The following is a 57671-nucleotide window of genomic DNA, read 5'->3' as shown; positions in this document are numbered from 1 at the left end:
TCACCCTGCAGGCTGACGAAGGCGTTGCTCGAGGTGCACGACCGCACCTCGAAGCCATCCTCGTGACGCCAGCGGTCCCACAACGCCTGGTAGGCATCGCGTGACAGCAGTGGCTGTTCGAGGGTGTAAAAAACGAAACTCGCATCGGCGCTGAACGCGCCGAAGTAGGCGTCGCGGTCGTTGCGGGCGAACGCGGCGACCAACTCGGCGGCCGCGTGCAGCACCTGATCACGTTCGTTCATGACCCGACCCTCAGCGATGGACTACGCCAGGCAGTACGCAGAGCATTTCGTACAGCAGGTTGGCGGCCAGCAGCGAGGTGTTGCCGGTGGTGTCATAAGCGGGCGAGACTTCTACCAGATCGCAACCGATCAGGTCGAGGCCCTGGCAACCGCGGATGATCTCGATTGCCTGAATGGTGGTCAGACCGCCGATTTCCGGGGTGCCGGTGCCAGGCGCCCAGGCCGGGTCGATGCCGTCGATGTCGAAGCTCAGGTACACCGGGCCGCCGCCGACTTTCTCGCGCACTTCGGCCATCAACGGTGCCAGCGACTTGTGCCAGCACTCTTCGGCCTGGACCACACGGAAACCCTGATCGCGGCTCCAGTTGAAGTCATCCGCGGTGTAACCCTGCGCGCGCAAACCGATCTGCACCACACGGTCGCAGTCGAGCAGACCTTCCTCGACGGCGCGACGGAAAGTCGTGCCGTGGGCGATCTTCTCGCCGAACATGTGATCGTTCACATCGGCGTGCGCATCGATATGCACCAGCCCGACCTTGCCATGCTTCTTATGAATCGCACGCAGGATCGGCAGGGTGATGGTGTGGTCGCCGCCCAGGGTCATCGGGATGACGTTGTGCTCGAGGATGTTGTCGTAGGCTTCTTCGATGATGCGCACGGCATCGAGCAGGTTGAAGGTGTTGATCGCTACGTCACCGATATCGGCAACCGACAGCGAGTCGAACGGCGCGGCGCCGGTGGCCATGTTGTACGGGCGGATCATCACCGATTCGGTGCGGATGTCGCGCGGCCCGAAGCGAGTGCCGGGCCGCAGCGAAGTGCCGATGTCCAGGGGCACGCCAACGAAGGCAGCGTCCAGACCGGCAGCGGTCGGTACATGGGGAAGTCGGAGCATGGTGGCGATGCCGCCGAAGCGCGGCATTTCGTTGCCGCCCAGTGGTTGGTGAAGAATCTTGTCCACGGGTAGGGCCTCATCGTCTTTGTTTTATTTATGTCGGCGCGCTGTGAATACGGGTTCGGACGCCGCTGTGGGGGCGATGATGCGAAATGCAGTGGCGGGGAAGAATCGCTACGGGCAAAAACTTAGTTCAGATTTTTCTAAACTAATGCCAGACTTCCACCCGCGCTCGTTCCCACGCTCTGCGTGGGAATGCATCCACGGACGCTCCGCGTCCAGCCTTACTCGCAGGTGACGCAGAGCGTCACGGGCTGCATTCCACGCAGAGCGTGGGAACGATCCTTGGGAGCAGAAATGGCCAACGCTTTACCCGACCTGAAACTCTTGCGCATCTTCGTCAGCGTCGTGCGCCATCAGGGTTTTGCCAATGCGCAGCAGGAACTCAACCTGTCGACCTCGGCGATCAGCACCTACATGAGCCAGCTTGAAGCGGCGCTCGGCCTGGTGCTGTGCCATCGCGGGCGCGGCGGGTTCAGCCTGACCAGCAAGGGCGAGCTGTTCCATCAGGAAACCCTGCGCCTGCTCGGCGAGCTCGAGGGTTTCGAGCAATACGCCGCCGCGCTCAAAGGCGAATTGCGCGGCACCCTCAATCTCGGGGTGATCGACTCCACCGTCAGCGACAAGGCCTTGCCCTTTGCCGAAGCCATCGGCGCCTACAGTCAGGAGCACCCGGCGGTGCATTTGCATTTGTCGGTGATGAGTCCGTATGAACTGCAACTCGGCGTGCAGGACAACCGCCTCGACCTGGCCATCGGTGCGTTTTCCACGCGCATGAGCGGGCTGGTCTACATGCCGCTGTACCGCGAGCAACATTGGTTGTATTGCAGCAATCGCCACCCGTTGTTCAACGAGCGGCGCATTCCCGAACAGGTCATCACCCAGCAGCGTATGGTCGGGCGTGGTTACTGGAGCCAGGCCGAACTGGCCCGGCATGGTTTCAAACACAGCGCCGCCACCGTGGAAAGTATGGAGGCGCAGCTGATTCTGGTGCTCTCCGGCGCCTACATCGGTTACCTGCCGGAGCACTACGCTCAGGCTTGGGCTGACAAGGGCGACTTGCGCGTTTTGCTGCCGGCCACTTTCGGCTATCAGGCGCCGTTTTCGATGATCATGCGCCGTGGCCGCAGTCGCGAGCCGCTGATCCAGACCTTTCGCGATTTGCTCAAAGCCCAGTTGAATCAGGCGTAACCCATCATGTCCCGAGCACAATGCCCGCGCTGCCTGCGCCCCCAAACCCACTGCCTGTGCCCGCTGATCCCGCGCCTCGACAGCCGCACCCGGGTGCTGCTGTTGCAGCATCCGAGCGAGGTCAACCATGCGTTGAATACCGCGCGGCTGGCCGCGTTGGGCCTGAGCAATGCCGAGTTGATCGTTGGTGAAGTGTTCGACGATTTGCCGACATTGTTGAACCGCCCGGGCTATCAGGCGCGGCTGTTGTTTCCGGCTGACGATGCGCAGCCGCTGCAGGCTTATGCGCCGACTGACGAACCGTTGTTGCTAGTCGTGCCGGACGGTACCTGGCGCAAGGCGCGCAAGATGTTGCACCTCAACCCGTTGCTGGCAGCGTTGCCACGGGTGACTTTGGCTGAAGGCGGCGTGTCGCGTTATCGCTTGCGCAAGGCGCCGGGGCCGGGGGCGTTGTCGACTATCGAGGCCATTGTGCAGGCGCTTCAAACGCTTGAAGCGCCGGTGTCATTCGAGCCGTTGCTCAAGCCGTTTGAGGCGTTGATCGAAGGGCAGATTGCGGCGATGGGGGAGGAGACCTTTCAGCGTAATCACAACCGCTGATCGTTCCCACGCTCTGCGTGGGAACGCATCCAGTGACGCTCTGCGTCACCGTTGCAAAGGGACGCGGGAGCGTCCCGGGCGGCATTCCCACGCGGAGCGTGGGAACGATCAGGTCAGCGCTCGCGCATCGCCTCGGTCCGCGCCTTCAGCACCGGTTTGAGCAGGTAGTCCAGCACGCTTTTTTCGCCGGTGATGATGTCCACCGTCGCCACCATCCCCGGAATGATCAGCAGCGGTTTGACGTCCCCGCCCAGATGATTTTTATCGGTGCGCACCTGGATCAAGTAGAAGCTGTTGCCCTTGTCGTCGGTGATCGTGTCGGCGCCGATCAGCTCGAGTCTGGCGCTCAGCCCGCCGTAAATCGTGTAGTCGTAGGCACTGAACTTGACCATGGCTTTCTGGCCCGGATGCAGGAACGCCACATCCTGCGGTCGCACTTTGGCCTCGATCAGCAGGTTGTCTTCCAGCGGCACGATTTCGACCATGTCGCTGCCCGGCTGCACCACGCCGCCAATGGTGTTGACCTTCATCTGCTTGATCACCCCGCGCACCGGCGAAGTCACCGTGGTGCGGGTGACGCGGTCATCGATGGCGATGCTGGTGGCGGTGATTTTCGACAGGTCGGTGCGTTTCTCGTTGAGCTCTTTGGCGGCTTCGGAGCGGAAGGTCTGCTCCGATTCGTCGATCTTGCTGCGGATCTCGGCAATCGCCGATTCGGCGCGGGGAATTGCCAGCGTGGTGGCGTTCAGCGAACCACGGATTTCCACCGCGCTGCGCCTGAGGCGAAGGATTTCCACCGGTGACACGGCGCCGGTTTTCACCAGCGGTTCGGACATGTTCATCTCTTGCTGCAGCAAGGCCAGGCTGGAGCTGAACTGGCCTTGCTTGGAACGAAACTCCGCCAGCTCCTGGGTTTTCTGCCGCAGCTGTTCACTCAAGGTGCGCTGCTCACTGGCGAGGCGGCGCTGGCGCTGTTCGTACAGCGAGCGCTCGTCCTCGGCGACTTGCGGCGCCTTGGCAATCACCTCGGCGGAGAGCTTGAACGGCCGGCCCTCGGCCTCGGCGGACAGGCGTTCGACTTGCGCAGTCAACGCATAGCGGTCGGCCTCGCTTTCGCCCTTGTTCGAGCGAAAACGTGTGTCATCCAGGCGCAGCAGGGTATCGCCCTTACTGACCATCTGGCCTTCGCGAACGAAAATCTCGGTGACGATGCCGCCTTCGAGGTTCTGGATTACCTGGACCTTGCTCGAAGGAATCGCCTTGCCTTCGCCCATGGTGACTTCTTCGAGCACGGCAAACTTCGCCCAGACCACCGCGCTGATCAGCAGCGCCGCCGCCAGCCACACGGTGATTCGCGATTTGCGCGGCGAATCCTGCAACGAAGCGCCGGCGGTTTCCGGCATGAATTCGGCCTCGGCGCTCTTGCCGAAACTGTCGAAGTAGCCGCGATCCTGGCTATCGGTGGAAGCAGACATGGGCAACTCCTAGACCGCCGCCGAGCCGACACGGCCCTTGCGCAGTGCATCGATGACCGCTTCTTTCGGACCGTCAGCGACGACCCGGCCGTTATCCAGCACCAGCAAGCGATCGACCAGGCTCAACATCGAGGTACGGTGGGTGACCAGCAACAGGGTTTTGCCCTGCACCCATTGATGCAGCTTCAGCCGCAGCTGGTCTTCGCTGCTGTTGTCCATGGCGCTGGTGGGTTCGTCGAGCAGCATGATCGGCGGGTCGAGCAACAACGCGCGCGCCAGCAGCACGGCCTGACGCTGACCGCCGGAGAGCAATTGCCCGCGCTCGCCCACCGGGCGGTCGAAGCCTTGCGGGTGCTGGCGGGCCAGTTCGGTGACGCCGGTCAACTCGGCCACTTCAAGCATGCGTGCGTCGCTGACGTAGCGGGCGCCGAGGGTGAGATTGTCGCGCAGGCTGCCGGCCAGCAGCGGCAGATCGTGGGCGACGTAGCCGATCTGTTGGCGCAAATCAGCCACATCGAGCTGGCGCAGGTCGAGGCCATCAAGCAGTAGTTGGCCTTCTTCGGGTTCGTAGAAACCCATCACCAGCCGCGCCAGGGTGCTTTTGCCCGAGCCGCTGCGGCCGATGATGCCAACCCGTTCCCCGGGCTTGAGGCTGAAACTGACGTTGCTCAGCGCCGGCGCATTCTGACCGTTGTAATGAAAGGTCACGCCGCTGACGTCCAGCGCGCCTTGCAGTTGCGTGCGTTCCAGCGGCCGTTGCTTGCCGTCGCGTTCCTGCGGCAAGGCCATCAGCGCATCGGTGCTTTTCATGGTCAGTTGCGCTTGCTGATAGCGGGTGATCAGCCCGGCGATCTGCCCCAGCGGAGCGAGTACCCGGCTGCCGAGCATGTAGGTGGCGACCAGCGCACCGACGCTGAGGTTACCGGCAATGATGCTGTAGACCCCGGCGACAATCGTCGCCATCCCGGAAAACTGCTGAATGAACAAGGTGCCGTTGGTCGCCAGCGCCGAAAGATTGCGCGCATGGCTGTCGAGGCGGGTGAGGGCGCCGTGGGTGCTTTCCCATTTGTGCTGACGTTCGCTTTCGGCGCTGCAGGCCTTGAGGGTCTCCAGACCGCCGAGGGTTTCGATCAGCAGGGCCTGGCGTTCAGCGCCGAGGCTCAGGCTCTTTTGCACGGTGTCGCGCAGTTTGACCTGAATCACCATGGCGAAAATGATCGTGAGCGGGAACGCCAGCAGCGGAATCACCACCAGCCAGCCACCGAGCAGGCCGATCACTGCGAGCATCAACACCACAAATGGCAGGTCGATCAGGCTGGTCAAGGTCACGGCGGTGAGGAATTCGCGCAGCCCCTGAAAATCATGAATGCTTTGTGCGAACCCGCCGATGGTCGCCGGCCGCGCCTTCATCGACATGCCGGTGATGCGTTCGAACAAGGTCGCAGACAAAATCACATCGGTTTTCTTCCCGGCGGTATCGAGCAAATGCGCACGCACCACACGCAACACCAGCTCGAATCCTGTGCCGATCAACAGGCCGATCGACAGCACCCATAAGGTCGACGTGGCCTGGTTCGGTACCACGCGATCGTAGGTCTGCATGACGAACAGCGGCACCATCAGGCCCAGCAGGTTGATCAAAAAACTGGCGAGAATCGCGTCGCTGTACAGCCATTTCGACAGCTTCAAGGTGTCGCGAAACCATGCCTGCACCCGGGGCACCAGCGGCGCGCGCAGGTCTTCGAGTTCGTGCCGCGGCCGGGCGAACAAGGCCAGGCCGCTGTAATGTTCGGCGAGTTCGTCGCGGCTGACCCATTGCTCGCCGCCATCGGCTTCACTGGGCAGCAGCAACGCTTTGCCGTCGTCGCCGAAGCGCCGTAGCACCGCCGTGCGGCCGTCGTTGAGCAGTAGCAGGATCGGCAGGTTAAGCGGCGAGATGTCTTTCAGATCGCGACGCAGCAGCCGCGCCTGCAAACCGGCGCGGGCGGCCGCACGGGGCAGCAGATCCAGGCTCAGGCGTTGCTTGTCCAGCGGCAGCCCGGCACTCAGGCTGGCGCGGCTGACTATTGCACCGTGCAGTTTGCAGAGGATCAGCAGACCGTCGAGTAACGGATCATCGAAGCTTGCGCGCGGATCGATGCCGGCGGCGCCGGTTTCCATGCGGGTCATATTGATTGCCTCTGTTGAACGGGCTCGGTTATTCAGAGCAGCCACCCGATCGTTCCCACGCTCCGCGTGGGAATGCCTCAAGGGACGCTCCGCGTCCCAGTGACGTAGAGCGTCACGGGCTTCATTCCCACGCAGAGCGTGGGAACGATCAGAGGTGAAGGCGCCTGTGTGGGTTACTTCAACTCAGGCAAACGCGCCTGGTTTTTCACCTCGGTCGCGGCAATCGCATCGGCTGGCAGCACCACCCGCTGCTTGCTCAGCAACTGGCCCATATTCGCCAGCACGCGGTACATCGAGTATTCCTCGGTGTAGCGGATTTCGGTGTAGCGGCGGTTGGCGTTGTACAGCTCGTTTTCGCTGTCGAGCAGGTCGAGCAGGGTGCGTTGGCCGAGGCCGAACTGATCCTGGTAGGCGGCGCGTACGCGTTTGGTGGTTTCGGCGTATTCGCGCGCGGTCGGGGTTTGTTTCTTCGCGTTTTCCATGGCGTTCCAGGCCAGACGAATATTTTCGTTGAGCTGGCGCAGGGCGTTGTTACGGATGTCCATCGCCTGGTTGATGTCGTGGGCATTGGCCGCCAGGCGCGCCTTGTCGCTGCCGCCGCGGAACAGGTTGTAGTTCATCACCACACCGACGCGCCATTCGTTGTCGTGGCCTTCATCGCCCTGCACGTTGTTGTTCGCGCCCACTGCGGCTTCGGCATCGAAGCGCGGGTAGAACGGCGACTTCGCCACTTCGTACTGGCTTTCGGCAGACTGCACATCAGCCTGGGCCGATTTCAGGTACGGGTTGTTATCAACCATGCTCTGCTGGGCTTCACGCAGTTCGGTCGGCAGTTCGCCGCGGGTCGAGGCGGGCGTTTCCAGCTCATCGGGCATGCGCCCGACCACGCTGTAGAAATTCGATTCGGCGTCGGCCAGATCCACTTCGGCGGTATCGAGGTTGTTCTGCGCCAGCGCCTTACGTGCTACCGATTGATCGGAGTCGGCCGTGCTGCCGACGCCACGCTCGGTACGCAGGCCGATCTGGTCGTTGACCCGCAAGTGCGCCTGCAAGTTGTTTTTCGCCAGCGTCACCAGTTCGCGACGCTTGAGCACTTCGAGATAGACCTCGATGGTGCGCAGGGCCAGATCCTGCGCGGTACCTTGCGCGTAATAGGCGCGCGAGTTCGACACGCCTTTGGTGCGCTCGACCTCGTTGGCGGTGTTGAAGCCGTCAAAGATCATCTGCCGCAGACGCAGTTCGGACTGGGTGTAATTGAGGATCTCGGTGTTGTGGTTACCGAAAGCCCGGGTGTTGGTGTTGTCGCTGTAGCCGCGACCGTAGGCGGCATTCAGATCGACGGACGGATAGAAACCGCCCTTGGCAACTTTGACTTGCTCGTCTGCCGACAGCCGCGCATCCACGCGCGAAGCCAGTTCCGGGTGAGTGGCAATCGTGCTCTGAATGGCTTCAGTCAGATTCATGGCGTGGGCTTGAGAAGTGCAAGCCATGGCCAACAAAACCGCGCTGCAGAGGGGGGTTAGAACGCGCATGGGTGCATCTCCGTAAGTCCTGATGGTGTGTTACTGTCGCCAAATATTTGACGATATTTTAAGGTGTCGGCGTCTCACTCTTGTAACATCAGAGCTAAGAACATCCTGAAGCGTAGCTAAGAAAAAATTTTCATAAGGCTTATGCCAAAAAAAACTTATGCGGTTTTTCAAAAGCAGCACATTGTTCAGCTCGAAAGCCTTTGTTTTATGCGCTTTAGGGAGCTCAAAAAGGCTTGAGGAAAGTTCCATTCACTTTGCTTTCGACGGCGAAGTACTGCTGAAGGGGAGGGACGCGTAACGATTGGTGAGCGACAGATTTTTGTCACTCTGGTGATTCACCACCGTTACGTAGCGCTAGTGGGTGTGTTGCCTTGGACAGGGTGCCGAAGTGCTTGAATGCGCAGAGGTTTCCCCAACAAGGGCCCGCGAAACGAACTGTCGAGGGTGCGAGCGTCGCCCCCGACAACCCGATTGAGCCATGGGCTGCTTCGCGAACCAGTGCCGACGGTGGTCGGCAGCGGAGGATTTCACATGGCAACGCTCATCGGTACGGTCACAAAAGTCATTGGTCAGGTATTCGCTCAAGCGGGCGACGGCATCAAACGGCCGCTGTTCGAAGGCGATCGTTTGTATGCCGGCGATCAATTGATCACCGGCGCGGAAGGCGCGGTGGCGGTGAAACTGCAAAACGGCCAGGAGCTGACCCTCGGTCGCGGCAGCAGCATCACCATGACCGGGCAACTGCTGGCCGATCAGGCGGTGCCGGTGAACGTAGACGAAGCGCAGACCCCGAGCCAGGCGCAGTTGACCGATGTCGAGCAAATCCAGAAAGCCATCGCCGCCGGTGACGACCCCAGCCAAAGCGCCGAAGCCACCGCTGCCGGGCCCAACGCGCCGACCGGCAATACCGGTGAACTGGGCGGCGGTCACAGTTTTGTGCTGCTGAGCGAAGTCGGCGGCCGGGTCGACCCGATCATCGGTTTCCCCACCGCCGGTTTCAACGGCATCCCCGAGTTTCCCGACTATCGCCGCGACGCGGACAACGACAATGGCGATGACGCGCCCGCGCCGATCATTGCGCCACCGCCACCGGTGAACAACCCGGTGACGCTGATCGGCCTGGCCGTGCAGGGCGGCGAACTGTCGGTCAACGAAGCCAATCTGCCCAACGGCTCGGCCAGCAACAACGGCGCGCTGACCCAGAGCGGCACGTTCAGCATTTCTGCGCCTGATGGTCTGACCAGCCTGAGCATTGGCGGCATCAACATCATCGTTGGCGGCGTGGCGGTCGGCTTCCCGCAGTCGATCACTTCGCAATTGGGCAACACCCTGACGATCACCGGTTACAACCCGGCGACTGGCGTGGTCAGCTACAGCTACACCCTCACCGGCAACGAAACCCATTCGGCCGGTGACGGCGCGAATACCATCAGCGAACAGTTCACCGTGATCGCCGGCGACAGCAATGGCGACACGGCCACCGGCACCCTCGATGTCAACATCACCGACGACGTGCCCAAGGCGTTCGACGACAACAACGGCACCGCCTCGGAAACCCAGTTGACGCTGACCGGCAACGTGCTGACCAATGACGTGCAAGGCGCCGACCGCGTGCCGACTGGCCCGATCACGCCCGGCACCTTCACCGGTACTTACGGCACCCTGGTGCTCAATGCCGATGGCACTTACACCTACACGCTGAACACCAGCGACGCCGATTTCAAAGCGCTGACTGGCGGCGGCAATGGCACTGAAACCTTCGCCTACACGATCACCGACGCCGACGGCGATACCAGCACCGCCAACCTCGTCTTGCAGATCCACAACAATGACGATCCAGTGATCATCAACGGCCTGAACGTCGAGGGCGGTGAACTGACCGTCAACGAAAGCAACCTCAGCGACGGCAGCGCCCCGAATGCCGGCGCACTCACGCAAAGCGGCACCTTCACCATCACCGCGCTCGACGGCGTCAGCACCCTGACCGTCGGCGGTATCGCCGTGGTCACCAATGGCGTGGCCGCAGGCTTCCCGCAATCGGTCACCACGCCGCTAGGCAGCACGCTGACCATCACCGGTTTCAACGCTACAACCGGCGTGGTCAGCTACAGCTACACCCTGGTCGACAATGAAACCCACCCGAACGCCAACGGCACCAACAACCTGCCTGAGCAATTCGCGGTCACCGTGGTCGATGACAACGGCACGACCGCCACCGGCACCCTCGACGTCAACATCACCGACGACGTGCCCAAGGCGTTCGACGACAACAACGGCACCGCCTCGGAAACCCAGTTGACGCTGACCGGCAACGTGCTGACCAATGACGTGCAAGGCGCCGACCGCGTGCCGACTGGCCCGATCACGCCCGGCACCTTCACCGGTACTTACGGCACCCTGGTGCTCAATGCCGATGGCACTTACACCTACACGCTGAACACCAGCGACGCCGATTTCAAAGCGCTGACTGGCGGCGGCAATGGCACTGAAACCTTCGCCTACACGATCACCGACGCCGACGGCGATACCAGCACCGCCAACCTCGTCTTGCAGATCCACAACAATGACGATCCAGTGATCATCAACGGCCTCGACGTCAACGGTGGCGAGCTGACGGTCAACGAAAGCAACCTCAGCGACGGCAGCGCCCCGAATGCCGGAGCGCTGACCCAAAGCGGCACCTTCACCATCACCGCACTCGACGGCGTCACTACGCTCACTGTCGGCGGCATCAACGTGGTCACCAATGGCGTGGCCGCAGGCTTCCCGCAATCGATCACCACACCGCTGGGCAGCACGCTGACCATCACCGGTTACAACCCGGCCACGGGCGTGGTCAGTTACAGCTACACCCTGGTCGACAATGAAACCCACCCGAACGCCAACGGTACGAACAACCTGCCTGAGCAATTCGCCGTCACCGTGGTCGACGACAACGGCACCACCGCCACGGGCACCCTCGACGTCAACATCACCGACGACGTGCCCAAGGCGTTCGACGACAACAACGGCACTGCTTCGGAAACCCAACTGACGCTGACCGGCAACGTCCTGACCAACGACGTACAAGGCGCCGACCGCGTGCCGACTGGCCCAGTGACTGCCGGCACTTTCACCGGTACTTACGGTACCTTGGTGCTGAACGCCGATGGCACCTACACCTACACGCTCAACACCAGCGACGCCGATTTCAAAGCGCTGACCGGTGGCGGCAATGGCACCGAAACCTTCGCCTACACGATCACCGACGCCGACGGCGATACCAGCACCGCCAACCTCGTCTTGCAGATCCACAATAATGACGATCCAGTGATCATCAACGGCCTCGACGTCAACGGCGGCGAACTCACCGTCTACGAGAAAAACCTCAGCGACGGCACCAGTCCCGATACACCGGCCCTGACCCAGAGCGGCACCTTCACCGTCTCCGCGCTGGATGGCCTGCAAACCCTGACCGTGGGCGGCATCAACGTGGTGACCGGTGGCGTCGCCGCAGGCTTTCCACAATCGATCGTCACGCCGCTCGGCAGCACGTTGACCATCACCGGTTACAACCCGGCCACCGGCGTGGTCAGCTACAGCTACACCCTGGTCGACAACGAAGCTCATCCGAACGCCAACGGCGCCAACAGCATTACCGAGAACTTCAATGTCGTGGCCACGGACACCGATGGCAGCACAGCCAGCGGCCAGATCAACGTCAACATCGTCGACGACTTGCCGAGCGCATATGCCGACGCTGCGTCGGTGAAAGAGGGCGGCACGGTCAGCGGCAACGTGCTCAACAACGATATTGGCGGCGCGGATGGTCCGGCCGTCACTGGCGCGGTCGTCGGCGTGCGCGCCGGTGCCGACACGTCCACATCGGCCGTCGGCGGCCTCAATTCGCAGATCAATGGCACTTACGGCTACCTGACCCTCGACGCCAACGGCAATGCGGTTTATCACAGCAATCCCAACACCGTGAACGGCCCGGGCGCGGTGGACGTGTTCACTTACACCGTGCGTGATGCTGACGGCGATGAAAGCACCACCACCATCACCATCGACGTCTATAACAGTTGCCTGAAAGCGGTCAGCGACAGCGATGTCAGCGTCTATGAAAAAGCCCTCGATCTGAACAAGGACGGCCAGGATCTGGCAGCCGGCAGTGTGGTCGGCAGCGACCCGGGCAACAGCGGCGAAACCGCGTCCGGCACGCTGGTCGGTTCGGTCACCGGCGCGGTCGGTGCGATCAGTTATGCGCTGGTCGGCAGCGCCACCGGCAACTATGGGCAGATTCAGCTCAACCCCAACGGCACTTACACCTACACGCTGACCGCGCCGGCGACCACCACGCCGCAGGCCGACGACGGTGCCAACACCCTGACGGAAACCTTCACTTATCAGGCCACTGATTCACTGGACAACATTGTCACCAGTACGATTGTGATCAGCGTCGTCGACGACGTGCCGAAAGCGCTGAATGACAGCAACGCCAACAGCGCTTCGGAGAACCAGCTGAGCCTCACCGGAAATGTGCTGACCAACGATGTGCAAGGCGCCGACGTGGTGGCGACCGGACCGAATGCCGGACCGATCACCCCCGGCACCTTCACCGGTACTTACGGCACGCTGGTGCTCAACGCCAACGGTACCTATACCTATACGCTCAACACCAACGATGCAGACTTCAACAACCTCGGCGGCGGTGGCAACGGCAGCGAGACCTTCACCTACACCCTGACCGATGCCGACGGCGATACCAGCACCGCCAATCTGGTGCTGAACATCCATAACAATGACGACTCGATCTGCCTTGACGGCCTCGATGTGAAAGGCGGCGAACTGACCGTCTACGAGCGAAACCTCAGCGACGGCAGCAGCCCAGACACACCGGCTCTGACCCAGAACGGGACCTTCACGGTTACCGCCCTCGATGGCCTGCAAACCCTGACCGTCGGTGGCATCGCCGTGGTGAACAACGGTGTCGCCGCAGGCTTCCCGCAATCGGTCGTCTCGCCGCTGGGCAGCACCTTCACCGTCACTAGTTACAACCCGGCCACCGGTGTCGTGAGTTACAGCTACACCCTGGTCGATAACGAAACCCACCCGAACGCTAACGGCGCCAACAGCCTCACCGAGAACTTCGCCGTCGTCGCTACCGACACCGACGGCAGCAGCGCCAGCGGCCAGATCAACGTCAATATCGTCGACGATCTGCCGATTGCCAATCCGGATGCAGCCTCGGTTGCGGAAGGCGACACCGTCAGCGGCAACGTCTTCAGTAACGATGTGGGTGGCGCTGACGGCCCGGCGATCAGCGGCGCGGTGGTTGGCGTGCGGGCCGGCGCCGATACATCCACTTCTGCCATCGGCGGTTTGAATTCACAGATCAATGGCACTTACGGCTACCTGACCCTCGACGCCAACGGCAACGCCGTCTATCACAGCAATCCCAACGTGGTGAACGGCCCGGGCGCGGTGGACGTGTTCACCTACACCGTGCGCGATGCCGACGGTGACGAAAGCACCACCACCATAACCATCGACGTGCACGACAGCTGTCTGATAGCCGCCAGCGATGCTGACGTGACGGTCTTTGAAAAAGCCCTCGACCTGACCAAGGATGGCCAGGACCTCGCACCCGCTACGGTCAGCGGTAGCGATCCCGCCAACAGCGGCGAAACCGCGACCGGCACGCTGGTGGGTGCAGTTTCCGGCGGCACGGGTGCTATCACGTATACCCTGGTCGGCAGCGCCACCGGCAGCTACGGGCAGCTGCAGCTTAACGCCGACGGCACCTACACCTACACGCTGACCTCGGCGCCGAAAACCACGCCGAACGCCAACGACGGGCCGAACACCCTGAGCGAAAGCTTCACTTACAAAGCCACCGATGCGCTGGGCAACAGCACCACCAGCACACTGGTGGTGAACATCGTCGACGACGTGCCGAAAGCCGTCGCGTCGGATCGCTCGGTGGCGGCGGTGGAAATCGACTCCAACATCCTCATCGTTCTCGATATTTCCGGAAGCATGGCCGACGCCTCTGGTGTCCCAGGCCTGTCGCGGCTGGATCTGGCCAAGCAGGCGATCAGCGCCTTGCTCGAAAAATACGACGACCTCGGCGATGTGAAAGTGCAACTCGTCACCTTCAGCAGCGGCGCCACTGACCGCACCTCGGTGTGGGTCGATGTCGCCACGGCGAAAACCCTGCTCGCCGGGCTCAACGCCGGCGGCGGCACCAACTACGATGCCGCAGTCGCAGTGATGCAGAGCGCGTTCAACACCTCGGGCAAACTCACCGGGGCGCAGAACGTCGGTTACTTCTTTTCCGATGGAAAACCCAACGAGGGTGACATCGGCACGGCCGACGAAGCCGCGCTGAAAAACTTCCTCGATGCCAACAACATCAAGAACTACGCCATTGGCCTGGGCAGCGGCGTAAGCAATGCCAACCTCGACCCTCTCGCGTATGACGGCATCAGCCACACCAACACCAACGCGGTGGTGGTCACCGACCTCAATCAGCTCAACTCGGTGTTGTCCGGCACCGTGCAGGGCGCACCGGTCACTGGCTCGCTGCTCGGCGAGGGCGGTTCGTTCGGCGCCGATGGCGGTTTCATCAAGTCCATCGTGGTCGACGGCACCACCTACACCTACGATCCGAAAGCCCTCAGCGGCCAGGGCTCATTGACCGCGAGCGGCGGCGCCAATCACGGCACCTTCAACACCGCCAACAACACCTTGAGCATCGCCACCAACAACAGCGGCACGTTGCTGATCAACCTCGACACCGGCGAGTACACCTACACCTCGCAGAAAACCACCGCCGTGGTCATCACCGAGAACATCGGCTTCACCGTCAGCGACAACGACGGCGACCTCGCCAGCTCGACGCTGACCGTCAAAGTGATTCCCAACGCGCCACCGGTGGCGATGGACGATCACGTCATCACCAATGTGCTGTCGGGCAACATCGTGGTGCCGGGCGAACTGTTGCTGGCCAACGACACCGACCCCAACGGCGACACCCTCAACGCCACACCGACCAGTTTCAACACCGGCTGGATTTCAAAAGCGGCCGACTTCACCGGCACGGGCGCGATCCTTTTCAATAACCAGAACAACAACGCCGCCAACCAAAGTCTTGCCAACGTGCGCAACGCCTTCAATGCCAACGCCGCGACCATGACCGCCGTGCTCGTTGTCACGGGGTATCTCGGCTCGGTGAGCAACAGCAACGCCAACGACGAGGACCGCATCACCGTCAACCTGCGCCAGGGCGAAACCCTCAACCTGGATCACAACCTCGATCCCGGTCGGATCAGCATGGAGTACTCGCTCAATGGCGGCGCCTGGATTGCCCTGACTGACGGGCAAACCCTCACAGCGTCGGCCGATGGCGTTTACCAGATCCACATCACCAACATTGCCAACGCCACGGGTAACGGCAACCCGAACGGGGCGGAAAGCTATCAACTGACCCTGACGTTGAACTACGCAGGCGCCCATGACGTGACTGCGGATTATCACGGCACTTACACCGCCAACGACAACCACGGCGGCAGCGACACGGCCAACGTCAGCATCAGCTATCAGGACGGCCACATCCTCACCGGCACCGCCGGCGATGATGTGCTGGTGGCCGGCAACGGTGACAACATCATCAATGCCGGTGACGGCAACGATGTGCTCACCGCCGGTAGCGGCAACAACGAGCTGCACGGCGGCGCCGGCAATGACTTGCTCTACAGCGGCGCGGGCAACGACCTGCTCGACGGCGGCGCCGGCAGCGACACCGCCAGCTACGCCCACGCCACTGCTGGCGTCACCGTCAACCTCGGCCTGCTCGGCGCGCAAAACACCTTGGGCGCCGGCAGCGACACCCTGACCGGCATCGAAAACCTGCTTGGCTCGAACTTCAACGACAACCTCACCGGCGACAACAACAGCAACGTGATCAACGGCGGCCTCGGCAACGACACCTTGAACGGTGGCGGTGGTGACGACCTGCTGATCGGCGGCCTGGGCAACAACACCCTGACCGGCGGCGCTGGCGCCGACACCTTCCAGTGGCTCAAGGGCAACAGCGGCCACGACCTGATCACCGACTTCACCCCCGGCACCGACAAGCTCGACCTGTCGCAACTGCTGCAAGGCGAAAACGCCAGCACCGCCTCGCTGGACGACTATTTGCACTTCACCGTCAGCGGCAGCGGCGCCTCGGTGATGACCAGCATCGACGTCAGCGCCATGGCCGGCGCCACGCCGAACCAGACCATCGACCTGGCCGGCGTCAACCTCGCCAGTCACTACGGCGTCACGCCGGGGGCGGGCGGCATGGTGGCTGGCGGGCATGACACGGCGACGATCATCAGCGGCATGTTGAATGATCATTCGTTGAAGGTGGATACGGTGTAAGCGCCGTCCGAAACGAAAAAACCGCCGTCCCGGTTATCGGGACGGCGGTTTTTTTTTCTGCCTGAGGGTGCTGCGTTGTTCATGCGTCAGTCTTCGCGAGCAGGCTCGCTCCCACAGTGGACCGCGATCAACCAATGTGGGAACGAGCCTGCTCGCGAAGGGGCCAGAACTGACACCGATCCAACAGCTGCCGATTGATCGTTCCCACGCTCTGCGTGGGAATGCCTCAAGGGACGCTCCGCGTTCCAGCTGTGGAGGGGACGCGGAGCGTCCCGGGCTGCATTCCTTTGCTGCGCGTGGGAACGATCATCGGTGGCGCTACTGCGGCAACTCCAGATTATCCAGCACCCGATTCATCGCCAGCTCGCCGAGCATGATCAGTTGCGCGATCCCCAGCAGTGTTCTGCGTTGCGACGCCGGTATGAGGTTGGCGAAGTCATTGGCGATGGTTCTGGCCGAGGCGAGGGTTTCGCAGGCATTGGCCAGCAGTTCCTCGTTTTTGAAGTCGGCGGTCACGGCGTACATCGTGCGTTTTTTACGCGGCGGTGGCGGGGAGCCGGGCGGGCAGAGGTAATGATCGAGGGCGCGGTCGGCGGCGTCGTGGAGTTTGGTGGAGTCGAGGGATTCGTAGGGGGAGGTGGGGTCGGTTGCGGGTGGGTTGGGGGTTGGTTTGATCATGCGAAGCTCCTATAAAGTGGAGCCGCCCAGAACTGTCGCTAAACAGTAAGGTGGCGGCTGTACGCAGGTTAGCGAACCGGTTATAGGCACCCGGCAGACCCGAAGGTCTCCCACATACAGCCACCATAACGAAGTTGCAGACATATTGAGCCGCAACGAAGCCTGGAGCGCTGATGCACCTATTTAAGATCCGGGTCGCTAAACCCGATCGCTGATTCGTCAGCGACCGGACCACAATAGAACCCGACCCCAAAGCGCACAAGCCGGCGGATTCTGGCTTGGCTGTAGGCAATGGCGCAAGGATTTGTAGCCTTGGAGGCGTGTCTGGAGGTGTCTTTTAAACACTTCAGTTTAAAAGGCAAAAAACGGGCGAAGATCTGGGGAAACCGTGGTCTGTCCCCTTTAATCTCTAAATATCCTTGCCACTGATGCCATAGCAGGAAAGGTCTGGGTGAAAACGTGGTCTGTCCCCGATAACCCATCCCCGATAACCCAGGAAGGTAAATAAATCCGTCTCCTTTTCTTTTTGGTTAGGCGACCTGACACCGAGATCTTTGTGTTTATAGTTTCGGGCCGATTGCGATTTTGGCCAGAACATTCCAATTGGTTCTTGAAGACCTAATACGTCGTCGTATCAATCACTGAGATCGTATTGCTAATCTGGTTGGTAACATAAATACGGGTACCGTCCGGGCTGACGGCAACCCCAGTCGGGTAACCCCCGACCGGGATATTCGTCAGCACTCGGTTCGTCACCGTATCGATCACCGAAACTTTGTTAAGTTCGTGGTGGTTGCTATAAAGACGAGTACCGTCGGGGCTGATAGCGATCGACCCCGAATAACTCCCTACCGAGATGTTCGTCAATACCAGGTGTGTCGCCGTATCAATCACCGTGACCGTTTGGCGGTAGCCGCCGACATAAACGCGAGTACCGTCCGGGCTGCCAGCAATATTATACGGTCTGAGCTCGACCGGGATGTATGTCAGAACAAGGTTCGTCGCCGTATCAATCACCGAGACCGTGTGGCTATCATAGTTGCAAACATAAGCGCGGGTACCGTCCGGGCTGACGACAATCCCCTTCGGATTGTTTCCGACCGAGATGTTCGCCAGGACAAGGTTCGTTGCGGTATCGATCACCGATATTGTTTTGTTACCGAAATTGCCGCAATAAGCGCGTGTACCATCCGGACTTACGGCCATACTCGACGGATCAGTCCCGACATTGATATCCGTCAGGACCTGGTTCGTCGCCGTATCAATCACCAAAACCCTGTTTTCCCTAATGATGCAGAGATAAGCACGGGTACCGTCCGGGCTGACGACAATCCCCCTCGGAGTTTCCCCGGCCGGGATGTTCGTCAGGATTTGGTTCGTCGCCGTATCAATCACCGAAACCTTGGCTTCCCTGCCGATGCAAACATAAAGGCGGGTACCGTCCGGACTGACTGCGATGCCGCCCGGGGAGTCCCCGACCGGGATACTACCGACCGGCCCCGGGCCCTTGACAGTTACGGTTGCATTGGCGGTCTGACTATCACTGCTGGCAATAAGATTGTAAGAGCCGGCGTTGAGAGCGCCTTTTACGCCGCTGACGCTGACTTTGCCGGCACTGTCGGTAATCAATTCGCGCTGACCGCTGCCGCCATCGGCGTACTTGAAGTCAGGCGGGAGTGTCAAATTGAGATGCCCCTCGGGAACAGGCGTGTTGCTGCTGGTATTGAGGAGTATTTCAATGTCTTTGAGCCGGCCAGCAGGCGCAATGGTATAAGGCGCATTGGTGAAGCTTGGCAGGCCAAATTTTTTCGTGCTGATCGTATAGGCTCGCACCGGGAAGATAATTGCAGTATCCATATTATTGGTTTTATCCAATGACGCTTTGAAGAGCACCTTCAATTCGCTTCCATGCGCTAAATCTTTCAGATAGCTATAAGGCGCAGTAACCGTGTAATACCTCTGATCCAGCCATGTTTGATGCACGGCATGCTTGTCTCCCGTGAGCAGGGCGCAGTCATGTGAGGCACCGTCGGCTTTCTTGCCTTGCAGCGTTAATTCGACAGGTTGACCAATAGCGCCGAGGGGCCAGATGTTGGTGCGAATCGAGGCGCCGTCGACTAATGCAGTAATCTCCAGCTCCGGTCCCTCTCCATTGTTCGGTGCCTCGGTGATCCAGGATTTTTCCAGCGCACTTTCCGGCATCGGCGACACTGTGACAGTGCGGGGAGGAGAGGGGGCCGGTTCATTGTTGCCCCGTATCACGATGTAGCTCATTGTCACCGTTTTACCGAGGTTGAAGGCCACCAGTGAATTGGGCAGAACTATGTCTTTGTTCGTTTGTGTAGTGACTGCGACAGGGCCGACGGTTTCACTGCCTTCACCGGGTACACCAGCCCAGGTTACGCTGACTTGGGTGCCGATCATGTTTGGATAAGCTGGTATCACCGCAGTCAACGTGTCTCTGGCGGCAATCGGCTCAAGGATATTATTTGGCGCTTCTTTGATACTTGGAGGTATTAGATTTTCCTTCCCTGCGACTTTGATCATCCACGCCTCGGTCTCCGGCATTGCGCCGTAATTGCCCTTCAACGTATAGCTGTGATCACCTATGGACTGCTCATCCAGCGTGTGCTCCCAAGCGCCATTCGCATCGACGGTGATGATTCCAACCGGCGTCGTGTTGTCCCGCAGTTCTACCGTCAACCCTGCGCTGGCCTTGCCTTGGAATTTGAATGAGGTTTCGGTGGTACTGCTGCCGCTCGGAATTTCGGTGCCGCCGATTGTGCCGGTTACCGAATCAATCGTCGGCGGATCCAGCACCACCGGCTCACCAATCACAAACTCCAGCACATTCGACTGACTCGTCGTATTACTCGCCGCGCGCAAAATCTTGTAACTCACCTGTACAGTTTTCCCGCGATGCGCTTCGATGTGCTGCGCCACAAACTCGGCATTCAGCGTGAACACCACGTCCTTGTCCTTGGACAGCGCATTGAGTTTCTTGAAATCGCTGACCGGTTGCTGGTCTTCGACGACCCAGAAAAACGTCACGACGTCATCGGTCTGTGTGGGTACGGCAATCGGCCGTGGAGCGGTGATTTTGCCGGTGCCGCCGGGCAGGTCGGCGGGGTCGAGGGCGCCGTCCTGTTCGCCGAAGACGATGGGTTTGACCAGTTCACGTTGCGGTTCGCCGACGTTCAGCAGCGGGGCGTGCAGGGAAGGGCGGCGGGTGACCGTGCCGTTTTCATCGGTCAGCAGGTTGTACGATAGATCCAGCGTGCCGCCTTCCAGGGTTTTGCCGTGTTTGCCTTCGACGGTGATGATGAAACCGTTGGGGTCATTGGCCTCGTCTTCGCTGGGGAAATACCACTCCAGTTCCGGGTCGTAGGTGGTCAGGTCAGGCCGGGTGCCGAACCATTTGAGTTCGATGGCGTTCTCTGGGGTGATCAACGGATCGTAAGGGATGCGAATGCGGTATTCGGCCAGGTCGGGGTCAACCGCCCCACCGACGTTGTCGAGGGCGATGGGCGCGGCCAGGCGGGTCGGTTCGCCGATCACGCTGTAGGCGCGTGACTTGGACTGATAATTCTCGATCGGGACACCCGCGCGCAGCACCTGATAGGAATACACGGCCGTGCGTTTGGCCAGGGCGCGCAGGGCGCTGTTGCTGTGCGCGACGGTGACCCGCACCGGTGGTGCGGTTTGAATGCGCTGGGTCACGGTCGCGGAGATTTCCTTGCCCTCAAGGGTGGTGCCGGTGACAAGGACGACGATGTCGTCGTTTTGTTTGAAGATATTCACATCATCCGCCCAGACCTCCACCTGCGGTAGTTCGTCGCCCAAGTCTTCCAGATCCACGATGAGACCATCGGCCTGCTTGAGGATGGGCGCGCCGAGACGCAGATTCTGGGTATCGACGGCGATGGACACGGCCTCGCACCAGTCCTCGGACTCGTTGTACACGCGGTCGCGGATCTTGTAGCTGACCGACACGCCTGCGGAATCACCGGCCAATTCGATTGTTTTGCCGTCAACATGGATTCTGATCGGATGCGCATCCGGGTCATCGATCTGTTCCTGGGTGACCGGCGTTGACTCAACCGTTTTCCCGGCCCACGCCACGGTGATCACATCACCAACAGCCGCGAAGGGGTAAGGTCTATGGCGGTCGGGTTTGGGCGCAACGATGACGTGTACGCCTTTGTCGAGGTGTTCAGGCCCTACACCGGTTGTGAGGATATCCAGCGGATCGAAGGTCATGGCCAATTCTGAATGGCCATAGTCCGGATTGGTGTCCTGACCACCGGGCAGCTCGAGTTTGACGAAAAGCTTGAGCACCGGCCCGGGTTCGTCAGCCTGACTGATGCGCTTCACACTGTAGGACAGTTCCCACTCACCGGTCAGCAAACGCTGCGGCGGGACAAACACGGTGACGCGCTCGCCGATCTCGATGTCCTCGGCGATAAACTTTTGATCGACCATCATTTTGTTCAGCAACAACTTACAGTTGTCGCCCTTGCTCATGCTGGACCAGGCCGGAATCTGAATCTTCAGGCCCCGGTCGGGAAAGTTGAGCTGCGCGGCGGCGAGGTTGATGCCCCAGAAACCGCCCTCGAGCAAGCGACCGCCGCTGATTTCCGGCTCGAGCAGAGCCAGTGTGGAGATTCTTTTGCGCGGTTGAGTGAGCATGCGGGGGCACTCCTGCCGGGTGTGGGGCGGTGGAGTGATTAGGACGCGGAATGGTGAAAAGCGCACCTGTCAGATCTGACAGGTGCATGAGAAAATCGGATAAACGGTGCGGGCTGCACATCTTGAAATCGTATTCATTGACTCCGTTTTCTTGCTCACACTACGTCCGACGCTCGCATCCGTCGCCCCTCTGCCTGCCATGCAGTCAAGTCAGGTTCGCATCAAAACGCCGATGCAACCCACGCGACCGTTCATATTCGAACCCCACACCACTCCGTCACTGGGTCGAATCAACCAGTTCCTTCCTATCGGAGCTCGATCAGAGGTCCAATGATAATCATTGGCGTAGCCACCGGGGTCGCCGTTGTAAGCTGCACGCAGGGTGTGGTAGTCATTGAGGGTCGGCCATTTTCCCCCAGCATTATTGACTGTTGCTGACATGGTCGCCTCGTTATGGCGCCCGCTCCCATAACTGGCGATGTACCAGACGTTTTGAACAGAGACAGAATACGCGGCTGTGCTCCCCCTGCTATCTGTCACAATAACTCGGGCCCCGCCGTTGCGTACGCCAATAACCCGCCCATTTGAGGCGTCGACCTGAAGGTATCCCGCATTATCAGTGCTGTAACGATAAGGAGGTATACCGCCGCTTGCGGCGCGAACCAATGAAGCCCCGGCGGGCGGGTGGGTCACGGGCCGATTGGCGTGTCTGACCATATAGCCACCTAAATAGGCAGCGGAGGTATCAATGGATAACGGTGGAACAAGATCTCTACGGAATTTTCGGGTTGTGGATGGTTGATCCGTTGACACTGCTTTTACGTAAACCGTGTGTTCTCCTGGCTCAATAGCAAGGCTGGCTGTCCATACGCCGTTCTGGTTTGTACGCACCTCCTGTTTACCGATGTCATTGTCATAGACTCGTACGCCATATAACGCTGTGAATGAGCCCGTGAGTGTGACCGAGCTGTCGTAGGTTCTGCCTCCGTCCGCCAGTTCACCTGCCGAGTGCCTGATTGACGTCAGCGTTATTGCGTCGTGCGCCTTGATAGTGAAGTTGTGTGCGGGTGACTCCAATTGATCGCCATACATCGCGCGAGCTTTGAGAGCATACGTTGTGCCCGTCAGATCCTGCAGCGTAGTCCTGCCGGCTCCATCAGCATCGAGAGCGATGGCAGTACCAATCGTGTTCATTCCGTTGTACAGCTGGACAGACTGATTCGGATCCGCTGAGACGGCCACCTCTATTTCTGTATCGTAGGTCGTACCGTTGTTGGCAACAGGCCCGAGTGAGTCGTTGACCTCGGTGATGCTGGGTCGGGTGGCGATACCAATCGTGAATGTTCTGGGATGGCTGGTCGCCGGGTCGGCGTCGTACAAGGCCTCGACCGTTATGCGCTGCATACCCTCGATCAGAGCAACGGTCGTTAATTCCCAAGTACCAGCTGCGACGACGTCCACGGTATCTTGTAATGCATCATTGATTTTGACGTTGACTTTTTCGCCCCGAGTAGCAGTGCCCTGGATCGTCACACGTTTGTCGTAGGTCACGGTTGCTTCCAGGATTTCCTTGCCTTGCGGGTCTTTCACACTGGTGATGACCGGCGTTACATAGTCATAGCGGGTGCGAATCGTCAAAGGAAGGCTCGGAAATTCGACCGAAGCATCTTCGCTGCCATTGAAGATGACCGAGCATGTCACCGTCATTGGTGAGCTGTGCTTTAACTCAAGCAGATCTGCCCTGAACAGCGGTTCATCCAGCCCAGTCATGGCCTGCTCTTCGCTGATATGAGTGTTGAAAACCTGGATTATGTGAGTGTCATCCGTATTGGTACGGCCTACGACATTCAGCTCGACCAATTGCCCTTTGGCAATAAAGGGCCAAGTTTTGACCACGACCCTGGCATCGCCACTGAACTCCATCAAGTCCACGACGGCATTGACCGCTTGCGGAACTTCGGGTGTAGGCAGATCTTTTTCCGGATTTTTGAAACCAGCAACATTCAGGACCAGTTCTTCGGACTGCGTCCATATCTTGTGACGTTGCACGGCGTACTTCACCGATACAGTGCCCAGGATGTTGGCGCCCACCACAGAGGGCGGCAGATGGAAAGTTACAGGTCCGGTGGTCTGGCCAGGCTCTTCGAGATCATCGGATGTCCCGGGGCCTGGCGTACCTGTCCATAGCAGTCGTAATACATCCAGCCTCTCATCCATGGTGTCGTAGTCGCATTCGATATCGACACCATTGAGCGTCTCCATCGGATCGAGGATCTCGCCGGAAGCCTGAATCACTTTTGGCGGAGGCAATCGGCCCAGCGGCACCCCGACAATGACCCGGAAGGGTAGCGAATAACTGTACTTTCCTGTCGCGCTGTGCAGCAGGGTATAAATTACCGTCACGGGGAAGCCGATGTTTGTAGTGACGTAGTGCGCATCCACCCGAAACCGCACTGTCTTATCGATCGTCAACTGGGTGATCGGCACGCTTCCCATCGTTGAGTCGTACGCCGTGACACCCAACCAGTGATACGTCAGCGTATCGCCCTTGACCCAATTCACTGGTTTGACCAGTACATGTGCCTGGGTATAAACCAGCGTTGGATCGATGACTCCTTCCACGGCTTCTTCAACATCAGGCGCTGGCAGTGTGGCGGGCAGGGCGCGTACTTCGACGCGCAGATAATCCGACTTGCTGAGCCCGTAGTCGGAAGGGTCTTCGTTGTATACGCAGTAATAAAGTTTGAGGCTGCCGTTATTCAACCGCAGGATGTGCTCGTTCATTACATACAGGTAAGTGAAGCCCGCTTGTTGATCATTGCTACTGATGTCATACGGCTCTTCATAGCAATAAGGTGTTCCGTCTGATTCGGTGCCCTGCCAGATCATGTTGACCGTGTCGCCAACTTTGAGACTCGGATAGGCGATCCTGACGCTGGCTGTTTTACTGTCAGCGGGCAAAATAGCGCCCACCACTTCATCAATGGTCGGTGCGGGCAGTTGCGCCGGATCGCCTATGACGTGGGCAAACGTCCGCTTGGAAAAGAGTGATGGGCTGCCGTCTTTTTTGCGCAATTCGTAGGAGCCGTCCAGCGAACCTTTTGCGAACAGGCTTACGAAAACGAAAGGAATCGGGAACTCATGAATGTATGGCGGGTTACCAACGATGACTTCCTCGGATAATGTTCGCGGGGCCGTACCCACGCCGCCGATTCCTGTGACTTTGATGACGAGGGTGTCACCGGCGGAGAACCCTTCGTTCGTCTCGACCTTGATCAGCAGTGGGGTTGCCTGATGGTCCAGCTCCTCAAGATGCAATTCACCATTGATGGCGTCCTGAAAAATCGGCGCGCCCAGGCGAACAGCGCCGGAATCTACGGAAACCGTGGTCGGCTTTGACCAGTCTTCGCTGAAGTTCCACACCTCGTCATGAACTTCGTATTTGATCACCAGCGCAGCGTTATCCCCGGCAGTCTTGATGTCGTTGGGTGTTGCGGTGATCACGATATCTTGCGTGCCGTCAGCTTCGGCTTGTGTCACTACATGCGGAGGTAGCAGGAAGATCCCCCCCCACCGCACCCAGATGACATCATTCACTCGAATGTCACGGTAGTGCTTGATGTTCATGGGCACGCCTTTATCGGCCCATGGCGCGGTGACGCCATTGTCGATGACATCCTGGGGCAGACCCACCATGTCCAGATGCGAATGCCAAGGCAGGTGTTGAGACTCGTCGTCGCCGGCAGGCCTGTTGAGCTTGATCAGCAGCGTCAATACCGTTGACGGCTCGTCGGGCGACGACTCGCCTGCTCGCGTCACTTGATAATGGCAGGTGGCAAAACCAGGGACAATTTCAGTGTTCGGCAAGTAGAAGAACAACCGGTTGTTCACCTGTTCGGCTTTTACCTCGATGTTGTGAATGACTTTGTCGTTCCAGAACACGTCGATCTTGTCGTCTGTCCCCATGCCGAGATAAGGATCGATCAGTGAAAAGATACCTGCCTCGTCTTCTTCAAACGTCTGGAGGTTGATGCCGCCGTCGCCATCTTCGACGGGTTGGGTCATCCCGGCAAAATACACCGGATAAAGTTGCAAGGGCGCGACGTCTGAAGCGTGGCGCACAGGAAACAGGAAGAGTCTGAAAGAGGTCATGAGGCATGCCGCCTGAGCATGGAAACGGGTGCTTCCGTTTTATGCTCATTCATTGTTCATCGGCACTGTCAGATCTTACAGGTCGCAGGCTGTTTCCGACGAATGGTGGAGGCTGCTCTTAAGGACGCCTCAGCGCTTGCGCAGGGTTTTCTGCCGCAAAATATAAACCGTCACCAGCACCGCACTGGTCAACATGAACCCGCGCGCCCATACCAGCGGCACCAGATAACACGAGAACAAAATGCTCACCCACATCAGCCCGATCGCGTAGACCTTGGCCTTGAGCGGAATACCGTTGCCGTCGAGATAATCGCGAATCCATGGCCCGAGCCGTGGGTGCTCGACCAGCCATTGATAGAAACGTGGGGAGCTGCGCGCAAAGCAGGCCGCGGCGAGCAGGAGGAAAGGGGTGGTGGGCAGGACCGGCAGGAAGATGCCGATCACCCCCAATGCCACGCTGAGCCAGCCAACGGCCAGCAGGATGTAGCGCAACATCAGGGAGCGGTTGCCTATGGGGTTGTCCATAGGCCGGATCTTAGTGGTGACGAGGCTTGAGGATCGCCGGTTTTTCGTCGGGCGCGTGGCACAGCAGGTACAGCGCGGTCAGGGCTTCCGGGATCTGCACGATCATGTCGTCCATCAGGTTGGCGTCCTTGGCGATGTCTTCGAACTCGGGCTGTTCGTCGAACAGGCCGGAACCAACCATGATCGGCAGGAGCATTTCGCTGACTTCTTCTTCGGCGGTTTCGAACCAGGCGGCTTCACGCAGGAACACGCCTTCCATGAAGCCGATGCACCAGCCGCGCAGTTCGGAATCGTCCGGGTCGTCGCCCAGGTCCAGTTCGCAAGGCAGTTCGAATTCTTCATCGGACGCCAGTTGACGGGCGATGTGGGCCTTGAGGCCGATCAGCGTGGCTTCGATCTCTTCGCGCTGGGCTTCGCTGCTGTAGTGCGGCTCCTCAGCGAACAGGGCGTCGATCCATTCACGCTCCGGCACGTCTTCGGAGCAGATCGACAGCGCGGTCAGGTAACCGTGGGCGGCGACGTAATCCAGCGCCTCGTCGTGCAGCTCGTCGGCGTCGAGGAAGACTTGCAGGCGGGTCAGTTGCTCAGCGAAGGACATTACGGGGCTACCTTGGAGAATAAACAATGCGGGAATTCTAGGCCTTCTTGCGCGCTCAAGCCAGCCGCCTGGCAGATTTGCCGCAAGCAACACAAATCCCTGTAGGAGTGAGCCTGCTCGCGATAGCGGTGTATCAGTCACATTATTGCCGGATGTGCCGCCGTCATCGCGAGCAGGCTCACTCCTACAGGATTCATGTATGGCTGAATGGGCAGTGTCTTATCAGCGGCACCCTGCGCACGAAAGGCCTCGGGTATACTGCCGCGTTTTGCGCTCCCTGCCCGCATCGTGCTGGTCATGCAACGGCTGCTTACCTTTTGTTTAAGCGGCTGCGGCTGTTCTGAACCAGCCTGAGCAGGGATGTACCGGTAGATTTTTGGAGTTTTTATGCTCGAACAGGCTCAACGCGTTCTCAAGGACATCTTCGGCTACGACAGTTTCCGTGGCCGTCAGGGTGCAATCATTGAGCGTGTGGCCAGCGGCGGTGATGCGCTGGTGCTGATGCCTACCGGTGGCGGCAAATCCCTGTGTTTTCAGGTCCCGGCGCTGTTGCGCGACGGCCTGGCGGTGGTGGTGTCGCCGCTGATCGCGTTGATGGACGATCAGGTTGCCACCCTCGAAGAACTCGGTGTCGCTGCCGCTGCGTTGAATTCCACGTTGAGCGCCGAGCAGCAACGCGATCTTGCCGCGCGGATCAAGCGCGGCGAAGTGAAGATGCTCTATCTGGCGCCCGAGCGCCTGGTCCAGCCGCGCATGCTGGCGTTCCTGCAAAGCCTGGACATTGCCCTGTTCGCCATCGACGAAGCGCATTGCGTGTCGCAGTGGGGCCACGATTTCCGTCGCGAATACCTGCAACTCGGCCAATTGGCAGAACTGTTTCCCAACGTTCCGCGCATCGCCCTCACGGCCACCGCCGACAAGCGCACCCGCGAAGAGATTGTCGATCGCCTGCACCTGCAGAACGCCGAGCGCTTCCTGTCAAGCTTCGACCGCCCGAACATCTTCTACCGCATCGTGCCCAAGGAGCAGCCGCGCAAGCAATTGCTGGCGTTCCTCGCCGAACGGCGCAGCGATGCCGGTATCGTCTATTGCCTGTCACGCAAGAAAGTCGAGGAGGTTGCCGCGTTCCTCAGCGAGCAAGGCTTCCCGGCGCTGCCGTATCACGCCGGTCTGCCCAATGATCTGCGCGCCTATCACCAGAAGCGCTTCCTCAACGAGGAAGGCCTGATCATGGTTGCCACGGTGGCGTTCGGCATGGGCATCGACAAGCCCAACGTGCGTTTCGTTGCGCACCTTGACCTGCCGAAATCCCTTGAGGCCTATTACCAGGAAACCGGTCGCGGCGGCCGTGACGGTCTGCCGGCGGATGCGTGGATGGCCTACGGTCTGCAAGACGTGGTGATGCTCAAACAACTGCTGCAGAACTCCGAAGGCGACGAGCGCCACAAGCGTCTGGAGCAGCACAAGCTCGACGCCATGCTCTCGCTGTGCGAAGAAACCCGCTGCCGCCGTCAGACCCTGCTGGCCTACTTCGACGAAGACATGCCCGAGCCGTGCGGCCATTGCGACAACTGCGTCGATGGTGTGCAGACCTGGGACGCCACCGAGCCGGCGCGTCAGGCGTTGTCGGCAATTTTCCGCACTGGTCAGCGCTACGGCGTCGGGCATCTGGTCGATGTGCTGTTGGGCAAGGACAACGAGAAAGTCCGCAGCTTCGGGCATCAGCATCTGTCGGTGTACGGCGTCGGCAAGGCCCTGAGCGAGAGCGATTGGCGCTCGCTGTACCGCCAGTTGGTGGCACGCGGTCTGGCGGATGTCGATCATGAAGGGTATGGCGGTCTGCGCTTGAACGACAGTTGCCGGCCGTTGCTCAAGGGCGAAGTGACGCTGGAGCTGCGTCGCGATCTCAAACCGCAAGCCACCGCCAAAACCGCCAGCAAGAGCCCGGCCAGCCAACTGGTGCGTGGCGAAGAGCGCGAACAGTGGGAAGCCCTGCGCGCACTGCGGCGCAAACTGGCCGAAGAGCATGGCGTGCCGCCGTACGTCATCTTCCCCGATTCGACCCTGCTGGAAATGCTCCGCAGCCAGCCGACCTCGCTGGCGGAAATGGCCCGGGTCAGCGGCGTCGGCGCGCGCAAGCTGGAACGCTACGGCGATGCCTTCCTCGAAGTGCTTGGCGGCGAGGCCGAAGCGCCGAAACCGGTCGCCGATTTACGCCACGAACTGATCACTCTGGCCCGCGCCGGCATGACGCCGCTGCAGATTGCCGGGCAGTTGCAGTGCTCGGAGAAGAACGTCTACACGATGCTCGCCGAAGCGATCGGCAAGCAGCAGCTATCACTGGAGCAGGCGCTGGATTTGCCTGAAGAATTGATGGGCGAGGTGCAGGACGCATTTCTTGACGGGGAGGGCGAATTGCCGTCGGTTGCCGAGGTGGCTGAGTTGTTTGCCGGGCGGGTGCCGGAAGGTGTGTTGTATTGCGTGCGGGCGGCGTTGCAGTCTGAATTTGAGATGTAATCAGGCCGTCCCCTCATCGGGGCTTTTTGATCTTCAAGCAGTTGTAACGATTCAGTACAGACCGCCACTTGCCTATAACTGCCGCCCATGCTTAGCTGACTAATAATTAGATTTTCCGTATTTTCAGTCTATCCGTGAGTGTTTTATGCCGTTAACCGATCAACACCGCTTTGGCATGCAACTGGCCCATATGTCCCGTGGCTGGCGTGCCGAACTTGACCGTCGACTGGCCGGGCTGGGGCTGTCCCAGGCGCGCTGGCTGGTGCTGCTGCACCTGGCACGGTTCGAAGAAGCGCCGACCCAACGTGAGCTGGCGCAGAGCGTCGGCGTCGAGGGTCCGACTCTGGCGCGCTTGCTCGATAGTCTGGAAACCCAGGGCCTGGTGCAACGTCAATCGGTGATGGAAGACCGCCGGGCGAAAAAAATCGTCCTCTGCGCACCGGCCCTGCCGTTGATCGAACAAATCGAAACCATTGCCACGCAACTGCGACGCGAGTTGTTCGATGGCGTCGACGAGGCGGATCTGAAGGTGTGCATGCGCGTCCACGCGCACATTCTGGGTAACCTGGAAAAGTCTTGAGGCACATCCACCTGCCGATTCTTGGAGAGATTGCGCTGAGCCGACTATAAGAACTACTGGGCAATATCGTGTTCGTACCGGATGTGCGAACGCATAGAAGTCGGTTTTGCTTATTTAAGGGATGCTCATGCTCGCAAGTCGGCACGTGGTACTGCGCAGTGGCGCCAAATGGCTGCTGGTCGCTGGCGTATTCAGTTATTCGGCCTGGTCGATGGCCTTGGGGCTGGGTGACATCACCGTTCATTCAGCCCTCAATCAGCCGCTCAAGGCCGACATTGCCCTGGTGGATGTCGGCGGGCTGACGCAAAACGATCTGGCGGTCAGCCTGGCCACCGCGGATGAATTCGCTCAGGCCGAGGTCGAGCGAGTGTTCTTTCTCAATGACCTCAAGTTCATTCCGATCCTGCGTGGCCAGCGCCAGATGATCCGGGTGACGTCGAGCAAGCCGGTCAACGAACCCTTTCTGAATTTCCTCGTGCAGCTCAATCAGCCCAATGGGCGTTTGCTGCGTGAATACACCGTGCTGATCGACCCACCGGGTACGCCGGGTATCGTGCCGGCGACCGATGAGCCGGACCCCCGGGCTCAATCCTCGGCATTTCCCACCGTTGAGCCCGTCACCCCGGCGCAGGCCGCTCAGGGCAAGCGTGAAACAGCGCCTGCGGCAACGCCCGCACCGGTCGACGACACCCAGGAGCAATTGGCCGCCAGCGAGTTGCTGAACCAGCAGTTGCAGAAAACCGTCGACGCATTGAACGCGAAGGTGCAGGCGCAGGATGTGCAGATTGCTGACGGCAAGAAGCAGATCACTGACCTGCAGACGCGGTTGGCCGAGCTGCAAAAAGCCCCGCCACCCACTATTGTCGTGCCCACTGCCGCACCAGTGGTCACACCGGTCGAGCCGGCCGAAGACGGATTGAACTGGCCCTTGCTCGGCGCTCTGGTGCTGTTGCTCGGCGCTTTGGCGGCGCTGTTCGTGCGCAAGCATCGTCGACAGCGGCTACGAGACGGCGAACCGCTGCCGCAGATGGCACCCCTTGCCGAGCCGCCGGCCGACGCGATGGACACTGCCGAGCCTGTCGCAACCCAAGTCAGTGCCGACAACCGCGAAGAGCCGACAGCCGGGGATGTCATGGAAGCGGTGGGCATCTACCTCGCCTATGGTCGGCTCAACGAAGCGGCGGGGCTTTTGCGTGATGCCTTGCACAAGGAGCCTGAACGCCTCGACCTCGGCCTGCAATTGCTCGAAGTGCTCGGGCGTCAGGGCGACAGCGCCGCGTATGAGCAGCAGGAAAATCACCTGCGCGAACGCGGCATGGACGAGCAGCCGTTACGGGAAACGCGCGCCCGCCATCCGAAACTGGCCGGCACCGCGCCGCTGGCGCCTGCATTGTCGACTGTCGCGGCCGCGCCTGTGCTAGCCGCACAACCGCCGGCCGAGCATGACTTCGAACCGAAGCTGGGCGAATTGTCGATGGAGTCCAGTTGGGACCTTGAAGACACCCGCCAGGCACCGTCAATCGAGAACTCCGACCTCGGCGCCGGCCTGGAAGTACTGCCTCAGGATTTCGAGCTGCCCGAACCGACGACCGGGGAAGAAGCGGAGCTTGAGTGGATTCCCGAACCGGATGCGCAGCCGCTGGACGATGACTTTCTCAATGAGTTCGCTGATCCGAAGCCTTCGATAGTGCTCGAACCGCTGGATCTGCAGGCGCCTGAACCTGGTGCCTCGCAGAAGCTGGAGCAGGCGCAAACCTGCATCGACGACGGCGACATCGACAGTGCAATCGCACTGCTCAATGAATTGCTCAAAGAGGGCGATGAACCGCTGAAGCAAACGGCGCGCACGTTGTTGGCCGGGATTCGCTGATCCTGAACGATGTGCGGTGCGGCTGGCTCCGTCATCGCGAGCAGGCTCACTCTCCTACATTTGGAATGCATTCCCCTGTAGGAGTGAGCCTGCTCGCGATAGCGGTTTATCAGACGAAACCTTCAGAACGTCTGCCCCAGATTCAAATACACCGCCTGTTCATCCGCATCATTCAAGCCATAACTGAAATTCAATGGCCCCAGCGGCGTATCAAAACCGATGAACACGCTGGCGGCGTTGATGTAACCGCTGTCGAATTCGTTGTCGTTGTTCCACGCCCGGCCGCGTTCCAGCGAGGCGCCGGCGTACAGTGGGAAGTCCAGCGGCAGATAGGCGCGAGGCGTCAGGCGACGGTAGAACACCGCGCGCATCAGGCTGATGTTCTGCCCGGAAATCGCATCTTCACGGAAACCCGACAACTGCCGCGCACCGCCAAGCAGAAAGCTCGACGTCACCACATTGGCGTCGTTGAGCGTGCGTCCGTAGCGCCCGCCGAGGATCAGCGTGTCCGGGCCATGGCTCATGGCTTTGTCGATCTTGAAGTCCCACTGCCGATAACGCGTATCTGAACCGAGCCCCGGCTCGTACTGCACCAGGGTCAGGCTGATGTCCTTGCCCTCATGCGGGAAGTAAACGTTATCCAGCGAATCGTAGGAATATTTCAGCGCATAGAAACCTTCGTTGAAGTTCTCGCTCGGCAGATCCTGATCACCAATTCGCACATCGGCTTTGCCCCAGGCTTCGCCTACGCCGAAGCGCACTTCGCCGTTGTTGCCGATCTGGCGACCGAAGTTAAGGCCGAAACCGTAGCGCTCGACGCGATATTGCGCGATCGGGTCGTTATCCAGCACCGAATCGACGTTCTGCGCTTCGAACGACGCATACGGCGCGACAAAGTAGCGCGAGCCAACGTCCAGCGGTTGATAGAACTCGCTGTACAGCTCCTGTTTATCGCCGATCTGCGCGCGAGTCAGCCATTCCGCGCCGAGGCGGTTGATGCCATTGATGCGGTAGCTGGCGCCTAGGTTGAAAGCACTGTCGCCGCGCATGTCGTCCGACAGGTTGAGGCCGACGCGCAAATAATCGGTACCGCTGCGTTTGCCGCGGGCACTGATGACCAGAGTGTGATCGGCGCCCTTGTGCACCACGCGGTATTGCACCTGTTCGAAATAGTCGAGGCCGTACAGCGTGCCCATGTCCGAGTGCAGACGGCCCAGATCCAGCGGCTCGCCTACGGGTTGGCGGATGTAATAGCGGATCACATCGTCGTCGACTTTCGAGTCGTTCTCGACGCGGATCGCGGTGATGATCGGCGTGCGCTGGCCCGGTGAGCGCGCGGCGTTGAGTTCGGCGTCCTGGGATTGCGTGGGTTTGAGCACGGCGAGGCGCTTGTCGAGAATTCGAGTCGCGCGATAACCGGCGTCGATCATCTCCTGCGTCTTGCCGAAATCGGTCACGCCGTAAGCGGCCAGTGCCGGCTGGATCAGCACGTCCGTAGATTTCAGCGCAGCCAGTTGTTCTTCGGAGTTGCTGCGGGTCATCAGGGTGATCGACTGGTTCAACACGTCGACCACTGTGGTCAGTTGCTTGCGATTGCGCAGCGGCGTACCGATGTCGACCACGATGGCTACGTCAACACCCATTTGCCGCGCGACATCGAGAGGAATGTTGTCGGTCATGCCGCCGTCTACCAGCAGTCGGCCGTCGAGTTCGACCGGGGCGAACACCGCCGGGATCGACATGCTGGCGCGGATCACCTGGGGCAAATGACCTTTGCGAAACACCACTTTTTCACCGTTGGCGATGTCGGTGGCGACGGCGCGGAAGGGAATCGGCAGCTTGTCGAAGTCGCGGGTATCACTGGTATGCGCCAGCAGGCTTTCCAGCAGCAGCGCCAGGTTCTGGCCCTGAATCACCCCCAGCGGCAGGCCGAGGCTGCCGTCGTCGCGGAAGCTGAGTTTCTGTTTGACCAGAAAATCACGGTCGTCCTGTTTGCGCCGGAACGGCACGTCTTCACGCGGTGGCGCGTCGGACAGCGCCGCTTGCCAATCGATGCTCAAGGCGAGTTTTTCCAGCTCATCGACCTTGTAACCCGAGGCGTACAAGCCGCCCACGACGGCGCCCATGCTGGTGCCGGCGATCGCATCGATCTTGATGCCTTGTTCTTCCAAGGCCTTGAGCACGCCGATGTGCGCCAGCCCGCGCGCCGCGCCGCCGGACAGCACCAGACCGATTTTCGGTCGCGGCGCATCGCTGGCGTGAACGAAAAATGGCAGGAAACCAAGCAGCAGGCAGAACAGCAAACGGCGCATTGTGAGTCTCGGGGCAAGCGATAAAGCCGGCTATTATAGCGGCGCCCTCTGTCTCAGGAGTTTCAGCGAACATGACTGTCGCAAAAGCAGAAGTTGTCATCACTTATTGCACGCAATGCCAATGGCTGCTGCGCGCCGCGTGGCTGGCGCAGGAACTGCTCAGCACCTTCGGCGACGACCTCGGCAAAGTGTCGCTGGTGCCGGGTACCGGCGGGATATTCCACATCAGTTGTGATGGCGTGCAGATATGGGAACGCAAGGCTGACGGCGGTTTTCCCGAGGCCAAGGTGCTGAAACAAAGGGTTCGTGACCGAATCGACCCGGAGCGCGACCTCGGCCACAACGACCGCACTCAGTGAGACGCGGCCTCGGCGGCGACGGCTTTCTTCTCGGCATGCCCGGACATCCGCGCTGAGACGACGATGGCGACAATGATCAGTGCGCCGCCAAGTAACATTTTCGGCGTCGGGTTCTCATCGAACAGCAGCCAGGCGATGGTGATGCCGTAGACCGGCTCCATGGCGAACACCACTGCCGCCGTGCGCGCCTTGATCACCGCCAGACTGGCGACGAACAGACTGTGCGCGACCCCGGTGCAGAACACCCCGAGCAGGGCGATCCACAACCAGTCCAGCGCGCGCACTGCGCTCAGTTGCGGCGCCGCGACCGGCAACAGACACAGCGCCACCACGACGTTTTGGCACAACGCCGCCTGCACTGCGGGAATCCGCCCGGAGCTGGCGCGGTTGGTCAGCGACAACAGCGAAAACAGCAGCCCCGACAACACCGACCAGAGCAGACCGATGGTCGCGCCACTGCCCAGGTCAAAGGCCGGCGTGACCAGAATCAGACCAACACTGACCAGCAGCACCAGCAGCATCTCGTTGGCGCGGATGCGTTCGCGAAAGATCAGCCCTTCGAGAATTACCGTGAAGGCCGGAAAACTGGCAAAGCCCAACGTCGCGATGGCCACGCCGGCGACTTTCACCGAGAGGAAAAAACTCACCCAGTGCCCGGCCAGCAATACGCCGCTGAGCGCGAGGCGACGCCAGTCCACGGCCTGGAGTTTTTGCCAGCCGTGCTGACTGGCGAAGCGGGCAAAGAAGGCGAGGGCGAGTACGGCGAACGCGGCGCGACCGAAGACGATCACCGCGGGCGAGGCGGCAGCGAGTTTGCCGAACACACCGGTCAGGCCAAACATCAAAGCGCCGATGTGCAGAGCGCCGAGGGCGGTACGCGGAGTCATTGCAATCCTTTATTCCAAATACGTGGGACTTTGATCGTTCCCACGCTCCGCGTGGGAATGCCTCCAGGGACGCTCTGCGTCCAGTGACGCGGAGCGTCACGGGCTGCATTCCCACGCAGGAGCGTGGGAACGATCAATCATCTACGGCAGCTATTGCATTGAACCGCGGATTGCCCGGCAAGTCTGTCGGCAGGCTAGCGACTTTTGTCGCAGGAATCGCGCCGCAACTGACGCGGAGACGCACCGAACTCACGGAGCACCGCAGCAGAAAACGCACTCTGCGAGGCATAGCCGACGCGGCTGGCGATTTCGCCGATTGGCAGCGCTGTGTCGCGCAATAATTGCACCGCCAGATGCAGGCGCCGACTGCGGATGTAATCCATCGGTGTCTGCCCGCACTCCGCCATGAAGCGTGCGTGCAACCGTGCGCTGGACAACCCGGCGACCCGCGCCAGATCGGCGACTTGCAGCGGATAGGCAGCGTATTGCTCGATGTGCGCATCCAGCGCGGCATAGGGCAGGCGGCGAGCCGCGAGTTCGGCAGGTTGCGCGTGATTCAGGCTGGCCAGCAGCAACACCGCGCCTTGCTGGGCAATCAACGGATCGGCGACCGGGCTGTTTGCCAGCCAACTGACCAACTGGCTTTGCCCCGCATCCAGCGACAACCGCCCCGGCTGATCGAGCAAGCGGCGACTGGCGTCGGCATGCTCACCCAGTGAATCCGTCAGCCACATTCCGTCGGGGACGTCGAGCACCAGACAGCGGCTGCCGCCGGGGCTGCCACAGGCGTGATGGGCGCCGGACGGAATCACCACAAAACTTTGCTGGCGCACCTGGCTGCCACAACCTTCGACCTCGAAATCCAGCGCACCGGACAGCCCGAATACCAATTGCGCGTGGTCGTGGCTGTGCACGATCAGGTCGCGAGTGTAGTGACGCAGGGTGAGGATCGGTCGCATGGCAGGCAGTCTCCGCAGTGGTCGCCAGTCTACACCGACGCCGCAAGGCTGCGTTGTCACAGGACTGACTTGCGCTTGTCATGGTCGATTCACCGGGCCGGTGCACGATGGCGAAAACATCGCAGAGGGTTGCCCATGACCAGCGCCGAGCTCGCCAGACCCAGCCGCAAGCAACGGGTGCGAACCCTGTGGATTTCCGACGTGCACCTGGGCACGCGCGATTGCCAGGCGGAACACTTGTCGAAGTTTCTCAAGGGTTACCACGCCGACAAGATCTACCTGGTCGGCGACATTATCGACGGCTGGAAACTGCGCGGCGGCATGTACTGGCCGCAGGCACACACCAACGTGATCCGCCGCTTGCTGACCATGAGCAAGCGCGGCACCGAAGTGATCTACGTCACCGGTAACCACGACGAATTCCTGCGCCGCTATTCGAAACTGATTCTGGGCAATATCCAGCTGGTCGACGAGGCGGTGCACGTCACCGCCGATGGTCGCCATCTGCTGGTGATCCATGGCGATCAGTTCGATGTGATCACCCGTTATCACCGCTGGCTGGCCTTCCTCGGCGACTCCGCCTACGAGTTCACCCTGACCCTCAATCGCTGGCTCAACCATTGGCGGGCGCGTTATGGCTATGGCTACTGGTCGTTGTCGGCGTACCTGAAACACAAGGTCAAAACCGCGGTGAGTTTCATCAGCGACTTCGAAGAAGCTATCGCCCATGAATGCGTCAAGCGCGAGTTGCATGGTGTGGTCTGCGGGCACATCCACCATGCCGAGATCCGCAAAGTCGGCGAGGTGGATTACCTCAACTGCGGCGACTGGGTGGAATCGTGCACGGCGTTGATCGAGCACTGGGACGGCACGATCGAGCTGTATCGGCTGGCGGATGCGCAGGCGCGCGAGGCGCAGCTCAAGGCTGCCAAGGTCACGGAGCTGGCATAGTTCTCGGCTGGCCGCGCTGGCCTCATCGCGAGCAGGCTCACTCCTACAATTTGAAATGCGTTCCCCTGTAGGAGTGAGCCTGCTCGCGATGAACCGCGCAGCGGTTCCCGAGTCACCATCAGGCTGGGCTGTGTTGCTCCATTGCGGCTTTGTAAATCGAGTTCTTCGGCTGCGCAAACAGCCGCTCCATCATCGGCTCGAAAAAGCTCAACGGCAGCGTGTCATACGCCGGATCGAACGCCGCCGCATCGTATTTGGCGCAGAACTCGGCGGTCGCCTGGAACTGCGGGTGCTCCTTGAATTGCTCGCGCAGGTGCCGATCCATGCCCAGGTGGTGAAAGAAGTAATAGCCCTGAAACACCCCGTGTTTCTCGACCATCCACAGATTTTCGGCGCTGACGAAGGGCTTGAGAATCGCCGCAGCAATGTCCGGGTGGTTGTACGAACCGAGGGTGTCGCCGATGTCGTGCAGCAACGCGCAGACCACATATTCCTCATCGCGGCCATCACGAAACGCACGGGTCGCGGTTTGCAGTGAATGAGTCAGTCGATCCACCGGAAACCCGCCGAAATCACCTTCAAGCAATTTCAGGTGCGTGACGATCCGCGCCGGCAGCTGTCTGGCATAGGCGCTGAAGTCGGCGGCGATGATTGCCCAATCTTCCTCGGTGCCGTCCTTCATATGAGTAAAGCGGGAAGTGGCATTCATGGGCGGACCCTCCTTCAGAACGCTACGCGACCCAGAATCATGTCGCGGTACATGACGAAGTCACCGAACAGGCTGTACAGCGGATGCTGAAAAGTCGCCGGTCGATTCTTTTCAAAGAAGAAATGCCCGACCCAGGCGAAGCTGTAGCCGGCCAGCGGCAAGGCCAGCAACAGCAGCCACGCGCCTTTGGCGATGGTCAGGGCGAGGATGAAAATCACCAGGCTGGTGCCGATGAAGTGCAGGCGCCGGCAGGTGCTGTTGCTGTGCTCGCTGAGGTAATACGGGTAGAACTCAGCGAAGCTGTTGAATTGCTTTACGTTTTCCACGACTGCGATCTCTGTGGTTATTGTTCTGGCGACGAGTTGTGCGGCGGGTAGCCTATTTGAGTCTAGAGTGATCATGGGGGTGGGCCAGTGACAATCGGCGCCACTTTAGTATCCTTCGCAAATCGGGCCGTAACATGCGGCCCATCATGTATAAGAAAAACGCCATGAGCGAACGAACGACTTCTGCAAGCTGGGCGATGGGGATTGTCAAAGCGCTGGAGATGGACGGCCTGGATTGCCGGGTTCTGTTCAAGCAACTGGGGCTCGATTACGCAGCGCTGGATGATCCGGATGCGCGTTTCACGCAAGACTCCATGACCCGGCTCTGGCAACGTGCAGTCGACTTGTCCGGTAACCCGGCGATCGGCCTGAACATGGGCAAGGTGGTCCGACCGGCCTCGTTTCATGTCGCCGGTTATGCGCTGATGTCGAGCAATACCCTGGCCGAAGGTTTTCAACGGCTGGTGCGCTATCAGCGCATCATTGCCGAAAGTGCGGACCTGAGTTTTCGTTTGCTCGATGAAGGTTACGGGCTGATTCTGACCGTGCATGGCGATCACCTGCCGCCGACCCGGCAAAGCGCCGAAGCCTCGCTGGCCTGCGCACTGGCCCTGTGCGGCTGGCTCAGCGGGCGCCCACTGCACCCGGTCAAGGTGCTGCTGCAGGGCGATCAACCCGCCGACCTCGAACCGTATAAACAAGCCTTCCACGCGCCGCTGGTGTTCGGCGCGCCGTACGACGCGCTGATTTTCAAGCGCGCCGACATGGAAGCGCCGCTGCCCACCGCCAACGAAGCAATGGCGCTGTTGCATGATCGTTTTGCCGGGGAATATCTGGCGCGGTTTTCCGAGAGCCGCGTGACGCACAAGGCACGGCAAGTGCTGTGCCGCTTGCTGCCGCAGGGCGAACCCAAGCGCGACACCGTGGCGCAGACCCTGCATCTGTCGCAGCGCACCTTGCAGCGTCGCTTGCAGGAGGAGGGCACCAGTTTTCAGCAATTACTCGACGACACGCGCCGCGAACTTGCCGAACAGTACCTGGCGCAACCGAGCATGACCTTGCTGGAAATCGCCTACCTGCTGGGCTTCGCCGACCCGAGCAATTTCTTTCGCGCCTTCCGCCGCTGGTTCGACACCACGCCCGGTGATTATCGGGCGCGGTTGCTGCAAGCGCCGAACGCGGTCAGTGACGCCAAAACGCCGGAATACACAGCACAAACACCGTAATGATCTCCAGTCGGCCGAGCAGCATGCCGGCCGACAGAATCCACTTGGCCGCATCCGGCAGGGTGGCGAAGTTGCCGGCCGGGCCGATGGTTTCGCCCAGGCCGGGGCCTACCCCGGACACGGTGCTCGCCGCGCCGGTCAGCGCAGTCATCCAGTCGACGCCGAGCAACGACAGCAGCAAGGCGATCACACAGATAGTGATGGCGAAGAAGAACGAAAAAGTCAGGATCGAGCGCACGATCTCTTCGTCGAGGCGATGACCGTTGTACTTCTGCTTGATCACCGCTCGCGGGTGAATCAACTGATTGAGGTTGGACTTGAGCAGGATATAGGCGACCTGAAAACGGAAAATCTTGATCCCGCCCGCCGTCGAGCCGGAACAGCCGCCAACAAAGCCCAGGTAGAAAAACAACATCAGCGAAAAGTTGCCCCACAGGCTGTAGTCGCCGAGGGCGAACCCGGTGGTAGTGACCACCGACGTCACGTTCAGCGCTACATGGCGCAGAGCTTCGAGCCAGTGCAGCTTGGTGGTCCACCAGTACCAGGTGCCGAGCACCAACCACGTCACCAGCAACATCGCCAGCAGCCCCTGCACTTGTTGATCGCGGATCAGCGCCTTGCGATTGCCGCGCAACGTCGCCACGTACAGGGTGAACGGCAGGCTGCCAAGGATCATCACCACGACCGCTACCCAATGCACCGCCGGCTGCGTCCATTTCGCCAGCGACTGGTCGGAGGTGGAAAAACCGCCGGTGGAAATCGCCGACATCGCGTGGTTGATCGCATCGAACGGGCTCATCCCTGCCCACCAGAACGCGAGGCTGCCGAGGATGGTAATGCCAACGTAAGCCGCCACGATCAGCCGCGCCACCATGTGCGAGCGCGGCATGACCTTTTCCGAGCGGTCTGAAGATTCGGTCTGGAACAGGCGCATGCCGCCGATGCGCAACAGCGGCAGAATCGCCACCGCCATGCCGATAAAGCCGATGCCGCCGATCCAGTGCAGCATTGAGCGCCACATCAGGATGCCCGGCGACATGGTGTCGAGGCCGTTGAGCACCGTAGAACCGGTGGCGGTAATGCCTGACATGCTCTCGAAAAACGAATCGGTGTAGCTGATGTGCTGGGTCAGCAAGAACGGCAGTGCGGCAAAAATGCACACCACCAGCCAGCTGCTGACCGTCAGCAGATACATGTCTCGCGGGCGCAGGTGAACGTGTTCCGGACGGCCGGGAATCACCAGTGCGAGGCCGGCGACGAAGGTGATCATGCTCGCCCAGAGGAAGGACGGCAGGTCGCTGGTGCGCTCGAAAATCACCAGGGTGGCCATCGGCACGACCATGGCCACAGCCAGGGTAATCAGGAAAATGCCGATGATGAAACCAATGGTCCGTAAGGTCGGCAACGCCATGAAATCCGCTCGGGCTGATGGAAGAAGGGCGCCATTCTACCTGCGGGGCAGGGCATGTAAACCGGCAGGCGCTGCACAGTTAAAGCTAGAATAGCCGCACATTTTTCAAAGGAGGTGGCCGATGCAGGCTCTCGACGCGTTGCTCAACCGTGTTTCCGTTCCCCGACTGGTCGAACCGGCCCCCACTGCCGAGCAGCGCGAAGCCCTGTTTGGCGCCGCCCTGCGCGCGCCGGATCACGGGCATCTGCAGCCGTATCGTTTCCTGACCGTCGAAGGCGCCGCGCGTGAGCAAATGGGCGAGTTGCTGGCCGAGGCTGCGCAAATGCAGGCAGGCGAAGTCACCGAAGCGATGATCGACAAGGCCCGCAACGGCCCGCTGCGTGCACCGCTGGTGGTGGTGGTGATTGCGAAACTGCAGGAGCACGTCAAATACCCCAAGGCCGAGCAATTGCTCGCCGCCGGGTGCGCGGCGCACGGGATTTTGCTGGCGGCGTATGCGCAGGGGATTGGTGCGGTGTGGCGGACTGGGGATCTGGCGTATTCCAGTCATGTGGCCAAAGGCTTAGGGCTGGCAGAAGGCGAAGAAGTCATCGCATTCTTGTACCTTGGCACGCCGCAGAAAGAGCCGCGTGTGGCTGAGAAAGTTGATCTGAGCGAGTTCGTCAGCGCCTGGCCTGGTAACGCCTGACATTCGCGATCAAATGTAGGAGTGAGCCTGCTCGCGATTGCGGTGTGTCGGTCAATTTTTTATCAACTGACACACCGCAATCGCGAGCAGGCTCACTCCTACAGAGTTTGTTCAGGGCTGGACGATAATCCCCGGCACCAACGGCAATTCCAGACTCGCCACAAACCCACCCTGCGGATGATTCGCCAACACCAGCGTGCCGCCATGCCGCTCCGCCGCCCGCTTGGCAATCGCCAGGCCCAACCCATGCCCCGCCGCCGTCTGCCCCGGCGCCCGGTAAAACGGCTCGCCCAACTGACTCAGATGCTCAGCCTGCACCCCCGGCCCATGGTCGCGCACGCTGATGACGATCCGCTCGCCCTGACGCGAAGCCTGCAATTCAATCGGCTGCTCCGGCGGGTTGAAGCGCTGGGCATTGCGCAGCAGATTATCCACCGCACGCTCGATCATGGTCGGCCAGCCTTTCAGATGCAGTTGCTGCTCAGCTTCGAGACGCACGGTCTGCTCCGGTGAGCCCAGTTGCGCATCCTTCTGCAAGGCGCCGAGCAGCGCATTCAGGTCCACCTCTTCCGCACTGGCGTTGTCGGCATCGACCCGCGCCAACACCAGAATCTCACTGATCAAGGCTTCGAGCCGATCACATTCGCGGGTCAGCCGTGGCCAGAGCTTTTCCCGTTCTTCAGGGCTTGCTCGTTCCGCCAATGCCAGGGCGATGCGCAGCCGTGCCAGTGGTGAACGCAGTTCGTGAGAGACATCGCGCAGCAGTTGGCGCTGGCTGCTGATCAGGCTTTGCAGGCGCGCGCCCATGCGGTTGAAGTCGGTGGCAAGGACGCCGAATTCATCGCGGCGGTTGGCCAGTTTGGCCAGGCTGTTCTGCTGATAAGTGGTTTGCCCCAGATCATGCACCGCGCCACGCAAGCGGCTGAGCGGGCGGGTGATCGAGAACGTCACCAGCAGACTGAACAGCGTCAGCACCACCAGTGCAATGCCCAGCGCACTCAGCGGCCAGAGCAGGCTTTCGCGGTGCCAGGCGTCGAGTTCCGGGTGCGGGATGCGGTAGATGAACAGGTAGGTATCACCGGTTTTTTCACTGGTGATCTCATCGGTCAGACGCCGCCACGGCAAGCGGCGGTCGTCGTTGTTCTGCCGCGCTTCGAACGCGGCGGCACGGCGTGGGAAAGTGCCGCGTACGACCGGGTCGCCGGTTTCATTGAGCACTTGAACGTCGATGTGATACTGGCGCTTGCGCTGTTCGAGGATGTTCTGCGCGGCCTCTTCGCCTTGGGCTTCGTAGGTTTGCGTCCATTCACTGGCCAGCGTATTGAGGCCGGGATGGCGGCTGAGAATCCACGCGTCCTGGTTGAGCATGTGCCCGAGCAGAATCGACAGCCCCGCGACCAGAGCAATCGCCAGCCAGAAGCTCGCGAGAATACGCCAGAACAGTGAACGCACAGAAACTCCTCAAAAACACACAAAACCCAATGTAGGAGTGAGCCTGCTCGCGATAGCGGTGTATCAGCCAATTCATACTTGTCTGATACACCGCTATCGCGAGCAGGCTCACTCCTGCATGTGGATCGTTGAAAACAGGCCCGACGGGGTCAGCCGTCGGGCCCAAGGTCAAACCATTATTGCGCCTTTTGCGCCTGCTGCGCTTTCCACGCTTTGAACTCGGCCCACTCGGCACGGCGTTCAGCGCGCTTTTTCTGGATCTCGTCGAACTGCTTCTGTTGCTCCGGCTTCAGCAGGGCGCGGACATCGGACTCGGCTTTCTTGTGGTTGGCCGCGATCTCGTCCTTCATGGCCTTCTGGTCCGCTGGCGAGAGTTTTTCCAGGTACTTGTCGACCACTTGCTTACGCTCGTGCATCTGCTCGCCCATGATCTTGCGAATCTGCTCGCGCTGTTCGCGGGACAGATCGAGCTGACTGTACGGGCCCTTGCCGTGCATGCCGCCGTGCATCTGACCGCCGTGACGCGGACCGTCAAGCGGGCCACCCATCGGACCGCCATCCTGCGGCATGGCCATGGCGACGGTTGGCAGAGCGGCAGCGAACATCAGAGCGATAAGAGTCTTGCGCATGGTGTATCTCCTTGTCTCGTTCCCGGTACGTTCCGGATGAGTGCAGATTACGCAGATCAAGGTCAGCGGCGGTCAGTACAGCGTAAAGCTTGGGTAAAGACGATTTGTCATTGAGCTGACAAACACCCATGTGAACGACCCGCGAACCAATGTGCTTCCGAAGGCTGCGATCTTTTGATTTGAGACGGGGGATGCTCCGCGTCGAATGAGTCTGCTGCCAAGCAGAGCGTGGTAACAAAGGACATCACTCGGATTGTTGAGAGGTCTTCAAAGTCAGGTAACATCTGCTCATGGTGAAATTCAAAGGAGAGAAACGATGGCAGGAAAGCCGGTCGCAAGGCTCGGAGACCCAGGGAGTCACGGCGGGAATATCAGCACTGGGTCCAGTCCAATTTTTGTTAATTCGATACCCGTAGCTTTGGTTGGAGATCTTTATTCCTGTCCAATTCACGGCAGCAATCCCATAACGACCGGCGCTCCCCATGTTTTCGGTTTGGGGAAAGATGTCGCCCATGTTGGCTCCCTGACGGCATGCGGAGCGACAATCACTGCTGGATCGCCCGACACCTTCGTCGGTGAGTCTGGTGGTGGCGCTCCCACAAGCTTCTTCTCGCAATTCTTGAAAGAAAAGACTTTCGTTGAGTTTCAGTTGCTTAACGAAAGAGATGAGCCTATCGCCAACGAGGCGTATGAATTGACGCTCCCCGATGGCACCTTGTTGACAGGCTTGCTTGACGAAAATGGCTTTGTGCATGTTGCAAATGTTCCCAGGGGAAGTTGCAGCATAAAGTTTCCGAAACTTGAAGATACGGAACATCTTTAATGGTTCAGCCCACTCAATCTACTAGCACAACACAGTCAGCAAAGAACACGGGCGTGTCAGGGAAAACAACGAAGACTAACCAGGTGGTCGTGTCTGGTGCCTATATGGAAATACTGGTGGGAGGCCCTTACACTCGCGATAAAGAAGAACATCCTTTCGGACACGCAGCTTTACATGTCGTGGTCGGTAGCAAAGATATCACTTACGACTTTGGCCGGTATGGTAAGACATGGGGTACGTTTGATAGCGAGGGTGAGGGCGTGCTGAATGTCTGGACTTCTTTCAAAGCTTATATCTCTGGTGAAAATAGCTTAGGGCGTACCACGACAGGTTTTGTTTATTTTTTGGATAACGCAAAGGCTGAGGCTGTGATCGCTCATTTCGATGCTGTTATCGCTCAGCAAAAAGAGCAGAGGAGAAAAACATCGTCGTCAGCACGTTATGTCCTTCCTTCAAACTATCACCCGACCACGTATAACTGCACAACAGTGACGATTGCAGGTGCAAAGGTTTCGGGTAAGTCAATTGTGTATAACCCTTCGAAATATAACGAAATGCGGGGTCTTTCTTTCATCGAACGGCAGGCCGCGCGTACGCAAAGTAGTCCGCAGGATGGAATCTTCATGCCTGCGGACTTACAAGCCATGCTCGAAGCGAATTCTGAGGCACCCTATGATAAGAAAAACGTTTACAAATAAGCGACTCGGTTTATGGCTGGCGGCAGCTTTATCCGTCAATGCGATTTTTTTGGCTTTTCTGATTTTTGATGATAACGCGAAGGGGCACGATATGAAGATGATAAAAACTAAGGAGCCGTTGCTGATCGAGGGCCCAAACGGCGACGAGAATTACTACGTGCTGCCGCAAGGTACTACTTTATATCACGATAAAAGCTTTCCTGAAGGGCATGATCGTTATGTGGTGTATCTCAATCATAAGGGCACGATTGCCCACGAAGAAGTACCGATGAAGCCTGAGTATGGCGGTTCTTTCATTGATCCGCTCTGGCTGGCAAATGTTGATACGGATACTTTGAAAGAAGTTTTCAAGCGTTTTCCACTTTCCAAAAAAGACATTGCCGCTGCCATTAAGGCTAACGAGATAACCAAGGACGATTTGGCCGACATTATTCGTTCGATGCCCGATTGACCACTGCAAACCCACCGACGGCTCCATTCCCATACAGAGCGTGGAAATGATCATGTCCCCCTCTGTAGGAGTGAGCGTGCTCGCGATGGCGGTGTGTCAGACAAGAATGTGTTGACTAACACACCGCCATCGCGAGCAGGCTCACTCCTACAGGGCGCAAGTCTTATAGGCTGTAGTAGTAACCCCGACTACGCAACGCAACGATCCGCGGCCGGCCGTCCGGGTGAGGGCCGATTTTCTTGCGCAAGTTGCTGACATGCATATCGAGGCTGCGGTCATACAGCGTCAGCTTGCGGCCAAGGGCGATCTGCGCCAGCTCCTGCTTGTCCAGCGGCTCGCCAGGCTGCTTAAGCAAGGCTTCGAGCAAGCGGCTTTCAGAAACGGTGAGGGTCTGTTCTTTTTCATCGATGCTGACCACACCGCGCACCGGGCTGAAACTCAGGTCGCCAAGTTCAAGCTGCGTCGACACCGCGGCCGGGTGACTGCGGCGCAACACGGCGCGCAGGCGGGCGGTCAGTTCGCGCGGATCGCAGGGCTTGGCCAGATAATCGTCGGCGCCCAGCTCCAGACCGAGGATGCGGTCCAGCGGCTCGCCGCGGGCCGAGAGCATCAGCACCGGCAGATCGGCGTGGTCGTTGCGCAATTGCTTGAGCAGTTCCAGACCGCTGCCGTCGGGCAGCATCACGTCCAGCACCACCGCCGCCGGAGCGGTTTCGGCCAAGGCCTTGCGGGCACTCTGACCATCGTGGCAGGCGCGCACCTGGAAGCCTTCCTGGCTCAACCAGCTACTCAGGAGTTCACACAACTCCTGGTCATCATCAATCAATAACAGCTCGCTCATGACTCACTCAATTTAGCCATTGCCGACGTTTTCGGCTTGCTCCACTGGCAAAGATACCGCAGAGCAGCGCCAATAGCGCTACCCCGGCGCCCGTGACGAACCACTGTTGCTGATCGGTCAGCAGACGCGGCAGCGGACTGGCCTGCGCTTCCTTGAGTTGCAGCTTCAGGCGCTGGTTCTCCTGGCGCAACCGGGCAAGCTGGGCGCTTTCACGGGTGTTGTCGGCATTTTGCAGTTGTTTGCTCAGTTCTTCTCGTTGTTGCTCGCTGGCCTTGAGGCGCTGCTGCAACTCGGTGATCTGGCTGCCGGCGCTCAGCGAAAATGGCGTGGAACTGCCGCCATCAGTGATTTCCTCACCATGGGCGGGCGCCATGATCGACAACGTGACCCACATCAGACACAACGGACCCTTGCGCATCGCGACACCTGTTTGCAATGGATATTGGGCAGGTTGTCGGCAGGCAAACGAGAATAATGAGCGATTGAGAACGCGATGAACCGACAAGGTTCACCGCGTGGGGGCAGGCTTAAGGCAGGACTTGCTTGAACGGCTTGACCACGATATTGGCGTAGACGCCGGCAGCGATGTACGGATCGGCGTCCGCCCAGGCCTGCGCGGCGCTCAGCGACTCGAATTCGGCGACGATCAGGCTGCCGGTGAAACCCGCAGCGCCCGGATCATTGCTGTCGACCGCCGGGTGCGGGCCAGCGAGCACGATGCGGCCTTCGCCCTTGAGCGCTTGCAGGCGTTCCAGATGCGCCGGGCGCGCGGCGAGGCGGGCTTCGAGCGAGTTGGCGACGTCGGTGGCAATGATGGCGTAGAGCATGTCAGTCCTCGGTTTTTGGTGTTGTGGTATCGGCGTCGTGCAGGTGACGCGACAGGTAAATGCCCTGTGCGACCAGGAACAGCACGGTCATGCCCAGGCTGCCGAACACCTTGAAGTCGACCCAGATGCTCTGGAAGGTGAAGGCGACGAACAGGTTGGCGGCGCCGCAGAACAGGAAAAACCCGATCCAGGCGATGTTCAGGCGTGTCCAGACCGGGTCCGGCAGGGTCAGCGCGTGGCCCATGATGCGTTTGATCAGCAGGCGGTCACCGATGAAGTGGCTGCCGATGAAGGCCGCAGCGAACAGCCAGTTGACCACCGGCGCCTTCCATTTCAGGAAGGTTTCGCTGTGGAAGGCCAGCGTCAGGCTGCCGAACACCAGGCAGGCGATCAGGGTCAGCCATTGGCTCTTTTCCAGCTTGCGTTGCTTGATGAACAGCGCGCCGTAGACCACCAGGGAGCTGATGATCAGCATCGCCGTGGCGCTGTAGATACCGCCTACGGTGACTTGCTGGCCAGCGATATCGACGACCCGTGGATCAAGTTTGTAAACGATGAAAAACAGCAGAAGCGGGATGAAATCGATGAATTGTTTCACAGTGAGAGCCAGAAGCTGGATGTGGCGGCATAATAACAAACATATGGGCGCGCGATAGCGCCAGCTGATTTGAGGTTACAACTCCCCGTGAATGTCGATTTGCACTGCCACAGCACGGCCTCCGATGGCGCCCTGGCGCCTGCGGTTCTGGTTGCGCGTGCGTTTGAAAACGGCGTGCAAGTCCTGGCGTTGACCGACCATGACACCCTTGAAGGCCTCGCCGAAGCGCGCACGGCCGCCACTGAGCTGGGCATGCAACTGATCAACGGCGTCGAATTGTCCTGTACCTGGGGCGGGGCGACCATTCATGTGCTGGGCTACGGTTTCGACGTCAACGCCGCGCCGTTGGTCGAAGCGATCGCCAGATTGCACGATGGTCGCTGGCTGCGGTCGGAAGAAATAAGCCGCAAACTCGCCCTCAAGGGCATGCCCGGTGCCCTCGACGGCGCCCGGCAGATCCAGCAGGAACTGGGTGACAGCGGCAACGCGCCGGCCCGTCCGCATTTCGCCGACTGGATGGTGCGCGAAGGTTACGTCAAGGATCGCGCCGAGGCATTTCGCAAATGGCTCGGCGCCGGCAAGCTCGGTGACGTCAAGCTGCACTGGCCGACACTGGAAGACACCGTCGGCACGCTGCGCGCCGCCGGTGCCTGGGTCAGCCTGGCGCACCCGTGGCACTATGATTTCACCCGCAGCAAGCGCCGCAAGCTGATTGCCGACTATATTCAAGCGGGCGGGCATGCCATTGAAGTGGTCAATGGCTATCAGCCTGCGGAACAGGTGGGCAGCCTGGCGATCCTTGCCCGTGAGTTCGGTCTGCTGGTCAGCGCCGGCAGTGACTTCCATGGCCCTGGCGGCTGGTCCGAGATCGGCCAGTACCGGCCGGTTCCCGAGGACCTTCCACCCCTGTGGTGTCGGTTCAAACATGACCCAGTTATTGCCGCCGTCTGAACAGGTAGAGAATGTGAGTCAATTTTTCCAGATACATCCGGAAAACCCGCAAGCGCGCCTGATCAAACAGGCGGTCGAGATCATCCGCAAGGGCGGGGTGGTGATCTATCCCACGGACTCCTCCTACGCGATCGGTTGCCAGATCGGTGACAAGACCGCCATCGAGCGCGTGCGCCGGTTGCGTCAGCTCGACGAGAAACACAACTTCGCGCTGATCTGCAGCGACCTGTCGCAATTGGGCAACTACGCCAAGATCGACACCGGCACGTTCCGGATCCTCAAGGCGCATCTGCCGGGCCCGTACACCTTCATTCTCAACGCCACCCGCGAAGTGCCGCGCCTGTTGCTGCACCCGAAAAAGCGCACCATTGGCCTGCGCGTACCGAGCCATCCGATCGCGCTGGCGCTGCTGGCCGAACTCGGCGAGCCGCTGATGAGCGTGACGCTGATCATGCCCGGCGATGAAGACCCGCTCAGCGATCCGTACGAAATGCGCCAGTTGCTCGAGCATCAGGTCGATTTGATCATCGACGGCGGTTTCGGCGGCATCAAGGCGTCCACGGTGATTGACCTGACCGGCGACGACCCGGAAGTGGTCCGCGTCGGTTGCGGCGACCCGACGCCGTTCATGGTCGAGGCCTGAATGTCCGCAGTGGAAACCGTCGTCGATCCCCAGGCCGGCGCCCAGCAGGAACTGCCGTTTGCCATGGTCTATGGCCAGGCAGTCATGGAAATGCCGCTGGATCTGTACATTCCGCCGGATGCGCTGGAAGTCTTCCTCGAAGCTTTCGAAGGCCCACTCGACCTGCTGCTGTACCTGATCCGCAAACAGAACATCAACATCCTCGACATCCCGGTGGCGGAAATCACCCGCCAGTACATGGGTTATGTCGAGCTGATGCAGTCGGTGCGTCTGGAACTGGCCGCCGAGTATCTGGTGATGGCGGCGATGCTCGCCGAGATCAAATCGCGCATGCTTCTGCCGCGCGCCGAAACCGTCGAAGACGAAGAGGACGACCCGCGCGCCGAACTGATTCGTCGCTTGCAGGAGTACGAACGCTTCAAGGCCGCTGCCGAAGGCATCGATGGCCTGAGCCGGGTCGGTCGCGATGTGATCGTGCCCAAGCTGGATGCCCCGGAAGCGCGGGCGCGCAAGCTGTTGCCCGACGTGGCGCTGGAAGAGATTTTGATGTGCATGGCCGAAGTGTTGCGCCGTGGCGACATGTTTGAAAGTCACCAGGTCAGCCGCGAAGCGCTGTCCACCCGCGAGCGCATGAGCGATGTGCTGGAGCGGCTCAAGGGCGGTGGTTTCGTGCCGTTCGTCGAGCTGTTTACCGCCGAAGAGGGTCGCCTCGGTGTGGTGGTGACCTTTATGGCGATCCTTGAACTGGTCAAGGAATCCTTGGTCGAGCTGGTGCAGAATGAGCCGTTCGCCGCGATCCACGTGCGAGCCCGAGCCGAATAACGAGTCCTTGTATGAACCTGACTGAACCCCGTGAGCTGGCGCCCCTGCTTGAAGCCTTTCTGTTGGCCTCGGGAAAACCGCAATCGCTTGAGCGCCTGTATGAACTGTTCGAAGAAGGCGAGCGGCCGGAGCCGGCGGTCTTCAAGAAAGCCCTGACTTTGCTGGGCAAGTCCTGCGAGGGCCGCGCCTTCGAACTCAAGGAAGTCTCGTCGGGTTACCGCTTGCAAATCCGCGAAAAATTCTCGCCGTGGGTTGGCCGACTCTGGGAAGAGCGCCCGCAGCGTTATTCGCGCGCCTTGCTCGAAACCATCGCGTTGATCGCCTATCGCCAGCCGATTACCCGTGGCGAGATCGAAGACGTGCGTGGTGTGGCGGTCAACAGCAACATCACCAAGACCTTGCTCGAGCGTGAGTGGATCCGCGTAGTCGGCTACCGCGACGTGCCGGGCAAGCCCGCGATGTTCGCCACCACCAAGGCGTTTCTCGATCACTTCAACCTGAAGAACCTCGAAGACCTACCGCCGCTGGCCGAACTGCGCGAGATGGAGGCCGAACCAGTCCTCGATTTCGACGACGCGCCGGTGCCGCAGAGTCTGCAGGAACTGGCCGATGCCAGTGCTGAACCGGAGGAGGAGAAGGAAGAAACCAGTTTCCACAGCCTGCTGCTGGAGCTGGACAGCATGGAGGAGGGGATCAAGACCGACTTCGATGATTTGCTGCGCGATGGGGCTGATGTTGACACATCGATCAGCGAGCCCGAGCTGAGCGAGCCGACCTTTGACGTTGAACCAGAAGCCGAGCTTGAAGCCGAAGCTGAAGACGACGTTCTGGGTGTTGCCGAAGCCCGTGAGAAACTCTTGGCCGCCGTCGCCGCCCTCGAACCGCCGGAGCCCGAGCTCAGCGAAGAAGAAGCCGAAGCCCGCGCACTGGCCGAAGCCATCGAGGCCGAACGGCGCGAGTTCGAGGACTGAGCCCATTTAAAGAACACCGCCGTCCCCTGTAGGAGTGAGCCTGCTCGCGATAGCGGTGTGTCAGTCGACATCTCCTTGTCAGACACACCGCTATCGCGAGCAGGCTCACTCCTACAAGGGATTTGTGTGTTTCTGGAGACAGCGATGAGTTCCACCAAAGACCCCTGCATCAGCCTCTGCAAATTCTCCGACGACATCTGCCTCGGCTGCGGCCGCAGCAAGCGCGAAATCAAGGCCTGGAAGAAACTCGACAAGGACGACAAGCGCACCGTGCTCGCCGAAGCCGCGTTGCGCCTGATCAAACTGCGCGGTGCCGGTCGGCGGAAAAACAAATAACCTGCGCTCGATCAGCTAGTCTCTGATGCGCAATCCCGTACATCCGCGTATGATTCGCGACCCTTCGCCGATCCCTTCGGCCCGAAGACCAGATTCCAATGCTTCAGGCGCCGCCTGAACAGACCACACCGGGAGGTGCCCAGATGAGTGACATCAATCAGAAAGACGACCAGGAAATCGGCCCGGCAGGCGAAAAGCTGCAGAAAGTCCTCGCCCGTATCGGCGTAGGCTCGCGCCGTGACGTCGAATCCTGGATCAGCCAGGGCCGCATCAAGGTCAATGGCAAAGACGCCACCCTCGGCCTGCGCGTCGACATGCACGACGCCATCACCATCGATGGCAAGGTGATCAAGCGCGAAGAAGCCGCCGAGTCGGTCCGCCGCGTGATCATGTACAACAAGCCCGATGGCGAAATCTGCACCCGTGACGACCCGGAAGGCCGTCCGACCGTGTTCGACAAGCTGCCGCGTCCGAAAGAAGGCCGCTGGATCAACATCGGTCGTCTCGACATCAACACCACCGGTCTGCTGATGTTCACCACCGACGGTGAACTGGCCAACCGCCTGATGCACCCGTCCTACGAGATGGACCGTGAATACGCCGTGCGTGTACGCGGTGAAGTCGACGACGAGATGATCGAGCGTCTGAAAGCCGGCGTGGTGCTGGAAGATGGCCCGGCGCGTTTCACCGACATTCAACAGGCCCCGGGCGGCGAAGGTTTCAACCACTGGTACCACTGCGTGGTCATGGAAGGGCGCAACCGTGAAGTGCGCCGACTGTGGGAATCGCAGGGTCTGGTGGTCAGCCGCCTGAAGCGCGTGCGTTTCGGTCCGGTGTTCCTCAATTCCGACCTGCCGATGGGCCGCTGGCGCGAAATGAGCCAGTACGAAGTCGACGTGCTCAGCGCTGAAGTCGGCCTGACGCCGGTGGCGATGCCGCAGTTGAACGCCAAGAGCAAGGACAAACTGGAACGCATGCAGCGCAAATCGTCGCGGCCGATGGCCAAGACCGAGCGCGTGCGCACCCTGCGTCCTGCCGCTGGCGCACCTACCGCGCCGCGCCCAAGCCGTGAGCCGCAGATCGAAGGCGAGCGCCCGGGTCGCAAGCCGGTCGCCCGTGACGGCGAGCGCGCTCCGCGTCCAGCCAACGGCCGTACCGAGCGTGGCGAAGGTCGTGCACCGGCCGGTCGAGGCACGCCAGTGGCGGATCGTCCGGCGGACGCCACCAACAAGCGCCCGGCCAAACCGGCGCCGAAGCGTCCGGGGATCAAACTGGTCGACGGCGACAAGCCCTCGGGCAAGCGCCGCGGCGCACCGGCAGGTTCGGGTCAGCGTCCGGGGTTTGGACGCAAGAAGCCGGAGTAATCGGGTTTAGTGCCGAATGAAAAAACGCCAACCGCAGGGTTGGCGTTTTTTTTCATCTGGCGAAAGTGTGCGGTGGCTGGGAAATAGCTATCGCGAGCAGGCTCACTCCTACAATTTGAAATGCGTTCCCCTGTAGGAGTGAGCCTGCTCGCGATGGCGCCAGTGGCCTCACACAAACCCAGGATCAGAAGACAAATCGCCCATCGAATACTGGTTTGTCATCCAGCGCCAACACCCCGCCGGAGAAAATCAGGTCCAGGTGATGACTGCCCTTGGCTCCACCACCCAGCCCAAGGTGCAACCCACAATGCCGCTCTTCGAACCCGGCATTGCGCGCGTACAAATCCTTCACACCTTCGTTGGTGCCAATCCCCAGTTCTTCGATGCGTCGGTTCGACGGGTTGGCGTCGAGGTATTTGTTGAAATCATGCTCCAGCCCCGGCACGTCGGTGGCGATGCGGCTGATGGTCGAGTTCTCTATCCACAATTCCAGCGGCGATTCCAGTACGCCGTACTTGCGCGCAAACGGAATGGTGCTGAGAAAGGTGCCCTTGAATTTCACGTGGCCGTTGATGGCTTCGCTGTGCGTGGCGATTTCACCGGGAGCCAGGTCGAAGTTGCCGACACCGTTGATGTCGGTCCATTTCTTGATGCTGCTCAGCGGGGTTTCGAACCATGAGCCGTCATCGTCCTTGAAGCTCAACGTGGTCGCCTGGGACATTCGCTGGATCAAATGACTGTTGAGGCCGGCGATGCGCTGCGGGGTGACGCTGAAGGTGTCGTAGAAATAATCGCCGTAATCCTTGAACAGCAGCGACTTCTTCCAGTTTTCCGCCATCACCGCTTGCAGCGCGCGGACAAATTCCGGGCCGTCGGGGCGCGGGTTGGGCAAAGTCGAAGAGTCATAGAAGAAAATGTACAGATCGCTGTCGGCAATCGCCTCGGCCAGCGCTGCGGTGCTTTCCAGATCCAGGCGGCAGGCGCTGAAACGAAAACGTGGATGTTCGCCGGCCTGTTCGGCGATGGCGCCGGTCAGGGCTTGGTAATCGGCGGTGTGGCCGAGCAATACCTTCGCCGAATCGAGGCCGGCAAGGGCAGGGTGGTGTTCGAGGTAGTAAAGGAAATGCGAGATGGCGCGGGGCTTATCCATGAGTCCTCCCTGACTGACCGGGAAATGAAGCGGCAGGCACGACCGGCCGGACCGTGCCTGCCCGGGATGTCTTACAGAGGCCACATCGCCGTGCCGAACGGCACGACCGCGTCGGCTTGCATCATTTCCACGGCGGCCTCATGGGTCGGTGCTTCAAACCATTCGTCCAGTTGCAGTTCGGTATCCAAGTCTTTTTCCAGTGCTTGCATGGTCGATCTCCTAGATGACTTTCACGGTTTATGACTGGCCGGTCGAGGTGGCCGACGAGTCGTGAGAAACCTAGTTCAGCTAATTTTGTAATGCAAAAAATTATCCATTTAATTTTTAAATAGACTTTTTGTTCTGTTTTTAACGGCGGTTTTTCTTATTTGAAAACAAAAAACTAGCCTGCGTATTTCAATAGCAAGCTAGCTACCGTCAATTTGCAGACGTCTGACAGAATGTTCTGGAATGGAAACTTTACGTTACGCATTGTCAGAAAATATTTACGAAAATCCGCACCAGGTCGCCTGAATGGCGAGCAAGCGAAGCGCTGTAAGGAAAACCTGCCGAACGCCGGCCTGCCGGGTGCCGCGCGAGGCTCTGGCGCGCTTGTTTCAGCGGCGTTTGCAAGGTGATATGCGGCCCATGCCTGTCGTGCAGGCGCATAACAAGAAGGAGGCGCAATGAACGCCGTGACTGATCTCCACCTCACTCCGTGGGACGGTTTTTTCCTCGTCCTCGCCGATGGTCTGCAAAGGCCTGACTCATTTTTTGCAGCCGCCCGAACCTCTCGGGGCGGACACACGCAATCCCGGCAACCGACACGCTGATCCAGCGGAGTCTGGCAGCAGGGGGTTAGCGGTGTACAATGCGCCGCGTTTTAACTGTGACCCTCTGCGTAATCGCGCAAATCTCAAGGCTACCCGCCTTGTTCACTCCGTCGCGCCACAAGCGTGCCGGGTTCGATTTCGTCACAGATAAAAACAAGCAGGTGACGCATGACCGTTGTAAACAAGCTGAACTCCTGGTGCCTGCGCTGGGGTTTGATCGGGGCTGCCTGAAATCGCAACCTTGCAGCAACGTCTACTGCACACCATCAAACCTTGCGTGAGACCTTTTTCATGAGTGGACAACCCTCGCAGTCAGGCGAGCTGAAACGCGGCCTGAAAAATCGCCACATTCAACTGATCGCTCTCGGTGGCGCGATCGGTACCGGATTGTTCCTCGGCTCGGCCGGGGTGCTCAAATCCGCTGGCCCGTCGATGATCCTCGGCTACGCCATCTGCGGCTTTATCGCCTTCATGATCATGCGCCAACTGGGCGAGATGATCGTTGAAGAGCCGGTGGCCGGTTCCTTCAGCCATTTTGCGCACAAATACTGGGGCGGCTTCGCGGGTTTCCTGTCGGGCTGGAACTGCTGGATTCTGTACATTCTGGTGGGCATGTCCGAGCTGACCGCCGTCGGCAAGTACATTCATTACTGGGCGCCGGACATCCCGACCTGGGTCTCGGCGGCGGCATTCTTCGTGCTGATCAACGCGATCAACCTGGCCAACGTCAAAGTCTTCGGTGAAGCCGAATTCTGGTTTGCGATCATCAAAGTCGTGGCCATCGTCGGCATGATTGCCCTGGGCAGCTACCTGCTGGTCAGCGGCAACGGCGGCCCGCAAGCTTCGGTCAGCAACCTGTGGTCTCACGGCGGATTCTTCCCCAATGGCGTCAGCGGTCTGGTGATGGCCATGGCGATCATCATGTTCTCCTTCGGCGGTCTGGAAATGCTCGGTTTCACCGCAGCCGAAGCCGACAAGCCGAAAACCGTGATCCCGAAAGCGATCAATCAGGTGATCTACCGCATCCTGATTTTCTACATCGGCGCGCTGGTAATCCTTCTGTCGCTGACACCGTGGGACAGCCTGCTGGAAACCCTCAATGCTTCCGGCGATTCGTACAGCGGCAGCCCGTTCGTGCAGGTGTTCTCGATGCTCGGCAGCAACACCGCCGCGCACATCCTAAACTTCGTCGTGCTGACCGCAGCGCTGTCGGTGTACAACAGCGGCACCTACTGCAACAGCCGCATGCTGCTGGGCATGGCCGAGCAGGGCGATGCGCCGAAAGGCCTGGCGAAGATCGACAAGCGCGGCGTGCCGGTGCGTTCGATTCTGGCTTCGGCGGCGGTGACCCTGGTCGCGGTGCTGCTCAACTATCTGATCCCGCAACATGCGCTGGAGCTGCTGATGTCGCTGGTGGTTGCGACGCTGGTGATCAACTGGGCGATGATCAGCTACTCGCACTTCAAGTTCCGCCAGCATATGAACCAGACCAGACAGACGCCGCTGTTCAAGGCGTTGTGGTACCCGTACGGCAACTTCGTCTGCCTGGCGTTCGTGGTGTTCATCCTCGGCGTGATGTTGCTGATCCCGGGCATTCAGATCTCGGTGTACGCGATTCCGGTGTGGGTGGTGTTCATGTGGGTCTGCTACCTGATCAAGAACAAGCGCAGTGCGCAGCAGGCGGTCCCGGTGATCGCCAAGTAACCGCATGAGCAGAAACGACAAACCCGGCCAGAGTGCCGGGTTTGTTGTTTCTGAAATGGAGAAATTGGCCCTGCACTGAACCCGGTGGGAGCTAGCCTGCTAGCGATGGCGTCAGTTCAGTTATTTCGTTGGTGGCTGACACTCCGCTATCGCTAGCAGGCTAGCTCCCACAGTTTTGATCTCCAACAGGCTGAAGTGCTGTTTCGGGTTATCCTGCACCCTCTGAATACGGACGCTTTTCCATGCTGGTGATTTCCAACAACGTGCATCTGCCCGATGCCGAGATCGAGCTGACCGCCATCCGCGCGCAAGGCGCCGGTGGGCAGAACGTCAACAAGGTGTCGAGCGCCGTGCACCTGCGCTTCGACATTCCCAACTCATCGCTGCCCGAGTTCTACAAGGAACGGCTGCTGGCGCTGCGTGACAGTCGCATTACCAGCGACGGTGTGTTGATCATCAAGGCTCAGCAATACCGCACCCAGGAAGCCAACCGTGCCGATGCGCTGGAGCGGCTGGTCGAGCTGATTCTCAGCGCGATCAAAGTGGAAAAGAAACGTCGCCCGACCAAGCCGACCCTCGGCTCGAAGAAGCG

The 57671-nt window shown here is 60.0% G+C and carries 45 protein-coding genes (2 of these 45 cut by a window edge); 21 read left to right on the top strand and 24 right to left on the bottom strand.

From position 1 onward, the window contains the following. Window positions 1-242 carry the 5' portion of a YybH family protein gene (locus J3P75_RS20505; RefSeq protein WP_434707970.1) on the bottom strand. 181 nt of this gene lie to the left of the window's left edge, so the window shows 242 of its 423 coding nt (coding positions 1-242); its start codon is at window positions 240-242; the stop codon falls past the left edge of the window. A gap of 10 nt (window positions 243-252) precedes the next feature. After that, window positions 253-1203 (bottom strand): agmatinase, encoded by a 951-nt coding sequence (gene speB / locus J3P75_RS20500; RefSeq protein WP_039761035.1) that lies wholly within the window; start codon window positions 1201-1203, stop codon window positions 253-255. Between the two features lie 291 nt (window positions 1204-1494). Between speB and J3P75_RS20495 the strand changes: the two genes are divergently transcribed. Continuing rightward, complete coding sequence (locus J3P75_RS20495; RefSeq protein WP_203421161.1) at window positions 1495-2388, top strand: LysR family transcriptional regulator; 894 nt, start codon at window positions 1495-1497, stop codon at window positions 2386-2388. Window positions 2389-2394: 6 nt separating this feature from the next. Next, complete coding sequence (locus J3P75_RS20490) at window positions 2395-2988, top strand: tRNA-uridine aminocarboxypropyltransferase (protein ID WP_434707969.1); 594 nt, start codon at window positions 2395-2397, stop codon at window positions 2986-2988. A gap of 113 nt (window positions 2989-3101) precedes the next feature. Here the strand turns inward: J3P75_RS20490 and J3P75_RS20485 are convergent, their stop codons facing one another. The 3 genes from J3P75_RS20485 to J3P75_RS20475 form a co-directional block, all read right to left on the bottom strand. Then, the gene (locus J3P75_RS20485; RefSeq protein WP_434707968.1) at window positions 3102-4463 is read right to left on the bottom strand and encodes an HlyD family type I secretion periplasmic adaptor subunit; all 1362 of its coding nucleotides are present in this window, start codon (window positions 4461-4463) and stop codon (window positions 3102-3104) included. A gap of 9 nt (window positions 4464-4472) precedes the next feature. Next, a complete protein-coding gene (locus J3P75_RS20480; RefSeq protein ID WP_434707967.1) occupies window positions 4473-6632 on the bottom strand; it encodes a type I secretion system permease/ATPase in 2160 nt (719 codons plus the stop codon). Between the two features lie 173 nt (window positions 6633-6805). Continuing rightward, window positions 6806-8164: a TolC family outer membrane protein gene (locus J3P75_RS20475; RefSeq protein ID WP_093103615.1), complete on the bottom strand. Its 1359-nt coding sequence runs from the start codon at window positions 8162-8164 to the stop codon at window positions 6806-6808. Between the two features lie 531 nt (window positions 8165-8695). On the opposite strand from J3P75_RS20475, the gene J3P75_RS20470 reads away from it, so the two are divergent. Further along, entirely contained in the window at window positions 8696-16570 is a 7875-nt protein-coding gene (locus J3P75_RS20470; RefSeq protein ID WP_434707966.1) for a retention module-containing protein, read from the top strand. A 318-nt stretch (window positions 16571-16888) separates the two neighbouring features. Here J3P75_RS20470 and J3P75_RS20465 read toward each other — a convergent pair whose 3' ends face one another. The 5 genes from J3P75_RS20465 to J3P75_RS20445 form a co-directional block, all read right to left on the bottom strand. Next, the gene (locus tag J3P75_RS20465) at window positions 16889-17248 is read right to left on the bottom strand and encodes a DUF6124 family protein (protein WP_090282289.1); all 360 of its coding nucleotides are present in this window, start codon (window positions 17246-17248) and stop codon (window positions 16889-16891) included. A 618-nt stretch (window positions 17249-17866) separates the two neighbouring features. Beyond that, window positions 17867-21937, bottom strand: coding sequence for a beta-propeller fold lactonase family protein (locus J3P75_RS20460; RefSeq protein WP_434707965.1), 4071 nt, complete (start codon window positions 21935-21937; stop codon window positions 17867-17869). Between the two features lie 210 nt (window positions 21938-22147). Beyond that, on the bottom strand, window positions 22148-26089 hold the full coding sequence (locus J3P75_RS20455) for an Ig-like domain repeat protein (RefSeq protein ID WP_434707964.1): 3942 nt from the start codon (window positions 26087-26089) through the stop codon (window positions 22148-22150). A gap of 129 nt (window positions 26090-26218) precedes the next feature. Further along, entirely contained in the window at window positions 26219-26614 is a 396-nt protein-coding gene (locus tag J3P75_RS20450) for a YbaN family protein (RefSeq protein WP_434707963.1), read from the bottom strand. 10 nt (window positions 26615-26624) lie between these two features. Beyond that, window positions 26625-27212, bottom strand: coding sequence for a UPF0149 family protein (locus tag J3P75_RS20445; protein WP_434707962.1), 588 nt, complete (start codon window positions 27210-27212; stop codon window positions 26625-26627). Between the two features lie 387 nt (window positions 27213-27599). On the opposite strand from J3P75_RS20445, the gene recQ reads away from it, so the two are divergent. The 3 genes from recQ (at window position 27600) to J3P75_RS20430 (ending at window position 32179) form a co-directional block, all read left to right on the top strand. Next, window positions 27600-29729 (top strand): DNA helicase RecQ, encoded by a 2130-nt coding sequence (gene recQ, locus J3P75_RS20440; protein WP_434707961.1) that lies wholly within the window; start codon window positions 27600-27602, stop codon window positions 29727-29729. Window positions 29730-29874: 145 nt separating this feature from the next. Next, entirely contained in the window at window positions 29875-30309 is a 435-nt protein-coding gene (locus J3P75_RS20435) for a MarR family transcriptional regulator (RefSeq protein ID WP_090282294.1), read from the top strand. A gap of 127 nt (window positions 30310-30436) precedes the next feature. Beyond that, on the top strand, window positions 30437-32179 hold the full coding sequence (locus tag J3P75_RS20430) for a FimV/HubP family polar landmark protein (RefSeq protein ID WP_434707960.1): 1743 nt from the start codon (window positions 30437-30439) through the stop codon (window positions 32177-32179). Window positions 32180-32301: 122 nt separating this feature from the next. Here the strand turns inward: J3P75_RS20430 and J3P75_RS20425 are convergent, their stop codons facing one another. Then, window positions 32302-34491 carry a patatin-like phospholipase family protein gene (locus tag J3P75_RS20425; RefSeq protein ID WP_434707959.1) on the bottom strand — a complete coding sequence of 730 codons (2190 nt, stop codon included), beginning with the start codon at window positions 34489-34491 and terminating at the stop codon, window positions 32302-32304. A 71-nt stretch (window positions 34492-34562) separates the two neighbouring features. On the opposite strand from J3P75_RS20425, the gene J3P75_RS20420 reads away from it, so the two are divergent. Next, a complete protein-coding gene (locus tag J3P75_RS20420) occupies window positions 34563-34850 on the top strand; it encodes a SelT/SelW/SelH family protein (RefSeq protein WP_090282296.1) in 288 nt (95 codons plus the stop codon). On the opposite strand, the gene J3P75_RS20415 is transcribed toward J3P75_RS20420, so the two are convergent. Beyond that, window positions 34844-35737 carry a DMT family transporter gene (locus J3P75_RS20415; protein WP_434591130.1) on the bottom strand — a complete coding sequence of 298 codons (894 nt, stop codon included), beginning with the start codon at window positions 35735-35737 and terminating at the stop codon, window positions 34844-34846. The genes J3P75_RS20420 and J3P75_RS20415 overlap by 7 nt on opposite strands. Window positions 35738-35931: 194 nt before the next feature. Beyond that, window positions 35932-36696, bottom strand: a complete 765-nt coding sequence (locus tag J3P75_RS20410; RefSeq protein WP_434707958.1) for an AraC family transcriptional regulator — start codon at window positions 36694-36696, stop codon at window positions 35932-35934. A 135-nt stretch (window positions 36697-36831) separates the two neighbouring features. Between J3P75_RS20410 and J3P75_RS20405 the strand changes: the two genes are divergently transcribed. Continuing rightward, entirely contained in the window at window positions 36832-37647 is an 816-nt protein-coding gene (locus J3P75_RS20405) for a UDP-2,3-diacylglucosamine diphosphatase (RefSeq protein ID WP_093103584.1), read from the top strand. A 118-nt stretch (window positions 37648-37765) separates the two neighbouring features. Here J3P75_RS20405 and J3P75_RS20400 read toward each other — a convergent pair whose 3' ends face one another. Both J3P75_RS20400 and J3P75_RS20395 read right to left on the bottom strand, forming a co-directional pair. Next, entirely contained in the window at window positions 37766-38356 is a 591-nt protein-coding gene (locus J3P75_RS20400) for an HD domain-containing protein (RefSeq protein ID WP_434707957.1), read from the bottom strand. A 14-nt stretch (window positions 38357-38370) separates the two neighbouring features. Continuing rightward, window positions 38371-38682 carry a DUF962 domain-containing protein gene (locus J3P75_RS20395; protein WP_332762095.1) on the bottom strand — a complete coding sequence of 104 codons (312 nt, stop codon included), beginning with the start codon at window positions 38680-38682 and terminating at the stop codon, window positions 38371-38373. 164 nt (window positions 38683-38846) lie between these two features. Here J3P75_RS20395 and J3P75_RS20390 point away from each other — a divergent pair, with 164 nt between their 5' ends. Next, a complete protein-coding gene (locus tag J3P75_RS20390; protein WP_203421175.1) occupies window positions 38847-39908 on the top strand; it encodes an AraC family transcriptional regulator in 1062 nt (353 codons plus the stop codon). Here the strand turns inward: J3P75_RS20390 and J3P75_RS20385 are convergent. Continuing rightward, window positions 39865-41319, bottom strand: coding sequence for a TrkH family potassium uptake protein (locus tag J3P75_RS20385; RefSeq protein WP_090282303.1), 1455 nt, complete (start codon window positions 41317-41319; stop codon window positions 39865-39867). The genes J3P75_RS20390 and J3P75_RS20385 overlap by 44 nt on opposite strands. Window positions 41320-41440: 121 nt before the next feature. Between J3P75_RS20385 and J3P75_RS20380 the strand changes: the two genes are divergently transcribed. Continuing rightward, on the top strand, window positions 41441-42007 hold the full coding sequence (locus tag J3P75_RS20380) for a nitroreductase family protein (RefSeq protein ID WP_203421176.1): 567 nt from the start codon (window positions 41441-41443) through the stop codon (window positions 42005-42007). Between the two features lie 111 nt (window positions 42008-42118). On the opposite strand, the gene J3P75_RS20375 is transcribed toward J3P75_RS20380, so the two are convergent. Beyond that, entirely contained in the window at window positions 42119-43459 is a 1341-nt protein-coding gene (locus tag J3P75_RS20375; RefSeq protein ID WP_434707956.1) for an ATP-binding protein, read from the bottom strand. Between the two features lie 176 nt (window positions 43460-43635). After that, window positions 43636-44088 carry a Spy/CpxP family protein refolding chaperone gene (locus J3P75_RS20370; RefSeq protein WP_090282306.1) on the bottom strand — a complete coding sequence of 151 codons (453 nt, stop codon included), beginning with the start codon at window positions 44086-44088 and terminating at the stop codon, window positions 43636-43638. A 316-nt stretch (window positions 44089-44404) separates the two neighbouring features. Between J3P75_RS20370 and J3P75_RS20365 the strand changes: the two genes are divergently transcribed. Genes J3P75_RS20365 through J3P75_RS20355 form a run of 3 tightly spaced genes read left to right on the top strand, consistent with a single transcriptional unit; the run spans window position 44405 to window position 46060 of the window. Further along, window positions 44405-44911 carry a PAAR domain-containing protein gene (locus tag J3P75_RS20365; RefSeq protein WP_434707955.1) on the top strand — a complete coding sequence of 169 codons (507 nt, stop codon included), beginning with the start codon at window positions 44405-44407 and terminating at the stop codon, window positions 44909-44911. Beyond that, window positions 44911-45609 carry a hypothetical protein gene (locus J3P75_RS20360; protein WP_434707954.1) on the top strand — a complete coding sequence of 233 codons (699 nt, stop codon included), beginning with the start codon at window positions 44911-44913 and terminating at the stop codon, window positions 45607-45609. The genes J3P75_RS20365 and J3P75_RS20360 overlap by 1 nt, the downstream gene beginning before the upstream one ends. Next, entirely contained in the window at window positions 45584-46060 is a 477-nt protein-coding gene (locus J3P75_RS20355) for a hypothetical protein (protein WP_434707953.1), read from the top strand. Before J3P75_RS20360 ends, J3P75_RS20355 begins: the two co-directional genes overlap by 26 nt. Window positions 46061-46223: 163 nt before the next feature. Here the strand turns inward: J3P75_RS20355 and J3P75_RS20350 are convergent, their stop codons facing one another. From J3P75_RS20350 to J3P75_RS20335, 4 genes are all read right to left on the bottom strand, one after another. Continuing rightward, window positions 46224-46901, bottom strand: coding sequence for a response regulator transcription factor (locus J3P75_RS20350; protein WP_208938276.1), 678 nt, complete (start codon window positions 46899-46901; stop codon window positions 46224-46226). Window positions 46902-46908: 7 nt separating this feature from the next. Then, complete coding sequence (locus J3P75_RS20345; protein ID WP_090282308.1) at window positions 46909-47319, bottom strand: translation initiation factor 2; 411 nt, start codon at window positions 47317-47319, stop codon at window positions 46909-46911. Between the two features lie 109 nt (window positions 47320-47428). Then, entirely contained in the window at window positions 47429-47728 is a 300-nt protein-coding gene (locus J3P75_RS20340) for a YciI family protein (RefSeq protein ID WP_434707952.1), read from the bottom strand. A gap of 1 nt (window position 47729) precedes the next feature. After that, complete coding sequence (locus J3P75_RS20335; RefSeq protein ID WP_208938274.1) at window positions 47730-48326, bottom strand: septation protein A; 597 nt, start codon at window positions 48324-48326, stop codon at window positions 47730-47732. A gap of 87 nt (window positions 48327-48413) precedes the next feature. Between J3P75_RS20335 and J3P75_RS20330 the strand changes: the two genes are divergently transcribed. From J3P75_RS20330 to rluB, 6 genes are all read left to right on the top strand, one after another. After that, window positions 48414-49277, top strand: a complete 864-nt coding sequence (locus J3P75_RS20330) for a PHP domain-containing protein (protein ID WP_434707951.1) — start codon at window positions 48414-48416, stop codon at window positions 49275-49277. A gap of 13 nt (window positions 49278-49290) precedes the next feature. Then, the gene (locus J3P75_RS20325; RefSeq protein ID WP_016771124.1) at window positions 49291-49920 is read left to right on the top strand and encodes an L-threonylcarbamoyladenylate synthase; all 630 of its coding nucleotides are present in this window, start codon (window positions 49291-49293) and stop codon (window positions 49918-49920) included. Window positions 49921-50043: 123 nt separating this feature from the next. Next, the gene (locus J3P75_RS20320; protein WP_172828192.1) at window positions 50044-50742 is read left to right on the top strand and encodes a segregation and condensation protein A; all 699 of its coding nucleotides are present in this window, start codon (window positions 50044-50046) and stop codon (window positions 50740-50742) included. Window positions 50743-50753: 11 nt separating this feature from the next. Next, on the top strand, window positions 50754-51713 hold the full coding sequence (gene scpB, locus J3P75_RS20315; protein ID WP_434707950.1) for an SMC-Scp complex subunit ScpB: 960 nt from the start codon (window positions 50754-50756) through the stop codon (window positions 51711-51713). A 144-nt stretch (window positions 51714-51857) separates the two neighbouring features. Then, entirely contained in the window at window positions 51858-52049 is a 192-nt protein-coding gene (locus J3P75_RS20310; RefSeq protein WP_090282312.1) for a DUF1289 domain-containing protein, read from the top strand. A gap of 143 nt (window positions 52050-52192) precedes the next feature. After that, window positions 52193-53413: a 23S rRNA pseudouridine(2605) synthase RluB gene (gene rluB / locus J3P75_RS20305; RefSeq protein ID WP_434707949.1), complete on the top strand. Its 1221-nt coding sequence runs from the start codon at window positions 52193-52195 to the stop codon at window positions 53411-53413. Window positions 53414-53597: 184 nt separating this feature from the next. Here the strand turns inward: rluB and J3P75_RS20300 are convergent, their stop codons facing one another. Continuing rightward, the gene (locus J3P75_RS20300; protein WP_203421184.1) at window positions 53598-54563 is read right to left on the bottom strand and encodes a leucyl aminopeptidase; all 966 of its coding nucleotides are present in this window, start codon (window positions 54561-54563) and stop codon (window positions 53598-53600) included. Window positions 54564-54634: 71 nt separating this feature from the next. Continuing rightward, window positions 54635-54772: a hypothetical protein gene (locus J3P75_RS20295; protein WP_003222780.1), complete on the bottom strand. Its 138-nt coding sequence runs from the start codon at window positions 54770-54772 to the stop codon at window positions 54635-54637. An 894-nt stretch (window positions 54773-55666) separates the two neighbouring features. On the opposite strand from J3P75_RS20295, the gene J3P75_RS20290 reads away from it, so the two are divergent. Both J3P75_RS20290 and arfB read left to right on the top strand, forming a co-directional pair. Next, window positions 55667-57079, top strand: coding sequence for an amino acid permease (locus J3P75_RS20290; RefSeq protein ID WP_434707948.1), 1413 nt, complete (start codon window positions 55667-55669; stop codon window positions 57077-57079). 242 nt (window positions 57080-57321) lie between these two features. Beyond that, window positions 57322-57671, top strand: partial view of an alternative ribosome rescue aminoacyl-tRNA hydrolase ArfB gene (gene arfB / locus J3P75_RS20285; RefSeq protein ID WP_434707947.1) — the 5' portion only. Its footprint extends 64 nt past the window's final position; only the first 350 of its 414 coding nucleotides appear in the window; it begins with the start codon at window positions 57322-57324; its stop codon lies beyond the right edge, outside the window.

It is taken from the genome of Pseudomonas sp. R1-1, from assembly GCF_051132135.1.
Taxonomy (GTDB): Bacteria; Pseudomonadota; Gammaproteobacteria; order Pseudomonadales; family Pseudomonadaceae; genus Aquipseudomonas.
The sequence above is the reverse complement of the archived record's forward strand: the minus strand, read 5'-3'. Positions and strand labels throughout refer to the sequence as shown.

Coding starts and splice junctions, on each gene's coding strand:
- J3P75_RS20380 (WP_203421176.1), top strand. CDS start 41,441: ATGCAGGCTCTCGACGCGTTGCTCAACCGTGTTTCCGTTCCCCGACTG.
- J3P75_RS20310 (WP_090282312.1), top strand. CDS start 51,858: ATGAGTTCCACCAAAGACCCCTGCATCAGCCTCTGCAAATTCTCCGAC.
- J3P75_RS20385 (WP_090282303.1), bottom strand. CDS start 41,319: ATGGCGTTGCCGACCTTACGGACCATTGGTTTCATCATCGGCATTTTC.
- J3P75_RS20300 (WP_203421184.1), bottom strand. CDS start 54,563: ATGGATAAGCCCCGCGCCATCTCGCATTTCCTTTACTACCTCGAACAC.
- J3P75_RS20450 (WP_434707963.1), bottom strand. CDS start 26,614: ATGGACAACCCCATAGGCAACCGCTCCCTGATGTTGCGCTACATCCTG.
- J3P75_RS20420 (WP_090282296.1), top strand. CDS start 34,563: ATGACTGTCGCAAAAGCAGAAGTTGTCATCACTTATTGCACGCAATGC.
- J3P75_RS20355 (WP_434707953.1), top strand. CDS start 45,584: ATGATAAGAAAAACGTTTACAAATAAGCGACTCGGTTTATGGCTGGCG.
- J3P75_RS20400 (WP_434707957.1), bottom strand. CDS start 38,356: ATGAATGCCACTTCCCGCTTTACTCATATGAAGGACGGCACCGAGGAA.
- J3P75_RS20365 (WP_434707955.1), top strand. CDS start 44,405: ATGGCAGGAAAGCCGGTCGCAAGGCTCGGAGACCCAGGGAGTCACGGC.
- J3P75_RS20390 (WP_203421175.1), top strand. CDS start 38,847: ATGAGCGAACGAACGACTTCTGCAAGCTGGGCGATGGGGATTGTCAAA.
- J3P75_RS20495 (WP_203421161.1), top strand. CDS start 1,495: ATGGCCAACGCTTTACCCGACCTGAAACTCTTGCGCATCTTCGTCAGC.
- J3P75_RS20370 (WP_090282306.1), bottom strand. CDS start 44,088: ATGCGCAAGACTCTTATCGCTCTGATGTTCGCTGCCGCTCTGCCAACC.
- J3P75_RS20415 (WP_434591130.1), bottom strand. CDS start 35,737: ATGACTCCGCGTACCGCCCTCGGCGCTCTGCACATCGGCGCTTTGATG.
- J3P75_RS20410 (WP_434707958.1), bottom strand. CDS start 36,696: ATGCGACCGATCCTCACCCTGCGTCACTACACTCGCGACCTGATCGTG.
- J3P75_RS20340 (WP_434707952.1), bottom strand. CDS start 47,728: ATGCTCTACGCCATCATTGCCACCGACGTCGCCAACTCGCTCGAAGCC.
- J3P75_RS20295 (WP_003222780.1), bottom strand. CDS start 54,772: ATGCAAGCACTGGAAAAAGACTTGGATACCGAACTGCAACTGGACGAA.
- J3P75_RS20445 (WP_434707962.1), bottom strand. CDS start 27,212: ATGTCCTTCGCTGAGCAACTGACCCGCCTGCAAGTCTTCCTCGACGCC.
- J3P75_RS20345 (WP_090282308.1), bottom strand. CDS start 47,319: ATGCGCAAGGGTCCGTTGTGTCTGATGTGGGTCACGTTGTCGATCATG.
- J3P75_RS20490 (WP_434707969.1), top strand. CDS start 2,395: ATGTCCCGAGCACAATGCCCGCGCTGCCTGCGCCCCCAAACCCACTGC.
- J3P75_RS20290 (WP_434707948.1), top strand. CDS start 55,667: ATGAGTGGACAACCCTCGCAGTCAGGCGAGCTGAAACGCGGCCTGAAA.
- J3P75_RS20360 (WP_434707954.1), top strand. CDS start 44,911: ATGGTTCAGCCCACTCAATCTACTAGCACAACACAGTCAGCAAAGAAC.
- J3P75_RS20460 (WP_434707965.1), bottom strand. CDS start 21,937: ATGCTCACTCAACCGCGCAAAAGAATCTCCACACTGGCTCTGCTCGAG.
- recQ (WP_434707961.1), top strand. CDS start 27,600: ATGCTCGAACAGGCTCAACGCGTTCTCAAGGACATCTTCGGCTACGAC.
- scpB (WP_434707950.1), top strand. CDS start 50,754: ATGAACCTGACTGAACCCCGTGAGCTGGCGCCCCTGCTTGAAGCCTTT.
- J3P75_RS20405 (WP_093103584.1), top strand. CDS start 36,832: ATGACCAGCGCCGAGCTCGCCAGACCCAGCCGCAAGCAACGGGTGCGA.
- J3P75_RS20465 (WP_090282289.1), bottom strand. CDS start 17,248: ATGATCAAACCAACCCCCAACCCACCCGCAACCGACCCCACCTCCCCC.
- J3P75_RS20470 (WP_434707966.1), top strand. CDS start 8,696: ATGGCAACGCTCATCGGTACGGTCACAAAAGTCATTGGTCAGGTATTC.
- J3P75_RS20480 (WP_434707967.1), bottom strand. CDS start 6,632: ATGACCCGCATGGAAACCGGCGCCGCCGGCATCGATCCGCGCGCAAGC.
- J3P75_RS20430 (WP_434707960.1), top strand. CDS start 30,437: ATGCTCGCAAGTCGGCACGTGGTACTGCGCAGTGGCGCCAAATGGCTG.
- J3P75_RS20475 (WP_093103615.1), bottom strand. CDS start 8,164: ATGCGCGTTCTAACCCCCCTCTGCAGCGCGGTTTTGTTGGCCATGGCT.
- J3P75_RS20425 (WP_434707959.1), bottom strand. CDS start 34,491: ATGCGCCGTTTGCTGTTCTGCCTGCTGCTTGGTTTCCTGCCATTTTTC.
- J3P75_RS20350 (WP_208938276.1), bottom strand. CDS start 46,901: ATGAGCGAGCTGTTATTGATTGATGATGACCAGGAGTTGTGTGAACTC.
- J3P75_RS20485 (WP_434707968.1), bottom strand. CDS start 4,463: ATGTCTGCTTCCACCGATAGCCAGGATCGCGGCTACTTCGACAGTTTC.
- J3P75_RS20435 (WP_090282294.1), top strand. CDS start 29,875: ATGCCGTTAACCGATCAACACCGCTTTGGCATGCAACTGGCCCATATG.
- J3P75_RS20455 (WP_434707964.1), bottom strand. CDS start 26,089: ATGACCTCTTTCAGACTCTTCCTGTTTCCTGTGCGCCACGCTTCAGAC.
- rluB (WP_434707949.1), top strand. CDS start 52,193: ATGAGTGACATCAATCAGAAAGACGACCAGGAAATCGGCCCGGCAGGC.